Source organism: Streptomyces sp. NPDC005728, from assembly GCF_040630895.1.
GTDB lineage: Bacteria > Actinomycetota > Actinomycetes > Streptomycetales > Streptomycetaceae > Streptomyces.
Map to the genome: position 1 here is coordinate 1 of NZ_JBEXYL010000041.1, position 57,671 is coordinate 57,671.

Here is a 57,671-nt window from a genome sequence, read left to right on the forward strand (position 1 = left end):
CGGCACATGCAGGTCGAGGGCGACGGTGCCGGTCCGCACGATCCAGAAGCGGTCGGCGCGGTGCCCCTCCTCGAACAGGCGGGCTCCGGCCTCGAAGGAGACCTCTCGGGCGAGGCACATCAGCCGTTCACGGTGTTCGGCGGGCAAGGCCGTGGTCATGGTGGTGGCGGAGGTCATCGCGCCGGCTCCCTTCATGGGCCCTGCTACCAGCGTGAGCGTGTCCGGGCCCTGCCGCCACGGGCCGCTCGGATCCGGCCAGGGCCCTTCGGCCCATGGGAGGCCGTACCTGCCGGGCCGCACGCTGGAGGCAACCGCTGTGGAGGAGAGACACCATGAGCGTCTCCACGCGTATCGCGATCGGCGCCGTCGACGACCCGTCCCGGCACGACGGAGGGGTCGGCAGGGCGGTACTGGACCGCCTGCGCGAGGGGGCACCGGAGTGGCCCTTCCCGCCCGGCACCGTCCTCGCGGAATGCCACGACCTGCGGGCCCTGCTGGAACACGTGACCGCAAGGAGCACCGGTTCGAGCCGTGGCGAGGCCACCGGTGCCTGTGCAGGGCGGTGCGACCGTGCTGGACGGGCGATTCGATACACGGCACACCTCGTGCCGTCCGACCTGGCGATCTGCGGATACTGGCCCCGTCCAGCGCATCCCCGCACTGACGACTGCGGCAGAGGACGAACGGCTCCGTTGGAGGGGCTCAACGCCTTGGCACGATGCCGCCGTCGGAACTCAGGACCAGGGGCAGCCGAGGCTGCTGCGACTCGCGTGCGGACGCGGCTGCACGTCGCATCGGGCGCCCGAGCGCCGACGGGCCGGATCGGCCGGGGCGCCGATGGCCGTTTCCGAGGCCATGGGTTCCCCATGACGGGTCGCTCCCGAGGAGTCAGAGTGAAAGGGCGCGCGGAAGGGAACCGAGCGTCCGCGACAACGGCATATGGCTGCCCCGACGCGAGCGCGCGTCCGATCCGGTTGAGCCCGGCTACAGCACAAGGAGAGGGTCGTGGTGGAGAACCCTGAGGTGCGGACCCTGATGGACACCGGGCCGTACTCGGTGAGTGAGGACGAGACGCTGCTGATGGCCTGGGAAGTCCTGGAACGGTCGGGACAGCGAGCGCTGCCCGTGGTCCGCGGGGACGGTTGCTGTGCGGGCGTGCTGAACCGGGCTGAACTCGCTGTGGCCTGCACCGGGGCTGCGCTGTCCGGTGGAAGGGTGCGCGATCTCGTGCACTCCCGTCGGACCGCCAGGATCCACCCCGAGGAGTCCCTGTCGCACGCGGCAGCCGTCATGACGGAGGAGGACACGGACGCCCTGCCGGTCACAGACTCGCATGGACGGCTCGTGGGGCTGCTCACGGCACGGGACTACGTGGCCGCCGCCGCAGGCCTGCAGCATCGCGCAGGCGCGGTTGCCGAAGGGCCCGCACGTGTCACGCTGCCCGGACTGCCACCGGAGCCCGGCGCGCGCGAACACGGAATCACCATTCCGTAGTGGTGCTGGTGACGTTGGGGCCGGTCGTACCCCGGAATCGGGACGGGTGGCCCAAGCCGAGGTCGGCACTGGTCGAGCACTTTGGAAGCAAGCCTGGTCAGGGAGGTGGGGTCGGTGGCGAATGTGTTGCTGGTGGAACTGAGGGACATCGAGCTGCCGGCGGACCTGAAACGGGCGATGGCCCGCCATGCCGAGGTGGGGTGGGGCAAGCGCGCCGAGATCATCGCTGCGAAGGGAGAGGCGCTGAGCGCCGATCGCCCGGCCGATGTCATCAGTGACACCCTGCAACTGTGCCCCCTGCAGGTCCTCGCCGAGGTCGCCGCGGAGGAGAACTCCACCATCGTCTTCCCGGCCCGGTTCATTGAAAGCGTTCGGGCCTTGACCAGGTTCGTGGAGGAAGAGGCCGCCGGCGCGACGAAGCCGTTGCCACGACCGGACAGCTGCGGCGCGTTCCGGGATCCCGCATCACATGCCAGTGCGGCTCAGGTATGAGTCGTGAGTAGTCAGGAAGAAAGGTTGACGTCATGGTCTGGGCATCATGGACGACACCCGGCGTCTTCACCGGCCGCGGCGGCGCTCGCACCGACGAGGCAGGAATCGTCATGGGCGACCTGACCGTTCACACGACGTGGGACGGCAGGGAGGCCGATGTGACGGTTCAGTACACCGGCACCTCCGATTGGTTCACTCTTACCGGAAGCCCGGTTCCCTGCCATTCCGAGCGGCAGAGCAGGGATCTGCATCAGGCGGTGGTGGCGGCCGTCAGGACCGGCGGAGGCGCCACCGTTGCGCAAGTGCAATCCACCACCGCCCCCTAGATCGGGTAGACAGGCCGCCGATGACGTCGGCCTCGGGGGAGGGGTAAGGGGCTCGTCCCTTCGGCCACGAGAGCGACGCCGTCGGTCGGGCGCTCCGGATTTCGGCGTCCCGACGCCGGCGAGGCATTGGACCGGAGTCCTTTTTGACGGCCCACACATCCGTACCCCCGACGCCGAACCCGTGTCGGTGCAGGACAGCGGGCCGAAAGGCTTGACGAGGAGGCGGAAGGTACCCCCCGTTTGGTGCCGGAGCGCGGGCCGATGAGGATCTCCGTGGCCCCCTTGCCGCCACGGTCGAGAAGTTCGGCGCAATGGCGTTGCTGAACTGCATGACTTCGTCGACGTGCAGGTCCCACCGGTCGGCGAACCGCCCCGCCGCGCCCTCGGCTTCGGCCGGATCGCGGACCGGCACGTCGCGGGAGAGGGAACCCGTCATGGCCCGGGAGCCGGCCCGTCCGAAGTCGCTGCCCGCCACCCACACGACCGAAGCGTGAGTACGGCCACCGTGGCGACCAGCACGGTGAGTGACAGCCAGCCTCCGAGGCGGTTCACCGGGGCCTCGGCCGGTGGGAGGCCAGGTGCTTGCGTGCCTCGTCGTATGCGTCGGCATCGATCTCGCCGGAGGCGAAGCGACGGTCGAGGATCTCCTCCGGCATCTCTCTGGGTGCCCAGCCGTGCTCCGTGCCTCCGCCGCGATCGGCGGGGCGCCGGGTGAGGTGGATCACCGCCCACACCACGAGCCCGATCAGCACGATCCACAGCAGCGGCATGAAGGCCATCCAGACCCAGCCGCCGTCCCAATACATCACCGCAGCTCACCTCCTCAGGAGGCTTTCTGCTCCTCATTGTCGGCACGCCCCCGGACCGGTACCAGGGCCGTTCGGCCCCGCTGCAGGACCGAGAGGCGACGGGACGGGGGAGTGCCGGCTACTCGGGAGTGGCCCTCGGCTCGATGAGCCTGCGGGCGGCTTCGACGACCGTCGAGCGGTGCTGAGCCAGCCGCTGCGACGACCAGGACTGCCCGTGCGCCGTCGCTTCGGAGCCCTCGGCGGCCCAGAACCATGCCTGGGCCGCGGCGAGCACCATGGTCAGCTGGCGCTCGCCTGGGTCCAGCACCAGGGCGCGGTCGCCATCCCCGGCACCAAGCGCCGCCGCTACCTGGAGGAGAACGTCGCCGCGACCGAGGTGACCCTCACCGACGCGGACATCGCCGCGATCGAGGCGGTCGCCCCCCACGGCGTGGTCACCGGCGACCGGCCCGCACCTGTGTCGCCGTGGCGTCGGTGCCGTACGCTCGGCACCACTCGTCCTGGGCCCCGCCCTGGTCAGCGCGTCCGCCGAGGTGTCCGATGCGTTGCGCGGATACGGCTCACGTGACGACGGCGGCGTCGACCAGATCGAGGTCGGGCAGGTCGAGCGAGCAGATCCGCTCGGCCTCGTCGGCGGCTATGCCGAAGTGCCGTAGCAGTCCGCGGACGACCACGTCCGAGGACCTCGCGTCGTCGCGGTCGGGCTGGGCGTGCAGCAGCGAGCCCAGGGCCAGTTGGGCGCTGACCGTCATGGCCAGGGCGAGGTCCAGGTCCTCCACGTCGAAGCGCCCGGCGGCCGCCGCGGTACGGATGTCGCGCAGTGCGCGCGGCGCCAACCCACGGTCGGAGTGGGCCACTTCGAGTCCGTGGTTGAGGAGGACTCGGCTGAGCTGCGGGTAGCGGCGGTGCAGGCGGCCCGTCATGCGGAAGCTCTGGGCGTACGCGACGGCCGGGTCGTCGATGTCGGCGGTGAGGCGGTCCATGAGAGCGCCGAACCACTCCAGCGCGTCCTCGACCGCCACCCGGAATAGGTCCTCTTTTGTGTCGAAGTGGTTGTAGAACGTGCCGACCCCTACGTCGGCGAGCTCGGTGATCTCCAGCACCGCGACGTCGGTGCGCCCCTCGGCCAGCAGGCGCTGTGCCGCGCACACGAGGGAGGCCCGCGTCCGCACCCGCCGCTGGTCGGCACGCCGGGGCGCGGTCTTGTCGGCCATCGCATCCTCCAGGCATCCCTACTCGGTCCACCTGCACTCTAGCCGCCCACCCACGTTTCCTGAATATTTCGTCGGTTCTATTGACTGACGTCAGTCTCGGAAGTGACGATTCCTTCAGGAGGTGGTGACCCTGGCCGCGTCAAGGAGCTGGGAGTTCCCCGCACAGTGGCGACGCCTGCGCGAGCCTCGCCGACCCGCTGCACGTCGTCGACTGCATCCGGGGCCTTCACCCCTGAACTCCACTGTCCGCACAGGAGAAGAAATGAGCCGGCCTGTGAAGACCTCCTCCTTCATGGCCCCCGTCTGGTTCCGCGGGGACCTGCCGAGAGCATCGGTGCTCGGTTACTGGGCCGGGCCGCACGCACAGATCGCCGGGCGGCTGCCCAACATGGCCGAGTACGTGCAGCGGCACTTCTCGCCCACCGATCACGGCTACTGGCCGTCGTCTCCCACGGTGGGCACGATCGTCCCCCCGAGCCGGCGCTGCGACGGCGTCGCCGAGGTCCGGTTCCTGAGCACGCCCGCAGCTCTCGGCATGCCGTTGCACATGCGGGAGGTCTACGCCGACGAGCAGAACGTCTTCGAACGGGTCCTCGGGAACGTCACCGGCCCGGGCGGAGGCCGCTGGTGGACCGACGGCCACGACGACGCTGTGGGCCACCGCACGGTTCTGCTGCTGCGCCGGCGCCGCGGGGTGAGCGGCCGGGCGTTCCGGAAGTACGTCCACGACCGCATCGGGCGCGCGCTGTACGAGGCCGGAGCACGCGACCTGCGGACGTACACCTTCCTGCCCTGGTCGCGATTCGTGCACGCCTCACCCGGTGTCTGTCACGACAACCCGACCTTCCGCCGCTACCACGGCGGCGTCGTCATCGGAGCCGACAGCCGCGCCGCGATGGACGAGATGCTGAAGTCCGAGCAGGTCGAGGGGATCGTCGCCGACCAGCAGGGGTTCCTGACGGCCGTGCACGCCTACGCCGTGGAGCGGAGCGTGCCGGTCATCCGCACGACCTGACCTGTCGAAAGGGCGACCGCGTCATCACCGCCGCGGGCACCAGTACAACGGCGGTGACGATCTGTGCCGTTCTCACGCCTCGGCGCTCCTGCGACTGCGACGGTCGGCTCCCAGGCGGGCGTAGTAGTCGACGAGTTCCGGGGCGTCCACCGCGGCGGGCTGGACGACCTGCTCGACCGGAGCCCCCTGGAGCAGCCGTTTCACCGGAACCTCCAGTTTCTTGCCGGTCCGGGTGTGCGGGATGGCCGGGACCTCGAGGATCTCGTCGGGGACGTGGCGGGGTGAGGCGCCGGCGCGGACGGCCTCGCGGATGCGGTTGCGGAGGGCGTCGTCCAGGGAGGAGCCCGCCGCGAGGACCACGAACAAGGGCATCCAGTAGCCGCCGTCCGGTTCCTCCGCGCCGATGACCAGCGCCTCGGTGATCTCGGGAAGGCGTTCCACGACGTCGTGGATGTCGGCGCTGCCGAGACGTACGCCGTTGCGGTTGAGGGTGGAATCCGAGCGACCGTGCACGATCACCGAGCCGTGGCCCGTGACCGTGATCCAGTCGCCGTGCCGCCACCGGCCCGGATACGCCGAGAAGTAGGCGTCCTGGTAGCGGCTGCCGTCGGGGTCGTTCCAGAAGTACAGCGGCATCGAGGGCAGCGGGCGGGTGACGACCAGCTCGCCGACCCGGTCCACGACCGGGAGGCCCTCGGTGTCGTACGCGGCCAGGGCCACACCGAGGTGGGGAGCCGACAACTCGCCTGCCCAGACAGGGGCGTTCGGCGCGCTGCCGGCAAAACCGGAGACGATGTCGGTGCCGCCGCTGATGGAGGCGAGCAGGATGCGGTCGCCGACGTGGTCCCGGACCCACGGGTAGGCGGAGGCCGGCAGGGCGGAGCCGGTGCAGCCGACCACGCGGACCGACGACAGGTCGTGCACGGACGGCTCGATGCCGAACTTGGCCATGCCCAGCAGGTATTGGGGGCTGGTGCCGAAGACCGTGACGCGATGACGGGCTGCCAGCTCCCACAGGACGTCGGGGCGGGCGAACGGCGCCGGGCTGCCGTCGTACGTGCACGGGGTCGCGCCGGTCAGCAGCGTCGAGGCGACCAGGTTCCACATCATCCAGTGCGTGGTCGTGTACCAGAGGAGGCGGTCGCCGGGGCCGAGGTCGGAGTGCAGACCTAGGGTCTTGAGATGCTCCAGCAGGACGCCGCCGTGGCCGTGCACGATGCCCTTGGGCAGGCCGGTCGTGCCGGAGGAGAAGACGACCCACAGCGGGTGGTCGAACGGCACGGCCGTACAGGCGAGTTCCTCCGAGCGGGTGCAGGCGTCCTCCCACGGGACGACCAGCGACGGGTACGCCCTCGACGGCCACGGCAGGCCCATGTGGTCCACCAGCACCGTCGCCTTCAGCGTCGGCAGTGCGCGGGCCAGTTCGAGTGCGGCGTCACGGCGGTCGTGCGTGGTGCCGTTGAAGAGGTAGCCGTCGGCGGCTATCAGTACGGTCGGCCCGAGCTGGGCGAACCGGTCGGCGGCCGCCTGGGGCGCGTAGTCCTGCCCGCACACCGACCACACGGCGCCGAGGCTCGCGGCGGCCAGGAACGCGACGATCGCGTGCGGGGTGTTGGGCAGGTAGCCCACGACCCGGTCGCCCTGGCCGACGCCCAGGTCACGCAGGGTGGCGGCGACGGACGCGACCTGGGCGCGCAGCCGCTTCCCGGTCACCTCGTACGCCGAGCCGGTCTCGTCGAGAGCGACGATCGCCACCTCGTCGTCCGCGAGGTTGCGCAGGGCGTGGTGGGCGTAGTTGAGGGTGGCACCGGGGAACCAGCGGGCGCCGGGCATCCTCTCCTCGGCCAGCACCTGCTCGTACGGGCTGTCCGAGTCGATGTCGAAGTACTCCCACACCGCACTCCAGAAACCCTCCAGGTCGGTGACCGACCAGCGGTGCAGGGCGGTGTAGTCGGCGTCGGCCTCCATGCCCCGGTGCCGGGCCGCCCAGCGGGCGAAGTCCACGATGCGGCTGGCGGCCGCCGCCTCCGGATCGGGCGTGAAGAAGGGGGCCGGGTACGGCGTGTTCATCGCGTCGTGCTCCTCAACAGGCTTGTCTCAACGGTCCGTTGGGCAGGGATGGTGCTTCGTGTGGTGTGCAGCAGGGACGCCCAGGCGGCCGTGTCCGTGAAGTCACGGCCGCCGCACGGGATGACGTCCATCGCCACGCGGTCCGGACGCAGCAGCACGGCGTCCGCCCGGCCCTCGCGCAGCCAGGCGGCGAGACGTCCGTCGTCGCCGAGGCCGGCCACTGAGCGGATCCGGGCGCCGAGACCGTCGGCGACCGCCTTCAGCGAGGGGGAGAGCGGTACGGCGGTCAGGACGGCGAAGGAGTCGCCGAGCAGGTCGTCGAGGCGGGCGCGCCGCCCGTCGGCGCTCACCCAGGGCTGCGGACAGAAGCCGCCCACGAGACCGCGTCCGCCGACGCGGACACGGCGTCGGACCAGCGGCCCCGCGGTCAGCGCCGGGCTGAGGTCACGGACGGCCGCCGTGGTCAGGCCGGGGATGCGGACGGCCGCCCCCAGGACGCCGCGGCGGAGGGCGGCGGCACCGTCCTGGCCGCCGGTCATGGCCCAGCCCATGGCGACCGCGAGTCGGATCACGTGACGGGCGTGGGGCTTGCGTTCACTCTCGTACGTCTCCAACAGGCGCTCTTGCGCACCCTGTCGGAGGACGCGTGCCAGTTTCCAGGTCAGGTTGTAGGCATCGCGCAGACCCGCGCACAGCCCCTGTCCGATGAACGGCGGGGTCAGGTGCGCGGCGTCGCCGAGGAGGAAGACGCGGCCCCGACGCCAGTGGTCGGCGATACGCGCCCGGAAGGTGTACTGAGCCTGCCGCACCACCTGGAAGTCGGCGCCGTGGGCGAGATCCACCCAGGGGGCGACCAGCTCCCGCATCCGCTCGTGATCCGGTTCGGAGTCCTCCGGCAGCCGGAACTCCCAGCGGTAGCGGTCCTCGCCGACGCGCATGAACGTCGTCGGCCGCTGCGGGTCACAGATCTGTTCGACCCCGTCCCAGCAGCGGACCGGAAGGCTGGTGCGCACGTCGATGACCGTCCAGCGTTCCTCGAAGCGCAGGTCCTCCCACGTGGCACCGATGGCGTCGCGGATGAGGCTGTTGGCGCCGTCGCAGCCGAGGACGGCGTCCGCCCGCAGCAGGTGTTCGCCCTCCTCGTCGCGGTAGGTCACGCGGACCGGCCCGTCGCCGTCCTGCTCGACGCCGACGACCTCCACCCCGCTGCACAACACGGACTGCGGGGTGCGGGCCAGGGCGTCGCGCAGCACCCGCTCCAGTTCGGGCTGGTCGAACATGCTGGTCTGCGGGAAGCCGTGCGCCCCCTGCGCGGCACGCAGGAACTCGGCCATCACCCGGTGCCGGGCGTCCAGCAGGCGCAGCCCCCGGGCGGGGCGGGCGACGGCGGCGAACTCCTCGTCGACCCCTGCGGCCTGGAGGATGCGGCGGACCTCGTCGTCGGTGGCGACGGCGCGCGGCAGGGGGTAGACATCGGGGTGGCGTTCGAGGACGACGGTCCTCACGCCACGCCGGGCCAGCAGGAGGGCGGCGGTCACGCCCACCGGCCCGGCTCCGACAATCACCACGGGTACGTGTCCCGGCCCGGGCACGGTCTCCCGTGGTCCGGCGGCCTGGTCGACGGTCATGTGCGGCTCACTTCGGGTGTCGGTTCGCGTCGGTCAGTTCGCGTCGGTCACGGGGGTGCGCTGTTCGCCGAGGTCGATGCGCCCGTCCGGCGTGGCGATGGTGGCCCTCACGTGGTCGCCCGCGTGCAGGTAGTGCGGGTTCCTGGCCTGGCTTTTGAAGAACGCCTTCCACTTCGTCGCGGGTGGCAGCAATGAGCCGATCTTCTCGACCGCCTTGGGCGGGGCCTTGAGGGCCGTGCCGCCGGGGGTGCCGGTCAGCAGCAGGTCGCCGGGATCGAGGGTCTGGAACCGGGCGAGCAGGGTGAGCGCCTGCGCCGGGCGGACGATCATGTCGGCGAGGGTACGGTCCTGGCGCAGGTCGCCGTTCACGCTCAACTTCAGCCGCAGGTCAAGGAGATGGGCGAAGTCATCCGGCTCCAGCAGGGCGAGGTACGGGCCGGTGGGCGTGAATGTCGGGTACGACTTGCTCTCGTAGAACTGCGTCCTGGTCAGCTGGATGTCCCGGGCGCTGACGTCGTTGGTGATCACGAGCCCGGCGACGTACGAAGCCAGGTCCCGCTCCTCGACCACGGTGCCCACGGGCAGGGGTGCCCCCATGACCAGGCCGAGCTCGACCTCGTAGTCGAGGAACTTCACGTGGGCGGGCCGGATGATGCTCTCGCCCGGGCCGCTGACCGAGCCGGACGCCTTGCGGAAGAAGGCGGGCGGGATGTCGCCGGTGAAGCCCGAATCGCGGGCGTGGCTGCGGTAGTTGACCATCTGGGCGACCACGCGGCAGGGGGTGGTGACCGGGGAGAGTGCCACCAGGTCGGCGACAGGCGTCCCCGTGGCACCCGAAGGAGTCGCTGCCCGGACGGCCTCGCGGTCCGCCAGGAGTTCGGCGGTGGTGACGGCCTTGGTGTCGATGCGGACGGCGCGCGCTTCGCGCACGACCCACCAGCCGTCGGCGGTACGCAGGACGTTGGTGCTCATGTCAGTGCCTTCATCCGAGGGGTGGGGAGGGTCAGGAGTTCGCGGCCTTCAGCAGGCCGAACAGGCGCGCCGGGTCCATCTCGTTGTCGCCGCGCAGGGCCTGGATGACATCGCGGACCCGTTGCGGGGAGGGGCCGGTGCCGAGGAAGTCGCGGGTGGCCGGGGGACCCCACTGGGCGAGGCCGCTCGTGGACATGGGTGCCCAGCCGGGCTCGACGTCGCAGGAGAAGAGGTCGCCGTCGGCGAAGTGCTCCAGCATGAAGTGGTCGGGGTCGCGCCAGTAGTCGAACAGCTGGCTGCCCTGGATGTGCCGCCCGATGCCCCAACTTCGCCTGTATCCACGCTCGTTGAGATACTCACCGCCGGCCGCGATCGAGTCCAGGTCGGTCACCTGGTAGGCGGAGTGGACGTAGCCGTTGCCCGGGCCCAGGTACATGGCCAGCGTGTGGTGGTCGACGGCCAGGCCGCCCCGGTCGCAGCGGATGAACGCCATCGTCGGGCCGCGGTCGCGCTGGCCGTCCAGGAAGAGGAAGTCGGACACGATCATTCCGAGCGTGTCCAGGTACCAGTCCAGGGCACGGGCGAACACCCGGGTCTCCAGGACCACATGACCCAGGCGCTGGATACGGGACGGTTCACGCGGAGGCCGCTGCCTGGCGTTCGTACGACGGTGATCGGTGCCGAAGTTGAGCGGCAGCGGCCGCTGCTCGGGCAGCGCCGCCAGTTCCTGGCCGCAGTGCACCACGCGCACGGGGAGACCCGACGGGTCGAGCAGGTTCACGATCTTGCCGCCGCCCGGAACATCCGCGTCCCGTACGTCCGTCCCGGTCGCCCGGGCGAGCCGGTCCAGGTCCGCCCGTTCTGCCGCACGGAACGCCGGGCCGATGAAGCGGGAGGCGCGTCCCTCGCGGATCACCAAGCACGGCGAGCCCGCGAAGGTGCCACGCAGCCACAGCTCCCGCTCGGTCCGGGCGGCGACCGCGAACCCGAAGTCGCGGGCGAAGACCTCCGCCCGGTCCAGGTCGGGCTTCTCGAACTCCAGCCAGGCCAGGTCGGCGACTTTGACGACGGGGTTCCGGGACCGTCCGGGGTGCTCGCCCCGTAGTGCGCCCTGTTCGCTGTGGAGGTCCTGGTGGGCCGTCCTGACGTCCGTGACGCCGTCTGCGTTGACGCGGGTTTCGGACATGGTGTCCTCCAAGCAACATCGCTGTAATGAGGAAATCATCAGCTTTGACTCTTCGATCGTCAATAGCTGCCATCGGAGAAGGTGATGAATTCGTCAAAGTTGAGCTGATTGATTCATCAGAACTGTGGTGGCCAGGGGCTCGTTGCTAGACTCGCGCGTATGCCGACGTCAGCCCCGCCCCGTAACCGATTCGAACGGCGCCGCGCCGAGACCCGCCAGGCGCTCGTCCGCGCCGCCCGGCAGATCCTTGCCGAGACCGGGGACACCAGCGCCAGCATCCAGGCCATCGCCGAGCGCGCCGATGTCGGCTTCGGCTCCTTCTACAACCATTTCGAATCGAAGACGGAGCTGTTCGACGCGGCAGTGAGGGACGCCCTCGAAGAGCTCGGCCAGACCTTCGACGAACACCTGGAAGGCATCGACGACCCGGCGGAACTCGTCGCGGCCGGCTTCCGCCTCAGCGCGCGCCTGGCCGACTCACAACCCGAGCTGATGCAGGTCCTGCGCCACCGCGGACTCGGTCACATCCATTCCGACTCGGGCCTGGCCCCGCGCGCCGTGCGCGACCTGGAGGCCGGCGTGGCCTCCGGCCGTTTCACCGTCGCCGACCCGACGGCCGCGCTGACCGCCCTGGGCGGATCCCTGCTGGCCCTGCTGGAGCTGCGGTTCGCCCGGCCCGAACTCGACGCCGACGCGGCCGCGTCGAACCTGGCCGAGATGCTGCTGCGGATGCTGGGCGTCCCGCCGGAGGAAGCCCACGACGTCGCCCGGCGCCCGCTGCCCGACCTCGACTGAGGAGGGTGTGGCGCTGTGACCAAGCCTGTCGCCCGCGAACCGCTGCGCAGCAACGCGCGCTCCAACCGGGCCCGCATCCTCGCCGCCGCCCGGCAGGAACTGGGCCGGAACCCCGATGTGACCCTGGAGGAGATCGCGCGGGCGGCCGGTGTGGTCCGCCGTACGCTCTTCGGGCATTTCCCGGGACGCGCGGCCCTGTTGGACGCGCTCGCCGAGGAGGCGTCCGAGGCCCTGCGCGGCAGCGTGGCCCGACCACCCGGCGCCGAGGAGACGCCTCCGCGCGCCCTGGCCCGCTTCGTCCTGTCGATCTGGCCCGTCGGAGACCGCTACCGTCTGCTCCTCGCGCTCGCCCGCCAGGACCTGGGCACGGAACGGGTGTCCGAGATCCTCGCCCCGGCCCGCAGCGAGGCGACCGCCATCCTCGAACGAGGTCAGCGCGCAGGCGTGTTCCACGACCACCTCCCGGCGGCGGTGCTCAGCGCCGCCCTGGAAGCCCTGACCCTCTCCCTGCTGGAGAGCGTCAACACGGGGACGTGGGAGGACGACGGGTCGAGCACAGCCGTCGCCACGCTGGTCGCGGCGGGTGTGCCGGAGCGGGAGGCGACCGCGGTCGTCCGGGACGTGGTGTCGGAGAAGCGAGCCGACACCTCCGACGGCTGAGTCCGCACCAGGCGCCCGAGGATCATGCGGACGACGAACTCGGGTGGAACGTGACCGACTTACCGGTGAAGCGGGCGTTGATCCCGTTCTCCGTGGTGGTGACCGACCGCAGGTGCAGGCCCTCGGGGATGTTCCGGAGAGGGACGGGCTCTGTGAGGGCCTTGCCGAGCAGCGCCTTCGCGGGAGGGATCAGCTCGCCCTGGGCGACGCGGACGTCCGTGAAGGCGATGCGGTTGCCGGAGGCCGCCGAGACGGCCGTACTCACGGTCACCTCGCCCACGAGCGGCAGGCTGACCGTCGCGTCGACGCGGCCGGGCTCGTCGCCCTGTGAGATGTCCGCGCCGAGTGCGTCCGACACGTCCTCGTACGACAGGAAGGCGGTCGCCTCGACACTGCCCGCATGGGCTTCGTCGGCGCTCCCCGAGGTCTTCAGCCCGTCGAGACCGACGGTCAGCTTCGTCACCGGCAGCGGCCGGGTCGTTCCGCGGGCAGGTAGGTCGTGGGCGGTGATCTCGACGTGCCGCAGGCTGCCACTCGCCAGCTGCGTCAGTACGGGAAAACCGCTGACGTGCACCGAAGGCCGCTGCGGGGTCGCCATTCCCTCCTGGAACGCTTCGGCCGTGCGGCTCTCCGCGCGGGCCGCGGCAACGCGGTCGACGACGACGGCGCCGACCAGCAACGCCGCCAGGGACGCGACGGCGACGATCTTGCGAAGCCGCCGCGGGGTCGGGGGGCTCGCGTAGACGGCGGCGTCACCGTAGTACGGCTCGCCGACGGGCTCTTCGGTGGACTGGTACATGGCTTTCCTCTCGGGCTGTTCGGGTTGTCCGGGCTGCTTGGATTTCTAGGCGACGACAGGTTCGGGACGGGTGAGCCCACGGACCTGTGCGACGGCGAGATCGCCGTCCGCCCCCACCGCGATCAGGGCGGCCGTCGCGGTGCGTGTGCCGTCGTCGCTCCAGGTCCCGGCGTTCACGCACTCCACGAGCGCCAGCATCAGCCCTTCGAGGGCACGGCTGAGCGGCGCGGGCGGGACGCTGGTGTGGAAGACGCCCTGCCGCTGCCCTCGTTCGATGATCCCCGTCGCCATGTCGCGGGCGGGGCCGAGGATTTGGTTCAGGCGTTCCGCCCCCAGGTCCTGGGGCGTGAGTCTCAGCAGCGTGCGATAGCGGTCGCCGACGGGCCACAGGGCCAGGACGAAGCGTGCCATCGCGGGGACGGCGTCGGAACAGGGGACGGTCACGGCGGTCAGGGCGCGGCGCAGCGCCTCCGCGGCGTCCGCGACGAGCCCCTCGACCAGTGCGGACCGGCCGGCGAAGTGGTCGTAGACGGTGCGGCGCACCACGCCGGCGGCCTCGGCGATGTCGCTGAGGCTGCTGTCGGGATCACGGCCGAGTTCCTGGCGTGCCGCTTCGAGGATGCGGCGCCGGGTGAACTGTGTCTGGCGGCGTCCACCGCCTGTGACGTGCGGGTTGGTCATGTCGGACCTCCGGTCGACGGGGAGGGCGACTCGATATTTGCACATCGGCGGGTAATTAACTAGTCTGCACATCGTTGGGCAAATAACTGCCCTCAGTGCCGTGGCCGTGCCCGCACTGCTCCTGCCGATCCGCAAATCCCCGCACCTGCCCCCTCGCCCCGAGGAGCTTCCGATGCCACTCTTTGTGACCACACCCGTCGAGAAGATGACGGGGCCCTACCCACGGCGGTGGTGGGCCCTCCTGGTGCTGTGCCTGAGCCTGTTGATCGTCGTCATGGCGAACACGTCGCTCATCGTGGCCGCGCCCGGCATGACCCGTGACCTGGGCCTGTCCAGCAGCGACCTGCAGTGGGTCATCGACGGCTACACCGTCCCGTACGCCGCGCTGATGCTCGTCCTGGGCTCGATCGGCGACAAGTACAGCCGCCGCGGCGCGCTGGTCCTGGGCCTGCTGATCTTCGCGGGCGGCTCGGTGATGGGCGGCCTGGTCGACGAGACCGGCCTGGTCATCACCGCCCGCGCGATCATGGGCGTCGGTGCCGCCGTCGTCATGCCGGCCACTCTGTCCCTGCTGGTCGCGATCTTCCCGAGGGCGGAGCGCGCCAAGGCCATCACGGCCTGGAGCGCCACGTCAGGTCTCGCCATCGCCGCCGGGCCGCTGGCCGCCGGCTGGCTGCTGGAGGACCACGCCTGGGGCTCGACCTTCCTGATGAACGTGCCCATCGCCGTTCTCGGCGTGATCGGCGCGCTGGTGCTGGTGCCGCCGTCGAAGGCGGCGGGGATGGGCCGGATCGACTACGTCGGCGGGCTGCTCTCCATCGTCTCCATCGGTTCCCTGGTCTATGCGACCATCGAGGGCCCGCACTTCGGCTGGGGCGCCGGCCCCATCGCCGCGGCCGTCGCCGCCGATGTCGGCCTGCTGGCCTTCGTCGCCTGGGAGCTGCGCCACTCCAACCCCATGCTGAACGTGCGCAAGTTCAAGGAGCGCCCCTTCAGTGGCTCGATGCTCGCAGTGCTGTTCTTCTTCTTCGGCACCTTCGGCTCGATCTACTACTCCACCCAGTTCCTGCAGTTCGTCCTCGGCTACAACGCGCTGGACACCGGCATACGCCTGCTGCCGCTGGCCGCAGCGGTGTTCGCGGGCGCCGCGGTCACCGGCAAGCTGGCCCCGAAGCTCGGCGTGAAGCTGGTGGTGGGCACGGGCATGGTGATCGGCACGGCGGGCGTCCTCCTGCTCACGCGGATCGAGTCGGGTTCCGCGTACACCGACTTCCTGGCGCCCCTGCTGATGCTCGGCTTCGCGATCGGCCTGAGCCTGTCCCCGGCCACCGACACCATCATGGGCTCCTTCCCCGAGTCGGAGCTGGGCGTCGGCGGCGGCGCCAACGACACCGCACTGGAACTCGGTGCCTCCCTGGGCATCGCGATCCTCGGCTCGCTGCTCGCCACGTCCTACAAGGACAAGCTGACCGACCTGGTCGGCGGCCACCTGCCGGCCGCCGCGCTGGACATCGCCAAGGACTCGGTGGGCGGCGGCCTCGCCGTCGCCGGGCAGGTCGCGAAGACCCCGGGCGGCGGACCCCAGCAGGCCCAGACCCTGGTCGCCGCCGTGCACGAGTCCTTCGCCCACGCCATCGCCCAGACCAGCCTCATCGGCGCCGTCATCATGGCCGCCGGAACCCTGATCGTCATCGCCGTCCTGCCCGGCCGGAAGGCCGCCGGCAAGTACCGCCGGAACGAGCCGGCGGCGGAAGCCGACCGGGACGAGGAGTACGCCGACTCCGTCCAGTGACCTGGCCCGAACCCCCGGGACGCTGCCCGGCCTCGTCTCGTCGAGGCCGGGCAGCGGGCGTCGCCCCCGCATACGGGCATCGGGACGCTCGCGCGGCGTACGCCCCCGACGATGCGTACCCCTCCGTACGGCGTAACGTCGTCACTGTGGACGTCGCCGCGGACGCTCTCGTCTCCCGTGCCGCGCATGAGGTCGGCTCGATTGTGGACAGGCTGATCGCCGACGTTGAGGCGTGCCTGCGCAGCTAAGTCCCGGAAATCTGGGCCGACCCGGACGTCGAGCGCATGACATCGGAGAACATCGCCGAGCACATCGTCGGCGCGTTGGCAGCAGCTGCACGCTCGCCCGTGCGGGCCACGTGCTGCCCGCCCTGGTGACCCGGGGCGGCACCGTCGGCACCCTCGACCTGCCACCGTGCCCACCGCTCGGCCTGGGCGGCCTTCCCTTCGAGGCAACGGAGGTCGACCTGCCCGAAGGCAGCCTCCTCGCCCTCTACACCAACGGCCTGATCGAGGCCGGCGACCACGACGTCGAGACGGGCCTCACCCTGCTCAGCCAGGCCCTCGACCAGCCCTCGTCCTCGCTGGAGGCCGCCTGCGACACCGTGCTCGAAACCCTGTTGCCGGCCCGCCCGGACGACGACGTGGCCCTGCTCCTGGCCCGCACCCACGCTCTCGGGGATCTGCAGGTCGCCAGCTGGGACCTGGAGTCCGACCCGGCCGCAGTCGCCGGAGCCCGGTCCAGCGCCTCCCGGCAGCTGAGCACCTGGGGCCTGGACGACCTCGACTTCACCACCGAACTGGTCGTCAGCGAACTGGTCACCAACGCCATCCGCTACGGCCGTCCCCCGTCAGCCTGCGCCTCATCCACGACCGCACCCTCCTCTGCGAGGTCACCGACGCCAGCAGCACCACCCCGCACCAGCGCCGTGCCCGTACCTACGACGAGGGCGGTCGCGGCCTGCTCCTGGTCGCCCAGCTCGCCGAACGGTGGGGCACACGCCACGCCCGGCGCGACAAGACGGTCTGGGCGGAGCTGAACGAGAGTCCGTAACCGGCGTACCGCTCCGCTGCGCGCCCGTGGCATCGTGGTCGCAGGGCGGAGGTGACACCATGACAGATGCCGACCCGGGGCTGTTCGGTCCCTCCTCGGTGACCTGGCAGATGCACGGCGACCCCATGATGTGGGTCGCCGGCGTCCGCGCGCTCTACCTCCAGGCCCTGCACCCCCGTGCCGTCCGGGGCGTCCTGCAGAACTCCGACTTCCGCCGCGACGCATGGGGCCGGCTGATGCGCACCGCGAACTTCGTCGGCACCACGACCTACGGCACCGCGGAGTCTGCCGAGCGGGCCGGCGCCCGGGTACGCAAGATCCACCGGCTGCTCGCCGCGACCGACCCGGACACCGGCGAGCGCTACGGCATCGACGAGCCCGAGCTGCTGCTGTGGGTGCACTGTGCCGAGGTCGACTCCTACCTGCACGTCCTGCGCCGCTCCGGCTTCCTCCTCACCGACGCCCAGGCCGACCGGTACTTTGCCGAACACCGCGTCAGCGCCCGCCTGGTGGGTCTCGACCCGGATGCCGTACCGGCCGACCGGGCGGCGATGGCCGCGTACTTCGAGAAGGTGCGGCCGGAGCTGGCCGCGGGACGCGAGGCACGCGAGGTGGACGACTTCCTCCTCCGCCCCCCTGCGCATCCCCTCCTGGTCCCGGCGCGCGACGTGCTGTGGCGGCGCGTGGCGCAGTTGGCGTACGCCTCCCTGCCTCCGTACGCCCACGAGCTGTACGGCAGACCGGCCCCCGCACCCGACGTCGTCACCCGGCGGCTGCGGGCCACGGGCGCCCTGCTGCGCCGCATTCCCGCACGTCTGCGCTGGCAGCTGCCGCCCAAACACATCCTGCGAGCCATGGCGAGGCTCGGTCCGGGCGCACGACCGGCACCGTACAAACCGGGGCGATAGACCGCCATACTGGACGAGCAGGGGGGTGTGTCACGGATCGGGCCGCGTTCCGCGCGGCCGCGCCACCGTGGCCGGGTCCCCCAGGGGGCGGGGCGGACGGCGACGGGGGCGACGGCGCGCTATGGGGGAGAACAGGCTGATTCAGGGCCGGTACCGGCTGCTCGATCTGATCGGGCGGGGCGGGATGGGCGAGGTGTGGCGGGCCCGCGACGAGTCGCTCGGGCGGCAGGTCGCGGTCAAGTGCCTCAAGCCGCTCGGCCCGCACCACGACCCGTCCTTCACCCGCGTCGTGCGGGAACGGTTCCGCCGGGAGGCCAGAGTGGCCGCCGCGCTCTCGCACCGCGGCGTGACCGTCGTCCACGACTTCGGCGAGTGCGACGGCGTTCTCCACCTGGTCATGGAGCTGCTGGAAGGACACGACCTGAGCCGGCTCCTGGAGGACAACAAGGGGCATCCGCTGCCCGTGGAGGACGTGGTCGACATCGCGGAACAGGTCTCCGCCGCCCTCGCCTACACCCACCGGCAGGGCATCGTGCACCGCGACCTGAAGCCCGCCAACATCGTGCGGCTGACCGACGGCACGGTGAAGATCTGTGACTTCGGCATAGCCCGCCTCGGCCACGACATCGGCTTCACCGCCCGGCTGACCGGCACCGGCATCGCGATGGGCACCCCGCACTACATGTCCCCGGAGCAGATCGGCGGCACCGAGGTCGACCAGCGCAGCGACCTGTACTCGCTGGGCTGTGTGCTCTACGAGATCGCCACCGGGGCGCCGCCGTTCGACCTGGACGACGCCTGGGCGATCCTCATCGGCCACCGCGACACCCCGCCCCGTCCGCCGCGTGCCCACCGCCCCGAACTGCCCGCCCACATCGAGCGGATCATCCTCGACCTGCTGGCCAAGCGCCCCGAGGAACGGCCCTGCGACGCCCGTGAGTTGGGGCGCCGTCTGGCTGCGGCGCGCAGGGCGCCGTCGTACGTGCCGACCGTCGTGACAGCAAGCCCGCAGACCGGGGAGACGGCCCCGCACGGGAAGCGCCTGCCGTCGTGGACCCGGGGCATGACCACCGGCCACAAGGCGGTCGGCACCGGACTGCGCGCCGTACCGCCGGACCCCGGCGCGGCCCTCACCGGCGCATGGACCGCCTGCGCCCCCGTGGCCGTCCTCTCCCGGACCTCGCCTGACGCTGTCGCCGCCCTCACCGCACGGCACCACGAGGGACTCGGCCTGGCCCGGCGCGGCCGCTGGGCCGAGGCGCGCGGGGTCCATCTCGCCGTCGCCGCCGAACGGGCGGCCCTCCTCGGGCCCGACCACCCCGACACCCTGGCCAGCCGCTTCGAGGCCGCCTTCACCCTCAGTCGCACCGGCCGCGCTGCCGACGCGCTGCGCGCCTACACCGGCGTCGCCGAGGCCAGAGCACGCGTCCTCGGCCCCGACCACCCCGACACCCTGGCCGCCCGCCAGGAAACGGCCTATGTGCTGGGGCAGTTGGGCCGCCACTTCGAGGCCCACCAGGGCTACACCTCGGTGCTGGCCGCCCGGATGCGCGGCATGGGCCCCGACCACCCCGACACCCTGCGCTGCCGCCACAACCTCGCCTTCAACCTCAGCCGGCTCGGGCGCCTGGAGGACTCGTACCGCATGGCCCTGGACGTGGCCGCCGCCCGCGCCCGGGTGCTCGGCCCCGACCACCCCGACACCCTGGTCACCCGCTACGAAGTCTCCTACGCGCTCGGTCAGTTGGGCCGCTGGGAGGAGGCGCTGCACACCTACCGTGAGGTCGCCGAGGCCCGCGCCCGGACCCTCGGCCCGGACCACCCGGACACGCTCGCCGCCCGCTACGAGGCCGCCATCAGCCTCGGCCGCCTCGGCCGCAGCGCGGACGCCCTGCTTCTCTACCGCGACCTGATCGAGGACCGCACCCGCGTCCAGGGCGCCGCCCACCCCGAGACCCTGCGGGCCCGCCACGGCCTCGGCGTCAACCTCGGCCGCCTCGGCCGCTGGGAGGAGGCCCTCGCCGAGGCCCGCGACGTGTGTGCGCTGCGCGAGCGCGTCCTCGGCGCCGACCATCCGGACACCCTGGTCAGCCGCCGCGAGGTCGCCGTCGCCCTGGGCTGGCTGGGCCGCTGGACGGACGCGCTCACCGGGTACCGGCTGGTCGCCGCCGCCCGCGAGCGCGTCCTCGGACCCGACCACCCCGACACCCTCGCCAGCCGCAACGACGAGGCCCACTGCCTCGAACAGCTCGGCCGCGGCACCGAGGCCGTGGAGCTGTACCGGAGGGTCGCCGTCCTGAGCCGGCAGCGGGCGTCCGGCGGACACTGACCCGGTCACCGACCCGCGCACCGCCCCGCGTCCCGACCGGCACGCCTCTGGCCGCCGTAGATCATCACGTGTTACGAAGAACCATGCCTGCCAACGAGGGAACCCGGACGTACGACGCCGTCATCGTCGGCGGTGGCCACAACGGCCTGGTCGCCGCCGCCTACCTGGCGCGCGCCGGCCGCTCCGTGCTGGTGCTGGAACGGCTCGGCCACACCGGCGGAGCCGCCGTCTCCACCCGCCCGTTCGCCGGGGTGGACGCCCGTCTGTCGCGCTACTCCTACCTGGTGAGCCTGCTGCCCCCGAAGATCGTGCGCGACCTCGGTCTCGACTTCCGCGTCCGCGGGCGCACCATCTCCTCGTACACCCCCGTGGAGCGCGACGGACGGCCCACCGGACTGCTCGTCGGCGGCGGGGAGGAGCGCACCCGGGAGGCCTTCGCCCGGCTGACCGGCGGCGAGCGCGAGTACACGGCCTGGGAGCGCTTCTACGGCATGACCGGGCAGGTCGCCCAGCGTGTCTTCCCGACCCTCACCGAGCCGCTCCCCAGCCGGGACGAACTGCGCCGCCGCGTCGACGACGACACCGCCTGGCGGGCGCTGTTCGAGGAGCCGATCGGCGTCGCCGTCGAGGAGAACTTCACCGACGACCTGGTCCGGGGCGTGGTCCTCACGGACGCGCTGATCGGCACCTTCGCCGACGCCCACGACGCGTCCCTCGCCCAGAACCGCTGCTTCCTCTACCACGTCATCGGCGGGGGTACCGGAGCCTGGGACGTGCCCGTCGGAGGCATGGGCGCGCTGACCGACGCCCTGGCCGCGGCCGCACGCGCCGCGGGCGCCGTCCTCGCCACCGGCCACGAGGCCGTACGCATCGCCACGGACGGCCGGACCGCCGAGGTCACCTACCGCACCCCCGACGGCGAGGGCGTCGCCGCCGCCCGCCACGTCCTGGTGAACGCCTCGCCGCAGGCCCTCGCGGAGCTGACCGGCGACGCACCTCCCGCTCCCGCCGAGGGCGCCCAGCTCAAGGTGAACATGCTGCTCAAGCAGCTGCCGAAGCTGCGCGACCGGTCGGTCGACCCGCGCGAGGCGTTCGCCGGCACCTTCCACATCGCCGAGGGATACGCCGACCTCGCCACCGCCCACGCGCAGGCCGCAGCCGGTGAGCTGCCGAGCGCCCCGCCGTCCGAGATCTACTGCCACTCGCTCACCGACCCGACGATCCTCGGCCCCGACCTCGTCGAGCAGGGCTACCAGACCCTCACCCTCTTCGGCCTGCACACCCCGGCCCGGCTCTTCGCCCGGGACAACGACGCCGTACGCGACGAACTCCTGAAGTCGACCCTCGCCCAGCTCGACGCCCACCTCGCGGAGCCGCTCGCCGACTGCCTGGCGACGGATGCCGACGGCCGCCCCTGCATCGAGGCGAAGACCCCGCTGGACCTCGAACGCGATCTGCGCCTGCCCGGAGGCAACATCTTCCACCGCGAGCTGGCCTGGCCGTACGCCCAGGAGGGCACCGGCCGCTGGGGCGTGGAGACCCGGCACGCGAACGTGCTGCTGTGCGGGGCGGGCGCGGTGCGCGGGGGAGGGGTGAGCGGGGTGCCGGGGCACAACGCGGCGATGGCGGTGCTGGAGGCGGCTGGCGGCTGAGAGGGGCTCCGCTCAGGCCCGTACGCCTCCCTCCCCCCGCAGGATCAAGCCGGTGACGTAGGACGCGCGATCGCTCAGGAGCCACGCGGCCGCCTGCGCGATCTCGTCCGGGTCGGCGGCCCGGCCCAGTGGTTCTGGGCGGTGAGCCGGTCGATGATGCCGGGGGAGTTCTGCTCCCACTCGTCGACCATCTCGGTGAGGGTGAGCCCGGGGGCGATGGCGTTGACGCGGATGCCCTCCCGGCCGTACGTCATGGCGGCCGACCCGGTGAGGCTGTTGACCGCCCGCTTCATCGCGCCGTACACGGGCAGTTCGGGGTTGGCGGCGAGGCTGCCGACGCTGGAGTCGTTGACGATCGCGCCGCGCCAGGCGGTGGCGCGGATGGCCGCTATCTCGGCCTTCATGGCCAGCCACGGCCCCTTGGGGTCCACGGCGCAGACCCGGTCGAACTCGGCCTCCGACAGCTGGTCCATCGGGCCCGGCGGCTGGATCGTGGCGCCGTTGTTGAAGGCGACGCCGAACCTGCCGTACAACTCCACGGCCCGGTCGACGGCGGCCCGGACACTGTCCCCGTCGGCCAGGTCGCACAGCACGTACTCCGCGCTGCCGCCCGGCCGCCCGGATCTCCGCGGTGACCGCCTTGAGCTGTGCCTCGGTGCGGGCGGCGAGGACCACCCGGGCACCTTCGCGGGCGAACAGACGTCCGGCGGCGGCGCCGATGCCGCGGCCGGCCCCGGTGACGAACGCGACCTTGCCGTCGAGCAGGCCGGTGCCGCTACCCGGACGACCCGGAGCTGACATCGCTGATCGACGAACTCCTCACCGGCAGCGAGGAGTTCGCCCGCCTGTGGGCCGACCACGAGGTGGCCTCCCGGCCCACCCTCCGCAAGACCTTCGACCATCCGCTCGTCGGCCCGGTCACCGTCGACTGCGACGTCCTGGACATCACCGACCAGGATCGACGGGTCGTCATCTACACCGCCACCCCCGGCTCGCCGTCGGACGAGGCGCTGCGGCTGCTGTCCGTCCTCGGCACGCGGCGCATCGGCATACCCGGCTGACGGTACAAGAAATCTGACGGAGCATCAGAAAAGGTCTTCCGTCGTCCGGAGGACTGCGGCATCCTGCGCCCATGCAGACGGAGCTGAGCAGGAAACTGGGAGTCGAGCACGCCGTCTTCGGCTTCACGCCGTTCCCCGCCGTCGCCGCGGCCATCAGCCGGGCCGGCGGCTTCGGAGTGCTCGGCGCGGTCCGCTACACCGCCCCCGGCGACCTCAAACGGGACCTCGACTGGATCGACGCGCACGTCGACGGCAGGCCCTACGGGCTGGACGTGGTGATGCCGGCCAAGAAAGTGGAAGGCGTCAGCGAGGCCGACGTCGAGGCGATGATCCCCGAGGGGCACCGCCAGTTCGTGCGGGACACCCTCGCCCGGCACGGCGTGCCGGAGCTGGCCGAGGGCGAGGCGTCCGGGTGGCGCATCACCGGGTGGATGGAACAGGTCGCCCGCACCCAGCTCGACGTCGCCTTCGACTACCCCATCCGACTGCTCGCCAACGCCCTCGGCTCCCCGCCCGCCGACGTCATCGCCCGCGCCCACGACCAGGACGTCCTGGTCGCCGCGCTCGCGGGCAGCGCCCGGCACGCCCGCAAGCACCAGGAGGCCGGCATCGACATCGTCGTGGCCCAGGGCTACGAGGCCGGCGGCCACACCGGCGAGATCGCCTCCATGGTGCTGACCCCCGAAGTGGTCGACGCGGTCGATCCGCTGCCCGTGCTGGCCGCGGGAGGCATCGGCAGCGGACAGCAGGTGGCTGCCGCCCTCACTCTCGGCGCCCAGGGTGTGTGGTTGGGCTCCATATGGCTGACCACCACAGAAGCGGACCTCCACTCGCCCGCCCTGACCCGCAAGCTCCTCGCCGCCGGATCCGGCGACACGGTCCGCTCCCGGGCCCTGACCGGGAAGCCCGCCCGCCAGCTGCGGACCGAGTGGACCGACGCCTGGGACGACCCGGCAGGGCCCGGCACCCTGTCCATGCCGCTGCAGGGCCTGCTGGTGGCCGAGGCGGTCTCCCGGATCCAGAAGTACGAGGTCGAACCGCTGCTCGGCACACCGGTCGGCCAGATCGTCGGCCGCATGACCGGCGAGCGCAGCGTCCAGGCCGTCTTCGACGACCTCACCCGCGGCTTCGAGCAGGCCGTCGACCGCATCAACCGCATCGCCGGAAGGAGCGGCCAGTCGTGAGCACACCCCCCGCCGGCTTCTGGGCCCAGGCCGCCCAGGATCCCGACCGCACGGTCCTCATCGCCCCCGACGGCGAACAGTGGACCGCCGCCCGCCTGCACGCCGCCGCCAACCGGCTCGTCCACGGGCTGCGTGCGGCGGGCCTCGACCGCGGCGACGCCTTCGCCGTCGTCCTGCCCAACGGCGTCGAGTTCTTCACCGCCCACCTGGCCGCGACCCAGGCCGGGTTCTACCTCGTGCCGGTCAACCACCACCTGGTCGGCCCCGAGATCGCCTGGATCGTCGCCGACTCCGGCGCCAAGGTCCTCATCGCCCACGAACGCTTCGCCGTACCGGCACGGCAGGCAGCCGACGAGGCAGGCCTGCCGGCCACCCACCGCTACGCGGTCGGCACGGTCGAGGGCTTCAGGCCGTACCCCGAACTCCTCGACGGACAGCCCGAGTCCGCGCCCGCCGACCGCACGCTCGGCTGGGTCATGAACTACACCTCCGGTACGACCGGACGCCCGCGGGGCATCCGCCGCCCGCTGCCCGGCAAGCCCCCCGAGGAGGCCTATCTCGGCGGCTTCCTCGGCATCTTCGGCATCAGGCCCTTCGACGACAACGTCCACCTCGTCTGCTCGCCGCTCTACCACACAGCCGTCCTCCAGTTCGCCGGCGCGTCCCTGCACATCGGCCACCGCCTGGTGATCATGGACAAGTGGACCCCGGAGGAGATGCTGCGGCTCATCGACACCCACAGGTGCACCCACACCCATATGGTCCCGACCCAGTTCCACCGCTTGCTGGCTCTCCCGGACGAGGTGAAGGACCGGTACGACGTCTCGTCGATGCGGCACGCCATCCACGGCGCCGCGCCCTGCCCGGACCATGTGAAGCGAGCCATGATCGACTGGTGGGGCACCTGTGTGGAGGAGTACTACGCGGCCAGCGAGGGCGGCGGAGCCTTCGCCACCGCCGAGGACTGGCTCAAGAAGCCCGGAACGGTCGGCAGGGCCTGGCCCATCAGCGAACTCGCGGTCTTCGACGACGACGGCAACAGCCTCCCGCCCGGCCAACTGGGCACCGTCTACATGAAGATGAGCACCGGCGGGTTCGCGTACCACAAGGACGAGGCCAAGACCCGCAAGAACCGCATCGGCGACTTCTTCACCGTGGGCGACCTCGGCCACCTGGACGAGGACGGCTACCTCTTCCTCCGTGACCGCAAGATCGACATGATCATCTCCGGCGGGGTCAACATCTACCCGGCCGAGATCGAGTCCGCGCTGCTCGCCCACCCTGCAGTGGCCGACGCCGCCGCCTTCGGCATCCCGCACGACGACTGGGGCGAGGAGGTCAAGGCCGTCGTGGAACCCGCACCCGGGCACGAGCCGGGCCCGGCGCTCGCCGCCGCGCTGCTCGACCACTGCGCGGAGCGGCTCGCCGGCTACAAGCGGCCCAGGACCGTCGACTTCATCGCCGAGATGCCCCGCGACCCCAACGGCAAGCTGTACAAGCGGCGGCTGCGGGATCCGTACTGGGAGGGCCGCACGCGACCGGTGTGACCAGGCCGTCCTTCCTTCGGGTGAGGAGCGACCGGCTCCGGCCCCACCGTGCCCTGCCGGCGGCTATGAATCGTGGCCATGCGAGAGGCCGTGATCGCCGACAGGGAACGGGGGAACAGCACGGTGGAGTTCACGATCGGGGTCGACGAGGCCGGCGGGGCGGACGGAATGCCGGACCTGTGGCGGAGGTTCGCTCAGAGCGCCGCGCCCGGATGCCACTTCGAGCTGAGGAGCGGGGAGCCGGTTCCTGACACCCTGGGCGGCCTTCCGGAGATCCTGGCACAGCTCGCTCCCGAGGCGATCGCCGGATGCGCGGCGATCGTCATCGCGTGGCTGAGGGAACGGTCGTCCGACGTGGAGGTCACGATCACCCGGCCGGACGGTGAGGAGATCACGGTCAGGGCGGAACGGTGCGACCACATGGATGCCGCGACGCTGGCCTCCCTGATGGCACAGCACCGCTCCGAGCACACGCCGGAGTGACGTCGTGTTCCTGACCGGCCGATACGGTCCCGAGGAAGCCCCCGACCAGATCCTCGTGGTGGCCACCGGGCAGCATGCCCCCGGCTCGCGGCTGCCCGACGTCCCGGCCGCGACCGCCTCCGCCCGCGCGCTGGGCCGAGCGTTCGCCGCGGCCGACTCCGGGACCGAGCGCCACGTACGCGTGGTGCTCGACCCGGCGGACCTGGCGGAACTCGGCGAGGCGATCGCCGGCGCCGCCGAGCGCGCACGAGGCCTGCTGCTGGTCCACTTCGTCGGCCACGGCATCCTCGGACCCGGCGGCGACCTGTACCTGGCGACCTGCGCGACCGACAACTCCAGGGCCACGCGGCTGGCCCACAGCGCGCTGCCGTGCGCGATGCTCGGCAACTACCTGCTCTCCTCCCGGGCCACGGCACGCGCCGTGGTCCTCGACTGCTGCTTCTCGGCCCACTCCTTCACCCGTCTCGGCGGCACCCGCACCTACGTTCTCGCCTCGGCGTCCGAGGACTTCCTCGCCCCCTCCGGCACCGTGCTGACCCCGTTCACGGGCGCGGTCCTCGACACCCTGTCGGTCACGTCCGCGGGCGGGGCGTCCCGGGTGACCCTCGACGACCTCTACCGTGAGGTCGCCGTCCGGATGGCGCACCAGGGCCGCTCGGGCCCGCGACGGCTGGGTGCGGACGCCGTGGGCGACACCGTCATCGCGGAGCGGCGGCGGGAAAGCGGTTCGTCGGCGCCCGACCCGTGCGCTACGGCGCCCTATCCCGGGCTGGCCGCGTTCGAGGTCGGGCAGTCGGCGTTCTTCCACGGCCGCCACCGCGAACTCACCGAACTCCTCTTCCTGTTGACCGACCGCGCGAGACACGCGCGCCCGCTGGCCCTCGCAGCCCCCTCCGGCGCAGGGAAGTCGTCACTGCTGCGGGCCGGGATGCTCGCCGCGCTCGCCGCCGACCAGGTACCCGTGCCCGGGATGAGCGACTGGCCGGTCGCCCTCCTCCAGCCGGGCAGCCGCCCCGCCGCAGCACTCACCCGTGGCCTGGCGACGGCCCTGGAGGCGCCCGAGGAGATGGTCGGGGCGAGCGGCCCCGCTCTCGCGGAACAGGTACGGCGGCTCCTGCGGCGGCAACAGACCCCGGGCGAAGCCCGACGGCTGCTGATCGTCGTAGACCAGTTCGAGCAGGTGTTCACGGCCGAGCCGGCGGAGCGGGAGGCGTTCCTCACCGGCCTGGAGGCACTGTGGCGCCCGAACGGCGCCGAGCCACCGCCCGCCGTCCTTGTGTACGCGGTCAAGCTCGACTTCTACGGCGCCGCCATGAGCCTGCCCCAGGTCACCGACCCCGCCGCGCCGGAACCCCTGCTGCTCGGCCCGCTCCACCAGCGGCAGATCGAGCAGATGGTCACCGGCCCGGCCCACCGGGCGGGCCTGCGCGTCGACGACGGACTCGTCGCCCTCCTCCACCAGGACCTCGCCGAGTTGTCGGGCGGCTCCGTCGTCGAGGCCGAGGTGCTGCCGCTGGCGGCGCACGCGCTCCAGCGCACGTACGAGCACGGCGACGGCCGGAGCATGACGGTCGCCGACTACCTCGTCGTCGGCGGTGCGCCCAAGGCCCTCGCGGGCACGGCCGCCACGGTCTTCGCGTCCCTGGACGCGGCCGCCCAGGATGCCCTGCGCAGCCTGCTCCCGCTGTTCGTGCAGATCGGGGAGGAGGTGCCGGACACGGCATGTCAGGTCGCGGAGGCGCGGCTGCTCGCCGAGGCCGCGGATCCGGAGGCGGCGCGCAGGGCTCTGGAGTCGTTCGCGGAAGCCGGGCTGATGCGGGCCACGGGGCCGACCCGCGGATACGAGCTCGCCCACGAGACGCTGTTGCGTCATTGGCCCGAGATGCGCAACGCCGTGACGGGCTGCCGGGAGCGGCGGGCCGTGGAACAGCGGATCCGGATGGACGCACAGACGTGGAGCGACGCGGGGCGTGATCCCGGGCTGTTGTACCGGGGCGTCCGGTTGGACATGGCGGCGGAGCGGGCGCGGTCGGCGGGTCCTGCGGCGGATCCCGTCGCGGTGACGTTCGTGGAGGAGGGGCTGCGCCTGCGGCGGGAGGAGGGTCGGCAGGCGGGTCGGCAGCGGAGGCAGCGGCTGGCGATGATCGCCCTGGTGATGCTGCTCGTCGTGGCAGCTCCGCTGGGCGTGGTGCTGCTCCGGCAGAACCAGCACCTGACGGTGGCGGGGGAGAGTCAGGAACTGGCCGAGGCGGCAGGGAAGTTGCGCACCCGCCAACAGGCCGACGCCATGCAGGTCGGGCTCGCCGCGTGGCAGAAGTCCAGAACCCCGGCAGGCCGCAGCGCGCTGCTGAACGCCGCCGGGACGCCTCCGGTCGTCCCGGCCGCCGAACACGACGGTCCCGTGTACACAGCCGCGATCAACAAACAGCACCTCCTCGCGACGGCCGGGCAGGACCGGAAGGTGCGGCTCACCGATATCAGCGACCCCTTCAGCCCGCGACCGGTCGGAGATCCCCTCACGGGTCCGGTCGACGAGATCCTCGACGTCACCTTCTCTCCCGACGGCCGTACGCTCCTGGCCGCCGAGCGCAACGGGACGGTGTGGCGATGGGACGTCACCCGGCCACAGGCCCCGCAGCGGCTGGCGTACATCCCTTCTCCCCGCGGTGTCGACGAGGGGCCGGACGAGGCTCACGCGGTGGCCTTCAGCCACGACGGGTCACGACTGGCGGTCGGCTACGAGAGCGGCTCGACCCTGCTCTACGCCCCCCGGACGCTGCGCCGAGTCGGTGAACTCCACGGCACTCCCGACGCCTGGGTGAGTGCGGTGGCGTGGAGCCGGGACGGGAAGCTGCTGGCCACGGGCTACGGCAGGGACCCCAAGCCGGGAACCGTGCAGTTCTGGAAGGTGGAGGCCGGCAAGGAACCGGTGCGCGACGGGCCGGAACACGGCGGCCCGCTCTCCAGCGTCACGTCTCTCACGTTCAGTGCCGACGGCGCGCAGCTCCTGGGCACTTCCACGGACGGCCGCCTTGCCACCCGGTTCTGGCGGGTGGCGGAGCGCCGTACCGCGTCCCGCGGTGAAGTGATCCTTCAGGGGCCGGAGGGCATGGCCTGGAAGGTCGTGAACGTTGCGAAGCGTCCGCTCATCGCCGTGTCCGGCGTGGACCGGACCGTCCGCCTCCTCAACTCCTCGACGTTTCAACCGGTCTTCACACTCTCGGGCCCCACACCGGTGACCGCGCTCGCGGCCGCGGAGGACGGATCCTCGGTGGTCGCCGCCTACTACGACGGCGTGGTACGCGTCTGGCCGCTCGACAGCACCATCATGCTGGGACCCGGATACACGATGCAGACGGTGTCCACCGCACCGGACCGGCGGCTCGCCGTGACCAGCAACACCGCCACCGGGCTGGCGCTCTGGGACGTGGCCGATCCCCGCAGGCCGATCTTCCGTGCCGCACTTCCGCCACCGCCCGGTGGCGCTCAAGTGGCCCAGTCGGTGGCCTTCTCCGCGAAAAAGCCGATCGTCGTGGCCTCTCTGGGCAAGGGGTGGGTCGCTGTCTGGAGCATCGCGGACACACGCCATCCCCAGCTTGTCGGCACACCGCTCCACGTCACGAGCGACGGCGCGATGGCCACCTCCGTGGCGCTCAGCAGCGACGGCACTCTCATGGCGGCCGGCACCACGGACCGCACCATCCATGTGTGGAACATCTCCGACCCCAAGCGCCCCCTGCCCCTCGGAGACTCTCTGACCACCACGGGCAACGTGCAGGGAGTGGCATTCAGTCCCGACGGCAGGACGCTGGCCGCCGCCGCGCTGGACGGGCAGGTCACGTTCTGGGACACGAGCGGAGCCAAGCAGCCCACCAGCCTGACCCGCCCCCGTACGGCGTCAGCTGCTGGTGCCAATGCGCTCGCGTACTCCCCCGAAGGCGACGTGCTGGCCGTGAGCTGCGGCGACGGAAGTGTCCGGCTCTGGGACGTGAAGGATCCCCGTGAGCCGCGTGCCCTGGCACCGCTGAGAGCCGCAGCCGGGTCTGTCTATTCGCTCAGCTTCGACCCGCATCCCGAGAGGGGAGAACAGGTGCTGTCGACGGCCCACGCCGACGGAACCATCCGCCTGTGGGACCTGCCCCCGTCCGGTACCGCTCATGTCTCCGCGACCCTCAGCGCGGGCACCGCCGCAGTAAAGGCCGTCGCCTTCACCAACGACGGCAAGACCCTGCTGAGCGTCGACTGGGCCGGCACAGGCGTCTCCTGGTTCACCGATCCGGAGCAGGCCGAGGACTACGTCTGCGCCGTGTCCGGGCCTCCGCTGAGCGAGGCGCAGTGGAGGGCCGACGTGCCCAGCGCCCCGTACGCGGTACCGTGCCGCTGAGCAGACGGTTGCTTGACCTCTCCCTGGGGCGGGGCCGAGGATCAGGTGTCATGACGACGCAGGGACACGGCAGCACCGTCGACGGGGTGCTGCGGCGCAGCGCCCGGCGCACCCCCGCGCGCGTGGCGCTGGAGTACGGCGAACGCACCTGGACGTACGAGGAGCTCGACGCCGCCGTCTCCCGCGCGGCGAGTCTCCTCCTCGCCGAGGGGCTCGCCCCCGGCGACCGGGTGGGCGCCTACGGCCACAACTCCGACGCCTACCTGATCGCCTTCCTCGCCTGCGCCCGGGCGGGGCTGGTCCATGTGCCGGTCAACCAGAACCTGACCGGCGACGACCTGGCGTACATCGTGGGCCAGTCGGGCAGCACGCTGGTGCTCGCCGACCCGGGTCTCGCGGCGCAACTGCCGGACGGGGTGGCGGTGTTGCCGTTGCGGGACACCGGCGACTCCTTCCTGGCCCGGTCGGCGCAGGCGCCGGTGTACGAGGGGCCCGAACCGCGCACCGACGACCTGGTGCAGCTGCTGTACACCTCCGGCACCACCGCCCTGCCCAAGGGGGCGGTGATGAGCCACCGGGCGCTGGTGCACGAGTACCTGAGCGCGATCACCGCCCTGGACCTGAGCGCCGGCGACCGGCCCGTGCACGCGCTGCCGCTCTACCACTCCGCGCAGATGCACGTGTTCCTGCTTCCCTACCTGGCGGTCGGCGCGACCAACGTCATCCTGGACGCGCCCGACGGGGACCGCCTCTTCGAGCTGATCGAAGCGGGCCGGGCGGACAGCCTGTTCGCGCCGCCCACCGTGTGGATCGGCCTCGCGGGCCGGCCCGACTTCGACGCGCGGGACCTGAGCGGTCTGCGGAAGGCCTACTACGGCGCGTCGATCATGCCTGTGCCGGTGCTCGAGCGGCTGCGCGCGCGCCTGCCCGGCCTGGCCTTCTACAACTGCTTCGGGCAGAGCGAGATCGGCCCTCTGGCCACGGTGCTCGGACCCGACGAGCACGAGGGCCGGCTGGACTCCTGCGGCCGGACCGTTCTGTTCGTGGACGCGCGCGTGGTGGACGACCAGGGCGAGGACGTGCCCGACGGCTCGCCCGGCGAAATCGTCTACCGCTCACCGCAGTTGTGCGAGGGCTACTGGAACAAGCCCGAGGAGACCGCCGAGGCCTTCCGCGACGGCTGGTTCCGCTCCGGCGACCTCGCGGTGCGCGACGCGGACGGCTACTTCACGATCGTGGACCGGGTGAAGGACGTCATCAACTCCGGCGGCGTGCTCGTGGCTTCCCGCCAGGTCGAGGACGCCCTCTACACCCACGAGTCCGTCGCCGAGGCCGCCGTGATCGGACTGCCCGACGAGCGGTGGATCGAGGCCGTCACCGCGGTCGTCGTGCCACGCGGCGAGGCGACGGAGGACCAACTCATCGCGCACGTACGGGAGAGACTCACCTCCTTCAAGGCGCCCAAGCGGGTGCTGTTCGTGGACGAACTGCCGCGCAACGCCAGCGGAAAGATCCTCAAGCGGGAACTGCGGGACCGGTTCAGCGGCTAGGGTCTGTCCGCACCGGGCAGGAGGGCGGCGGCGAGCAGCCGCCACTGCGGCAGCGCCGAGCCGCCCGGCTCGACGCCGATCACCTGCACCGCCACATGGTCGGCGCCCGCCTCGGCATGGCTCCGCAGCTGCCGTACGACGGACTCCGGATCGCCCCAGAACACCAGGTCGTCCACCAGCCGGTCGCTGCCGCCGCCGGAGAGGTCGTCCTCCGTGTAGCCGAGCCTGCGGAATTTGGCGAGGTTGTACGGGCTGCTGAGGTATCCGTGCAGATGCTCGCGTGCCAGGGAGCGGGCCCGGCCGGGGTCGGTCTCGAAGAGCACCGCATGCTCGACGGCCAGGAAGGCGTCCGGACCGAGAAGCTCCCTGGCCTGCGCGGTGTGGGCCACGTTCACGTGGTACGTCTGTGCCCCGTCCGCGCGCTCGCGGGCCAGCTCCAGCATCCGGGGACCGTACGCGGCCAGGATGCGCTTCAGCGGTGCCTCGGGCCGGGGATTGGGCGTCTCCAACGTGTCCAGCTCATCCAGGTATGCGGCCATGGCGGCGAGCGGCTTGACCCCCGGACGCGGCTGACCGCCGAAGCCGAGACCGAGGACGTGCCGGTCCGGGTAGGCGTCCGCGAGCAGCAGGGCGGCGCCGTACGTCCATCGCGCCTCGCGCGACCAGATGCGGGCGATGCCGTTGACGACCCTCAGCCGCTCGGTGCAGGACAGCAGATAACCGGCGTGGGAGAACGCGTCCCGCCCGAGCAGCTCGGGGATCCACAGTGCCCGCCAGCCCAGTTCCTCCAGCTCCTGGACGGTGTCCCGGATCCGGACGGCCGGCTGGTGTTCGAAGTCGAAGGTGTAGAGCCCGAACGTGCCGAGCCCCAGCTGTGTCCCACCGGTCATTGTGTGCTCCCTCATGTACCGACTCCCATCGTGCCATCGGAATATCGCAGAATCTCGATATGAAGTGCAAGGGGTCACGGACTCGGTCGGAGTGCGGGCGGCTACTACAGCGTCCGGGCCAGTTCCGCGACGAGACCGGCGATGCGCTGCTCGTCCCGCTTGTAGTGGGTCCACTTGCCGACGCGCGTCGCCCGTACCAGCCCGGCGCGCTGGAGTTCGGCCATGTATGCGGACACGGTGGACTGGGCCAGTCCGGCCTTCGCCTGGATGTGGCTCACGCACACACCCACCTCCGCCGGATCGGCGATCGCCGCCTCCATGGGAAAGTGCCGCTCGGGCTCGCGCAGCCACTGCAGTATCTGCAGCCGCATCGGATTGGACAGCGCCCGCAACGCGCTGACCAGGTCTGGATCCGGGGAGAGGGCGGTGTCGGTCATGGGTCCGGAGTATAGGTTCGCGGCCGACGTTTCGAGATACGTCGATGCAAGCGGGGCGTTGCCTTCCCCGCTCTCAGGTCGTGCGCGCGGTGTCGGCGAGCCTGGGCGCCCTCTTCGCGTTGGCCGGCGCGGGCGGGGCCGCCGCCGCGCTGCTCGCCTCGTCGATGTTCGTGCTCGCCGCCCTGGGGCACGGCAGCGTGACGCTGTTGGTCCCGGCCGCGGAACCTCCGTGCCTTCGGGACGACGCTGCCGTCGGCCGGTCTGCTGGTGTGGGCCCACGGCCGGCGGGCGACCGGTCGCACATGACCTGCCGCGAGCGCTAGCGCGGCCGCAGGTCCACGATCCGGCGGATCTTCCCCACGGATCGCTCCAGTGACTCCGGCTCCACGATCTCCACGTCCACGGACACACCGATGCCGTCCTTCACGGCCGCGGCGATGGACAGGGCCGCCGCCTCCCGTGTCTCGGGCGTGGCGCCGGGACGGGCCTCGGCGCGTACGGTGAGCGAGTCTAGGCGGCCCTCGCGGGTGAGGCGCAGCTGGAAGTGCGGCGCCACGCCGGGGGTGCGCAACACGATCTCCTCGACCTGGGTCGGGAACAGGTTCACCCCGCGCAGGATCACCATGTCGTCGCTGCGCCCGGTGATCTTCTCCATCCGCCGGAACACGCGGGCCGAGCCGGGCAGCAGCCGGGTCAGGTCCCGGGTCCGGTACCGGACGACCGGCATGGCCTCCTTCGTGAGCGAGGTGAACACCAGCTCGCCCCGCTCGCCCTCCGGCAGCACTTCGCCGGTGATCGGGTCGACGACCTCCGGATAGAAGTGGTCCTCCCACACATGGAGGCCGTCCTTGGTCTCGACGCATTCCTGGGCGACCCCCGGGCCGATCACCTCGGAGAGCCCGTAGATGTCGACCGCGTCGATCGCGCACCGCTCCTCGATCTCGCGCCGCATCTGCTCGGTCCAGGGCTCGGCCCCGAAGATGCCCACCCGCAGCGAGGTACCGCGCGGATCCACGCCCTGCCGCTCGAACTCGTCGAGCAGCGTGAGCATGTACGAGGGGGTGACCATGATGACGCCGGGTTCGAGGTCCCGGATCAGCTGGACCTGGCGGGCCGTCATGCCGCCGGACGCGGGGACGACCGTACAACCCAGGCGTTCGGCACCGTAGTGGGCGCCCAGACCCCCGGTGAACAGCCCATAGCCGTAGGCCACATGGACCGTGTCACCGGGCCGCCCGCCCGCCGCCCGGATCGAGCGCGCCACCATGTCGGCCCACATCGAAAGGTCGTTGTCCGTGTAGCCGACCACTGTGGGCAGCCCCGTGGTGCCGCTGGAGGCATGGAGCCTGCGGACACGGTCGCGGGGCACGGCGAACATGCCGTACGGGTAGTGCTCCCGCAGGTCGGCCTTGGTCGTGAAGGGGAAGTGCGCGAGGTCGGCGAGCGAACGGCAGTCCTCCGGGCGGACGCCGGCCTTGTCGAAGGACTCCCGGTAGAAAGGGACGTGGTCGTAGGCGTGCCGGAGCGAGGCGCGCAGCCGCTCCAGCTGAAGCGCCCGCAACTCCTCGGGCCCGAGCCGCTCGCCCGCGTCCCGCAGGTCCGTCGCATCCACCATCGGGACATCTCCTCGCTATCCGCGCATTCCGGACGACCGATCATTCGGTTGAAACCCTGAGGGTCAGTAATTCAGGCCATCCGGATTCAGGCAAGGGGTCTGCCTGGATTTTCCCGGCAGGGCCGCCCATCGCCCGCATGAGCGCGCAGCTGAGCGCCGCTCAGCCCGCAAAGGTGTTGCATCCCCGCAGGACGGGCCTGGATGATCACCTGCATGCCGACCTTCACCGCAGCCGACGGAACCCGGCTCGCCTACCACTTCCGTGGTGCGGGGGAGCCCCTCACCGTTCTGCCCGGCGGGCCCATGTGCGCCTCCTCCTACCTCGGAGACCTGGGCGGACTCACCGCCCACCGCCGGCTCGCCCTGCTCGACCTGCGCGGCACCGGGGACTCCGCGGTGCCGGTCGACCAGGCGACCTACCGCTGCGACCGGTTGGTGGACGACGTGGAGATGTGGCGCGCCCACATGGGCCTGGACCACATGGATCTGCTGGCCCACTCGGCGGCCGCTTGCCTTGCGATGCTCTACGCGGCCCGCTACCCCCACCGGATACGGCGCCTCGTGCTGATCACCCCCAACCCCTCGGCCCTCGGCCTGCGGGCGACGCCCGAGGAGAGGCTCGCCGCGGCCCGGCTGCGGGCGGGCGAACCGTGGTTCGCGGAGGCGTTCCCCGCATTCGAGGCATGGCTCGTGGGCGGCGGCGACTTCGACGAGGTGTTCATGCCGTTCTTCTACGGCCGCTGGGACGATGCCGCCCGGGATCATGACGCCGCCGCCGAGGAGCAGACCAACGACGACGCGGGCGACCGGTACTTCGGCGAGGGCGCCTTCGCCCCGGACTCCACAAGGGCCGCCCTCGCAGCCCTGAACGCGCCGGTTCTGGTGTACGCGGGCGGACGCGACGGCAACCCCGGCCCCGACCTCGCCCGGCGCGCCGCCGAGGCCTTCCCGCGCGCCGAGTTCACCGTCCAGGCCGGTGCCGGGCACTATCCGTGGCTGGACGACCCGGAGCACTTCGTCGGCCGCATCCGCGCCTTCCTCGACGGGGACACGGGCACCATCCGGATCGGCCCGCCCCTGGGTCGTACGACCGCCTGAGGCGGTCGCGGAACGTGTCCTTCGGGGCCGCGGCCTACCGGTCCGCGGCCGCCGCCACCTCCCGCGCCCACCGGTAGTCCGCCTTGCCGCTCGGCGACCGCTGGACAGCGTCCGTGATCACCAGCTGGCGCGGGATCTTGTACCCGGCCAGCCGGGTGCGGCAGTGGTCCTGGATGTCGGTCAGCGAGGGGTGCCGGGCTCCCTCGCGCAGCTGCACCACGGCCGCCACATGGCTGCCCCACGTGGCGTCCGGCACCCCGGCGACCAGTGCGTCGTAGACGTCCGGATGGGCCTTCAGCGCCTGCTCGACCTCCTCCGGGTACACCTTCTCGCCACCGGTGTTGATGCACTGCGAGCCCCGGCCCAGGACCGTGACCACGCCCTCCTCGTCCACCGTCGCCATGTCCCCGAGCAGTACCCAGCGCTGCCCGTCCTTCTCGAAGAACGTCTCGGCGGTCTTGCGTGGATCGTTGTAGTAGCCGAGCGGCACATGGCCGCACTGTGCGACCCGGCCGATCTCGCCCACGGCCACCGGCTCGTACGTCGCCGGATCCACCACCTGCGTACGGGAGTTGACCCGGATACGGAAGCCGCGCTCGGGTCCCGAGTCCTGCGTCGCCGTACCGTTGAAGCCGGACTCTGAGGAGCCGAAGTTGTTCAGCAGCATGGCGTTCGGGACCAGCTCCCGGAACTGCCGGCGCACCGTCTCCGACATGATCGCGCCCGAGGAGGAGACGCTGAACAGCGCCGAGCAGTCCGTGCCCTTCATCGGCCCGGAGAGCGCGTCGATCAGCGGCCGCAGCATCGCGTCGCCGACCAGCGACATGCTGGTGACCTTCTCCGTCTCGACGGTTCGCAGTACCTCCTCCGGCGCGAACTTGCGGTGCAGGACGACCCGTTGACCGAAGTTGAAGCCGATGAACGCGGTGAGGGTGGACGTGCCGTGCATCAACGGGGGAGTGGGGAAGAAGGTGATACCGGACCCGCCCGCCGCGACCCGCTCGGACAGCTCCTGCGGGGTCTTCACCGGCTCACCGGTCGGCGCCCCGCCGCCCAGGCCGGCGAAGAACAGGTCCTCCTGACGCCACATCACCCCCTTGGGCATGCCGGTCGTGCCGCCCGTGTAGATGATGAACTGGTCGTCGCCCGACCTCGGGGGAAAGTCCCGCCCCGGCGACCCGGACGCCTCCGCCTCGGCGAACGGGACGGCGCCGGACACCTGCGGAGAAGGCCCGCCCACCCGTAGCAGGTGCCGCAGCCCGGTCGCGCGCGGCAGCGCCGCCGCCACCCGGTCGCCGAACTCCCCGTCGAAGACCAGCGCGACCAGATCCGCGTCCCGGTAGAGGTAGATCAATTCCTCTTCGACATAGCGGTAGTTGACGTTGACGGGAACGATCCGCGCCTTCAGGCAGGCCAGGACCGTCTGCAGGTACTCGACGCCGTTGTACAGGTGGAGGCCCAGGTGCTCGCCGGGCCGTATGCCGCTGTCGATCAGGTGGTGGGCGACGCGGTTGGCGGCCGCGTCCAGCTCCCCGTACGTGAGGCGGCGTTCCGCGCCGGTGCCGGGATGGTCGAGGTACACGAGCGCCTCGCGGTCCGGGACCACGTCGACGACCGACTCGAACAGATCGGCAAGGTTGTACTCCACCGCTCCTCCTGACCCCGGGCAGTCCTACCTGGCATCTGTCGGTTCGCCGGTCATCAGAGCAAAGGGCGCGGCAACTGTGAAGGGTCCGCGCGAAGAAATCTGACTGCCTGTCAGAAAACCTTCGAAGTTCCCTTGAAGTGCCTCCCTGCCTACTGCAACCTGTTCTCGTTCTTATCGAGGGGAGATGGGCAATGGGTGGGACGGAACACCTCACCGTGCAGCGCGAAGGCGCCACACTGGTGCTCACGCTCAACAGGCCCGACGCCAAGAACGCGCTCTCGCTTCCGATGCTCGTGGGCCTCTACGACGGCTGGGTCGAGGCCGACGAGGACGACGCGATCCGCTCGATCGTGCTCACCGGAGCCGGGGGCGCCTTCTGCGCCGGCATGGATCTCAAGGCGCTGGCCGGGGGCGGCATGGCGGGGCAGCACTACCGCGACCGGCTCAAGGCCGATCCCGACCTGCACTGGAAGGCCATGCTGCGCCACCACCGCCCCCGCAAGCCGGTGATCTCCGCAATCGAGGGGTACTGCGTGGCCGGCGGCACGGAGATCCTCCAGGGCACCGACATCCGGGTCGCGGGCGAGTCCGCGACCTTCGGCCTGTTCGAGGTCAGGCGCGGACTGTTCCCGATCGGCGGCTCGACCGTCCGGCTCCAGCGTCAGATCCCGCGCACCCACGCCCTGGAGATGCTGCTCACCGGGCGGCCGTACACCGCCTCCGAGGCCGCCGCCATCGGGCTGATCGGACACGTCGTCCCCGACGGCACCGCGCTCGCCAGGGCGCTGGAGATCGCCGAGCGGATCAACGCCTGCGGACCGCTCGCCGTGGAGGCCGTCAAGGCGTCGGTGTACGAGACAGCCGAGCTGACCGAGACCGACGGACTCGCCGCCGAACTCGCCCGTGGCTGGCCGGTCTTCGACACCGCCGACGCCAAGGAGGGCGCCCGCGCCTTCGCGGAGAAGCGGCCACCCGTCTACAAGCGCGCCTGACCCGAGGAGCCCCCGATGCCCGAAGTCCTCAAAGCCCCTCTCGTGGTCGAGTTTCCCTTCACCCGGTCCCTCGGTCCCGTCCAGAGCGCGTTCCTCACCGGACTGCGTGAACGCCTGGTCCTCGGGGTGAATGCCGCCGACGGCCGCACCCTCGTCCCGCCCGTGGAGTACGACCCGGTCACCGCCGAGGAGATCCGGGACCTCGTCGAGGTCGCCCCCACGGGCACGGTCACCACCTGGGCGTGGAACCACGAGCCTCGTCGCGGTCAGCCCCTTGCCGCCCCCTTCGCCTGGGTCCTGGTCCGGCTCGACGGAGCCGACACCGCCCTGCTGCACGCCCTCGACGCACCTGGCCCCGACGCCGTGCACACCGGCATGCGGGTGCGGATCCGGTGGGCCGAAGAACGCACCGGCGCCATCACCGACATCGCGTGCTTCGAGCCGTACGACGGCGAACCGGTCCGACCGGGCGGCCACTCCGGCGAGTTCGAGAACCCGCTCTCCGGGATCGTCGCCCCCGCCCGGCTCGACTACACCTACTCGCCCGGCCGCGCCCAGTCCGACTACATTCACGCCCTGTCCGCACAGCGAACCGTCGGCGAGCGCTGCCCCTCCTGCCGCAAGGTGTACGTCCCGCCGAGGGGTGCGTGCCCCACATGTGGCGTGGCCACATCGGAACAGGTCGAGGTGGGTCCCCGGGGCACAGTGACCACCTACTGCATCGTCAACATCAAGGCGAAGAACCTCGACATCGAGGTGCCGTACGTCTATGCACACATCGCTCTCGACGGCGCCGACCTCGCCCTGCACGCCCGTATCGGCGGCATCCCCTACGACGAGGTGCGCATGGGCCTGAGGGTCGAGCCGGTGTGGGCGCAAGGAGCACGCCACCCCGACCACTACCGTCCCACCGGCGAACCCGACGCCGACTACGACACCTACAAGGAGCTGCTGTGACACGGGAGATCGCGGTCGTCGCCTTCGCCCAGACCGACCACCGGCGCTCCACCGAGGACTCCTCCGAGGTCGAGATGCTCATGCCGGTCCTGCACGAGGTCCTGGCGCAGACCGGGCTGAAGACCGCCGACATCGACTTCACCTGCTCCGGCTCCAGCGACTACCTCGCCGGCCGGGCCTTCTCCTTCACCCTCGCCCTCGACGGTGTCGGCGCCTGGCCGCCGATCTCCGAGTCCCACGTCGAGATGGACGGCGCCTGGGCGCTGTACGAGGCGTGGACCAAGCTGCTCACCGGAGACGCCGACACCGCGCTCGTCTACTCCTACGGCAAGTGCTCGCCCGGCTCGGTACGCGACGTCCTGACCCGGCAGCTCGACCCGTACTACGTGGCCCCCCTCTGGCCCGACTCGGTGGCCCTGGCCGCCCTCCAGGCGCAGGCCCTCATCGACGCGGGCGACACCGACGAGGCCGCGCTCGCCGCCGTCGGCGCCCGCAGCAGGGCCGACGCCACCGCCAACCCCCATGCGCAGCAGAAGGGTTCGCGGCCCCACGGCGACTACGTCGTACGCCCCCTGCGCACCGGCGACTGCCCGCCCGTCGGTGACGGCGCCGCCGCCGTGATCCTCGCGGCCGGCGAGCGGGCCCGCGAGCTGTGTGAGCGGCCCGCCTGGATCCGGGGCATCGACCACCGCATCGAGGCGCACTCCCTGGGCGTGCGCGACCTCACCGACTCGCCCTCCGCACGGCTGGCCGCCGAGAAGGCCGGTGCCTTCGGACGTCCCGTCGACACAGCCGAGTTGCATGCGCCGTTCACCGCGCAGGAGGTCGTGCTGCGCAAGGCGCTCCGGCTCCGCGACGACGTCCGCGTCAACCCCTCCGGGGGCGCCCTCGCCGCCAACCCGGTCATGGCCGCGGGACTCATCCGCATCGGCGAGGCCGCGGCCCGCATCCACCGCGGCGAGTCCGACCGCGCCCTCGCCCACGCCACCTCCGGCCCCTGCCTCCAGCAGAACCTGGTCGCCGTACTCGAAGGGGATCCACGATGAGCAAGGAGCCCGTGGCCGTCATAGGAGTCGGCCAGACCAAGCACGTGGCGGCCCGCCGGGACGTGTCGATCGCCGGGCTCGTCCGGGAGGCCGCCCATCGCGCCCTCCAGGACGCCGAGTTGACCTGGACCGACATCGATGCCGTGGTCATCGGCAAGGCGCCCGACTTCTTCGAGGGCGTGATGATGCCCGAGCTGTACCTCGCCGACGCCCTCGGCGCGGTCGGCAAGCCCATGCTGCGGGTGCACACCGCCGGCTCGGTCGGCGGATCCACCGCCCTCGTGGCCGCCAATCTGGTGGCGGCCCGCGTCCACGGCACGGTGCTCACCCTCGCCTTCGAAAAACAGTCCGAGTCGAACGCCATGTGGGGCCTGTCCCTGCCCGTCCCCTTCCAGCAGCCCCTGCTCGCCGGCGCGGGCGGCTTCTTCGCCCCGCACGTGCGCGCCTACATGCGGCGCAGCGGCGCCCCCGACACCGTCGGCTCCCTCGTCGCCTACAAGGACCGGCGCAACGCCCTGAAGAACCCCTACGCCCACCTCCACGAGCAGGACATCACCCTGGAGAAGGTCCAGGCCTCGCCCATGCTGTGGGACCCGATCCGCTACTCGGAGACCTGCCCGTCCTCCGACGGCGCCTGCGCCATGGTCCTCACCGACCGGGCCGGAGCCGCCCGTGCGCCCCGGCCGCCCGCCTGGCTGCTCGGCGGTGCCATGCGCAGCGAGCCGACCCTCTTCGCCGGGAAGGACTTCGTCTCCCCGCAGGCCGGCAAGGACTGCGCCGCCGACGTCTACCGGCAGGCCGGCATCGCCGACCCGCGCCGGGACATCGACGCCGCCGAGATGTACGTGCCGTTCTCCTGGTACGAGCCCATGTGGCTGGAGAACCTCGGCTTCGCCGAGGAGAGCGAGGGCTGGAAGCTCACGGAGTCCGGGGTGACCGAGCTGGACGGGGACCTGCCCGTCAACATGTCGGGCGGTGTGCTGTCCACCAATCCCATCGGCGCCTCCGGCATGATCCGCTTCGCCGAGGCCGCCCTCCAGGTGCGCGGCCAGGCCGGAGAACACCAGGTGGACGGCGCCCGGAAGGTGCTCGGGCACGCCTACGGCGGCGGCTCGCAGTTCTTCTCCATGTGGCTCGTGGGCGCCGAGCCCCCCGACTCCTGAAAGGTCCGCCCGACACGGCCTGTCCGCCGTCGGAACCGCTCGCTAGGCTGACCGCGGACGACGAATCGGGAGGAGCACGGACGTGGCCGAGAGCATCACCCAGCAGCAGCCGCTCGTGGGCTGGGACAAGCCGGAGCTGGACCTCAGCAGGGCCGAGTGGCAGTCCAGCAGCCGAGGGGTGGGCGATGTCCAGATCGCCTTCGTCGAGGGATTCATCGCGATGCGCAACAGCGGAAGCCCGGAAAGCGCTTCCCTGATCTTCACCCCCGCCGAGTGGGGCGCCTTCGTCTCCGGAGCGCGGGAGGGCGAGTTCGACCTGACCTGACCGCCCCCTCCTCGGGCACGCCCGGCATTCCGATCCGGCATCGGGAGCCGATCCGGGGGTGTTCCGGGCGGATTTCCGGACACGCGACCGGCAGCGCCCTGCCGGGGCCGACGCCTGAGCGAGGCTGGCCCCGGCAAGGGGAAGGTCATGTTCCGGAGATGAGGAAAGATGAGCAACGCGCCGGTCATCGCCGCGGTCGACGGTTCCGAGGACAGCCGACGCGCCCTGGAGTGGGCCGCAGACGCCGCCCGCCGCCGCACGGCACCGCTGCGAGTGGTGCACGTACGGCAGTACGCCGCCTGGGGGCAGGCCGACGTCCTGGTCGCCGGGCCACCCGACGCGGAGGGCGACCCGGTGCTCGACGAGGTACGCGCGCAGCTGCGGGACCGCGCCGACGCAGCCACCGTGGAGTACGTCGCCCTGGAGGGCGTACCGGGTGCGGTGCTGCCCGAACTCGGCGCGGACGCCCAGCTGTTGGTCCTCGGCTCACGGGGCCGTGGCGGCTTCGCCAGCCTGCTGCTGGGCTCCAACGGGCTCGCCGCCGCCCGCGACGCCGCATGCCCGGTGGTCGTCGTACCCCGGCCCGGCCGCACGGTGCACGGGGAGGGCCCGGCCGAGCCCGGGAGACGGGTGGTCGTCGGCCTGCACGTCGACACGCCCGACGAGGCCACACTCGACTTCGCCTTCACCGAGGCAGCCCTGCGCGAGGCCCGCGTCGAGGTGATCGCCGCGTACCCGTGGCCGGTGCAGACCTGGTCGGCGCCCGGCCAGCTGGTACCGCCCCCGATCGACCGGAACGCCGTCGAGGACGAGACCCGGACCCTCGCCGAGGGCTTCGTCGCTCCGCACCGCAAGAGGCACCCCGGCATCCGCGCCGAGGTGCGGGCCCTGCCGGGCGACGCGGCCGGCCACCTCGTCGCCGCCTCCCGGGACGCGGACCTGGTCGTCGTGAGCCGCCACCGGCGGCGCCTGGCCGCCCCCGCCCGCATGATGGGCTCGGTCACCCAGGCGGTCCTGCTGCACGCGGCGAGCCCGGTCGCCGTCGTGCCACCGCAGGCCGATGAGTGACGCCACCTTGCCCCGGGACCGGCACGCACCGTAGCCGGGCCGGGGGATACGGGCATCCGCCGACCGGACGCCCGCACGTCGTCGATCACCTGTGTGCACGTACCATGGCCGCATGTCGTTCCTCCGCCGCCGTAGCGCCACTCCCGCCGGACCCGACTTCGACGTCCTGGCCATGGATCCGGGCGACTGGCCGGGCAACCTCGGCGCGGGCCTGCTGCCCGCCCCCGACGGCACCTGCCAGGGTGTCTTCCTGCGCTACGACCTGTTCGGCGGCCGCGGCCCCGCCATGATCATCGGCAATCTCCCCGAGGGCTCCCCGGCCCGGGAGGTCGCCGAGGGCGAGATCCCCTTCGAGGTGGGCCAGCTGCTGCTGGCGCTGGAGAACGACGAGGAGGTCACCGTCGTCGGCACCGAGGACACGCCCGTCCTGCAGGGCGACAACCTCCTGATCGTGCGCCGCCTGAAGCTCTCCGAGAGCCGGATCTCCTGCGTCCAGTTCGACCGCAGCGACGGCGTCCTCGTGACCATCGCCGCCTGGGACCGACCCATCACGGACGACCTGTACGCCCTGCTGAAGCCGCTCCCGGCGGAGCTGTTCCAGCAGGGCTGACCCGACCGGTTCCGGCTAGCCGGCGGAACCCGTCAGACGAACGTCCGCGGCGCGCACGAACGCCACCCGGTGGCCGTACTGGATCTCGTAGTACAGGTCCTTGCCGACCACGACCCGGTGCGAGTCGGTGGTGAAGGTGACCGCGTAGTAGTACTCGCCGGGAACCTCGTCGCCGACCACGTACTTCTGTCCGGCCGGGATCGTGTACGGCAGCGGCACCACCGACTGCGCGGGCACCCCCGCCGGATAGGCCTCCTTCTCCGGGTACGCCCGGCCGTACACCGGGATGCCGGCCAGGCCGTCCTTCGGGGTGACGACGAGACCGGACGCCCGCACCGCCGTGGGCTCCTTGCGCGGGTTCTCGAACCAGGCCTTCTGCCCGAGGTACCAGATCGCCGTCCAGTCGCCCCAGAGGTCGGCGACCGCGTACTGCTGGCCGGTGGAGACCCGCGAGGACAGGTCGTTCACCCCGGTGGTCGGTGCGGTGCCCCGGCCGATGTCCTTGATCAGCGGCGCCTTCACGTCGTGGTCGGAGTACAGCCGCACCTCGCTGGAGCCGTGCGCCGTGCAGGGCGCGCCCTTGGTGGTGCAGTCCGTGTACACGGGCCGGTTGGAGGCGTAGTCCGGCAGGATCGTCACCAGCGAGGAGTGCTTGCCGCCCGTGCGCTTGAAGGGGTGGCCCAGCAGCTGGAAGTAGTGCCGCCAGTCCCAGTACGGGCCCGGGTCCGTGTGCATGCCCGGGACGGTGGAGGTGGTCGGGCCGGGCACGTTGGCGTGGCCCAGGACGTGCTGCCGGTCCAGCGGGATGCCGTACTGCCGGGCCAGGTATTTCACCAGGCGCGCCGAGGACCGGTACATGGCCTCCGTGTACCAGGCGTCCGGCGCGGCGAGGAAGCCCTCGTGCTCGATGCCGACGGACCGGGCGTTGATGTCCCAGTTTCCCGCGTGCCAGGCCACGTCCTTCGCCTTCACGTGCTGGGCGATCAGACCGTCCGTGGAGCGGATGGTGTAGTTCCAGGACACATAGGTCGGGTCCTGGACCAGATTCAGCACGCCGTCCCAGGCGCCCTCCGTGTCATGGATGACGATGTACTTGATGCGCTGTGACGCCGGACGGTCGCCGAGGTCGTGGTTGCCGTAGTCGTCGTTCCCGAACTGGGCGTACGGCGCCGGGATCCATTCACAGGACACCGACTTCGGGCACTCGGTGTCCTGCGCCGCGACCGTGCGCAGACCGGTCCGCCCCAGCTGGGCGGTGTCGGGGGCGAGGTGCGGCTGGGCGGTGAGGATGACCAGCTGGCCGTCGTCCGTGGTGCGCTCCTCGCCGGTGCGCAGCACGTCGTACACGTCGTCGGCGTAGACCGCCGCGGTCGCCGTGTCGTCCGCGCCGGAGAAGCGGGCCACCGCGCCGTACCAGTCGGCCGCGTCGGTGCTCGCCGGCTCGCCCAGCTCCTTCTGGGCGGCGGCGAGCAGGGCCGCGCCGCCGGCGATGTTGGCGGCCGGGTCGGTGCGCAGCTCGGCCGCCGGGATCCCCGTCAGCTCGGCCGCTCTGGGCAGCGTCTTGAGGCGGGCCGGGAGCGCCGGGTTCCCGGTCACCTTGATGTCGGGGTGCAGGGCCGTGCGGGCGTTGTCCCCGCGGGCGTCCTCGCTGCCCTCGGCGAGGTGCTCGGTGGTGGCGAGCGCGGTCCGGGCGTCGGTGAGGTGCATCGGGCCGTACCCACCGGTCACGCTGGGCGCCCCGGCGTGCGAGTCCCAGCGGGACTGGAGGTAGGAGACGGCCAGCAGGACGCTCTGCGGTACGTGATACTCGGCGGACGCGGAGGCGAAGGCGCGCTGGAGCCGGTCGTCGGAGGAATCCGTGGCGCTCCGGGCCGGGGCCGCGCCGAGCAGCGGCAGCAGCAGGGCCGCGGTGGCGAGCGCGCCGGCGGTCCTCCTCAGGTGTCTGTGGCCGGGTGTGGACGTGGGGTCGGTGGCGGATCCTCGCAATGCGGCCTCCTGTGACGGGCGGAGCGGAGCGGGCGGCGCCGAGCTGGGTCAGTGGTACCGGCTTTGCCGACGATCCGTCAATGATGCCCTCGGGCCCCTGATTTCCCATGTCACCACGGGGTTCGGCGAGTTTCGCAGCGGCGGTGCGCGGGCCTGCGGGGCGTCAGTGGCGTACACCAGTGGCCCCCGCACGAGGCCGGACACACGAAGGTCCGCGGTGCGCCGCCGCTCTGGGCGCACCGCGGAGCCGTCGTCCCCGCTAGCGAGTGCCGACCGCCGCGCGCACGGCCCGGCGGGCCAGCTGGCAGTCGTCGTGCAGCCGCCTGAGCAGCAGCCGCTGTTCCTCGCCGGACGGCGCAGCACCCGGGTGGGCCGTACCCGGTGCCGCCGGGGTCGTTTCGTGCATCGAACGCTGCACGGCCGTCTCGTACGTCCGGATCTCCCGGGTCAGCAGGAGCATCAGGTTCACCAGGAAGGCGTCCCGGGAGGCCGGGCCCGCCGACTGGGCGATCTGACTGATCTGACGCCGGGCCACCGGCGCGTCCCCCAGGACCAGCCACAGCGTCGCCAGGTCGTACCCCGGCAGATACCAGCCCGCGTGCTCCCAGTCCACCAGCACTGGACCGGCCGGTGAGAGCAGGATGTTCGAGAGCAGGGCGTCACCGTGGCAGAACTGGCCCATCCCCTGGCGCCCCGCCGCGTGCGCGATGCCGTGCAGCAGCTTCTGCAGGTCGCCCAGGTCCCGGTCGGTGAGCAGGCCCAGCTCGTGGTACCGGGAGATGCGGGCCGCGTAGTCCAGCGGGGCATCGAAGGTGCCCGCCGGGGGCCGCCAGGCGTTCAGCCGGCAGATCGCGCCGAGCGCGGTCCGGATGTCAGGCCGGGGCGGGGCCTCGATCGGATGCCGCTGGAGCGCCGCCACCCGGCCCGGCATGCGCTCGATCACCAGCGTGCAGTTGTCCGGGTCCGCCGCGATCAGTCTCGGCACCCGCACGGGCGGGCGATGCCGGACGAACGAGCGGTATGCGGCTATTTCGTGGCGGATCCGCTCCGCCCAGGCGGGCGACTGGTCGAGGAGACACTTGGCCACGGCCGTGCTGCGACCCGTCGTCCCCACCAGCAGAACGGAGCGTCCGCTGCGGCGCAGAACCTGCACCGGAGCGAACTCCGGACAGATCCGGTGCACCGACGCGATCGCGGTGCGCAGCTGTGCCCCCTGGGGGCCGGACAAGTCGAGTCTCCCGCTCAGCGGTTGGGATCCGGGCTGCCCCGGAACGCGCCGCGGCCGGCCCGCACCCAGTACGGGTGCTCCCGGCCGCGCCGCCGGGTCGAGATACGGCCCGCCACCCGCAGGGCGGGGACGCAGCGGCCGGGGCGGAGCGGACACGGAGGACGATGCTGCGTACATGGGAGATACAGATCCCTTCGTGTGCCTGCGGTGCCTGCCTGTACATCCATGCTCGAAGTCCACACGCGAAGTGCATACGCAATGTGGGTGCTTTGAGTTCATACGCCCACCCGGCCCGGCCGCCCGGATGCACCCTGGGGAGTGCACCCGTCATATGAAGGGCGACCGGGTCGGGGTGGCGCTTTCCTACCTGACACCCCATGCCCAGTGGCACACCATCTGGCGCACCCTGGCGAACCGTGGCGAATAGTCGCCCGGCAACCTCCACGGGGCTACTGTCAACTCAGCCGAGAACCTGGGGGCTTGACGTGAGCGGACAACCCAACACCCGCCTGGCGGACCTGTTCGGCCTGGCCGGCTGGTCCAAGGGTGAACTCGCGAGGCTGGTCAACAAGCAGGCGGCGGCCATGGGCCACCCCCAGCTGTCGACCGACACCTCCCGGGTGCGGCGTTGGATCGACACGGGAGAGATCCCGCGCGATCCCGTGCCGCGGGTGCTGGCGGCCCTGTTCACCGAGCGTCTCGGCCGTGTCGTGACCATCGAGGACCTCGGTCTGGTGCGGCACGGGCGTGCGGGGAAACGGCAGGGCGACGGGAATGCGGAACATCCCGACGGAGTGCCGTGGGCGCCCGAACGGACCGCCGCGGTCCTCACCGAATTCACGGGAATGGACCTCATGCTCAACCGACGCGGCTTGGTGGGCGCGGGTGCCGCGCTCGCCGCAGGATCCACACTCAGCAGCGCCATGTACGACTGGTTGCACACCGACCCGACCCTGAAGGCCGACGCCCCTGTCCTCGACGATCCCCTGCACGCCGACCCCGCTGGGTTCGACCGCTATGAGGCCGCCCCCATCGGGTCGCAGGAGATCGAGGAACTGGAGCGCTCGGTCGAGGTGTTCCGAGCCTGGGACGCCGCCCGTGGCGGCGGACTCCAGCGCAAGGCGGTCGTGGGCCAGCTCAACGAGGTGGGCGGCATGCTCGCCTACCACCACCCACCCCATCTCCAGCGGCGCCTGTGGGGCGTCGCCGCCAACCTCGCCGTCCTCGCGGGCTGGATGTCGCACGACGTCGGCCTGGAGCCCACGGCCCAGAAGTACTTCGTCATCGCCGCCCATGCCGCCCGTGAGGGCGGTGACCGGCCGCGCGCCGGGGAGGCCCTGTCCCGGGCGGCCCGTCAGATGGTGCACCTCGGCCGGCCCGACGACGCGCTGGACCTGATGAAGCTCGCCCAGGCCGGTTCGGGGGAGCGCCTCCAGCCGCGTACGAAGGCGATGTTCCACACCATCGAGGCCTGGGCGCAGGCCTCCATGGGCAAGGGCCAGGCGATGCGTCGCACGCTCGGACAGGCGGAGGACCTCTTCGTCTCCGACCGGCAGGACGTGGAACCGCCGGACTGGATGCAGACCTTCAAGGACGAGGATCTGTACGGCATGCAGGCCCTCGCCTACCGCACGCTCGCGGAGTTCGACCCGGGTGCGGCCGCGCACGCTCAGCACTACGCGGAGAAGGCCCTGGCCCTGCGCATCGACGGACGGGAGCGGTCGAAGATCTTCGACCATCTGTCCATGGCCTCGGCCTGCTTCATCGCCGACGACCCGGAACAGGCCAACCGCTACGCACGGCTGGCCTTGATGTCGATGGGCTCGAACTCCTCCCGCCGCACCTGGGACCGGTTGCGGCAGATGTACCGGCTCACCGCCGAGTACGCCGGCTACCCGAAGATCCACGAGCTGCGGGAGGAGATCATGCTCGTGCTGCCGAAGCCGAAGGGCAGGAGCGACAACAGCGCGCAGGCATAGGGGGCCTGTACACCGCGTCTTCCCGGAAAGACCCAACGGAAAGACCCAACAGGGCCTGGAAGGCCCGGCAGGGTCAGCTCATGAGGTGACCCTGGCGACGAGTACGCATGCGTCGTCCTGGCGCTGGGCTCCGCCGAACTCCTCCACGACCGTTCGCACACACTCCTGCGCGGTGCGCGCCGCGCCGAAGCGTGGGGCGAGGTCGAGCAGCCGGTCCACTGAGGTGGTCGTGCTGTGCCCGGACACCAGCCCGTCGGTGTGCAGCAGAAGGAGGTCGCCGGGCTCCAGGGTCACCTCGGCCTGCCCGTAGGTGGCGCCTGTGGTGGCGCCGAGCAGGACACCGTTCGGTGCGTTCAGCATGCGCCCCGTCCCGCCGCGGTACAGCAGCGGGGCGGGGTGTCCTGCCTGCGCCCACACCAGAGTGCGGGTCCCGGGCCGGTAGTGGCAGCAGACGGCGCTGCCGAGGGCGGGCTGCACGGTGGCGTCGAGTAACTGGTTGAGCATGGACAGGAGGTGACCGGGCCGGGTGCCGGCCATCGCCATGCCGCGCACGGCGCCCAGCAGCATCGCCATGCCGGAGGTGACGGTGACCCCGTTCCCGGTGAGGTCGCCGACGCTGAGCAGGGTCGCGCCGTCGGACAGCTCCAGAGCGTCGTACCAGTCCCCGCCGATCAGGGCGTTCGTCGCGGCCGGCAGATAGTGGGCGGCGAGGTCGAGGGTCTGCGGCCCCCGGTGCGGGAGCCGCAGGGAGCCGCGCCATGGCGGCAGCACGGCTTCCTGCAGCTCGACCGCCAGCCGGTGCTCGGTCTGGGCCTGCCGCCGGTGGTCGTGCAGCGAGTCACGGGTCTCACGCACGGTCCGCTGGCTGCGGCGCAGTTCACTGACGTCGCGCAGCACGGCCCACATCGAGGCGGTGCTGCCGTCGTCCCCGAGCACGGGCTCGCCCATCATGTGTACGGTCCGCACGGTGGCGTCGGGCCGCAGGACGCGGAACTCGCCGTCGATCGGCTTGGCGTCGACCAGACAGTCCGTCACCATCGAGGTCAGTTTCGGCCGGTCCTCCGCGAGAACCAGCGAGGGCAGTTCGTCCAGGGTGAGCGCGGGGGCGGCCGGGTCGAGGCCCAGGATCTCGTACAGCTCCCCGGACCAGCTCGCCTCGTCCGTGAGCAGGTTCCACTCCGCGCTGCCTACCCGGCTGAGCAGCGAGCCGTGCGGGGCGCGGGCGGCCGGGGCCGGCCGGACGACCGGGATGCCGGCGCACCCCTCGGCCGGGTCGGGCTCCGGGCCGTCCCGCAGTTGCGCCAAGTGGGTGTCCAGGTCCTCGAGTTGGTGCAGTGCGAGCTCGTACAGAGCCCGCTGCCACCGCTCCTCCGGGTCCGAACCGTCGCTCTGCGTGTCCCGTCGTACGGCGTCCACGTCGCCCTTGAGCCGCCGTGCCTGCGTGATCAGGGCCTCGACCGAGCCGCGCCCGGGCGGCTGGGCGGCTGAGCGGTCCGCGGAGACTGGGGACGGCATGACGCACTCCGATGGGGACGGTACGGCCAAGGGGGACGGAGGGACCGTTACGACTGTCGCACAGCCCGCGACGCCCTGTAAGGGATTTGGCAACACACGATACGGTGGTGCTTCCGGCATATGCCAGAGTCTTCCCGGCCTGTTCCGCGGGTACGGATGACGTACGCGCGCCGGGGCTCAAGTCGTAGGATTGCTACGGGACTTGACCGATGCCAGGGGCTTTGGTGTCGCCCTCAGTCGCCTGTTCGACGCTCTGATGTTCCATCATGACGCCGTCCGGCCGAGGCGCACCAACTCTGTCCGGATTTGACGTCCTGTGAAGAGCCCCGGATGACTCCTTAAAAGCATGGACACCATCATCGCGCAGCCCGCCCATGCCCGTCTCGTCACCGCCGAGGACCGGGAGGTCCCGGTGTCGGCCGTCCTGCGTTACACGGCGGACGACCCACTGGCCGTCTTCGTGGACTTCCCGCCCGAGGCCACCCTGGCGGGCGACGAGGTCACCTGGACCTTCGCGCGCTCCCTGCTCGACCAGGGCCTGCGCGCCCCGGCCGGGCACGGCGACGTACAGATATGGCCGTACGGCCGCACCCGGACGGTCCTCGAACTCCATTCGCCGTCCGGCCTCGCACTGCTCCAGTTCCCGACCTCGGCGCTGCGCCGCTTCCTGCTGAACACCTACGCCGTGGTGGCGGCCGGGCAGGAGGACGTGGCGGCTGTCGTGGAGCAGGGCCTGAGCACCCTGTTCGGCGGCGTGTGAGCCGCCGCCCGGACCGGAGCTGCGACTTTGACTTTTATTCACCCGCGCCTCACCGCACAGCCAGGGCCCTCGACGGTCGCCGCGGGCACCCTGGCGCGCGGTGTGCCGCAGGGGCACTCCGGTGACGAGGACGGGGCCAATGACACCGATCAGCCGAAGAGGCTTCGTGGGGCTCGGCGCATCCGTGGCGGCGGGAGCGGCGCTGGGCGCCGGCATCCTCCCCGAGAGCTCGGATGCGCTCGCTCTGGGAGGTACCCCCATCGCCGCCGCTGCCGACGCCGCGGCGACCGGCACGATCAGGGACGTGAAGCATGTGGTCGTCCTCATGCAGGAGAACCGCAGCTTCGACCACTACTTCGGGCGCCTGAAGGGCGTCCGCGGCTTCGACGACCGCAGCGGCATCACCCTGAGCGGCGGCTACCCGGTCTTCAACCAGCCGAACGGCACGGGCCGCCAGTACCCGTGGAAGCTCAGCGCGACCCCGGCCGCGGGCGGCGAGGACGGCGAGACCCTCGCCCAGTGCAGCGGTGACCTGCCGCACTCCTGGTCCTCGCAGCACTCCGCGTGGAACAAGGGCCGCCTCGACAACTGGGTCTCGGGTGTCGGCAACGTCCGCTCGCTCGGCTACCTGGACCGCTCCGACATCCCCTTCCACTACGCGCTCGCGGACAGCTACACGATCTGCGACGCCTATTTCTGCTCCACCCTCAGCGCGACCGGCCCCAACCGCACCTACCTGTGGAGCGGCAAGGTCGACTCCTCCAGCTACGACGGCGGCGACGAGTCGGGCCTGACCTGGCAGAACTACGCCGAGGGGCTGCAGGCCGCCGGAGTGACCTGGAAGGTCTACCAGAACGCGGCCGACAACTACGGCGACAACGGCTGCGCCTACTTCAAGAACTTCGCGAACGCCAAGGCGGGCGACCCGCTCCACGACCGGGGCATGGCCTCCGTGCCGAAGGTCATCGGCTCGACTCCGGACGACATCGCCGCCGCCATCAAGGCCGACGTCCTCGCGGGTACCCTGCCGCAGGTCTCCTGGGTGGTCCCCAACCAGGCCTTCTCCGAGCACCCGTACGCCCCGCCCGGCGACGGCGCCCACTTCGTCAGCCTGGTGTACCAGGCTCTCGCCGCGGACCAGGACGTCTTCGACTCCACCGTCCTGTTCCTCAACTACGACGAGAACGACGGCTTCTTCGACCACGTTCCGCCCCCGGCCCCGCCCGCCGGAACCGCCGGCGAGTTCCTGAACGGGGTGCCGTACGGCTTCGGCTTCCGCGTGCCGATGATCGTCGTCTCGCCCTGGACGCGCGGCGGCTGGGTCTCCTCGGAGGTCTTCGAGCACACCTCGGTGCTGCGCTTCCTGGAGACCTGGACGACGGCCCTCGGAAAGCCCGCGAACTGCCCCAACATCAGCGCCTGGCGACGCAAGGTGAGCGGCGACCTGACCGGTGTCTTCGACTTCGCCCATCCGGTCTACGGCTCCGTCGCGCTGCCCACGACGAGCGTCATCGGCAGCGACACCTGCGGCCCGCTGCCCAACCCCGTGCCGACGAACAACGCCCTGCCCGCCCAGGAGCCCGGCACCCGCCCGGCCCGCGCGCTGCCGTACCAGCCGAACGGATACCTGGACCACCTGGAGTTCGGGTCCGCCGGCAAGATCCTCGCCTGGTTCACGATGACCAACCAGGGCGGCCCGGCGGCCCGGGCGGCGCACTTCTCGCTGCACCCCAACGCCTACCGCGACACCACGCCTTGGCAGTACACCGTCGACGCGGGCGGCACCGCCTCCGACTACTTCAACATCGGAACGGGCTTCGGCTCCGGCAAGTACGACGTGAGCATGGTCGGTCCCAACCGGTTCCTCCGCCGTTTCCAGGGCGACGCCACCAAGGCCGGCAAGTCGGCCGAGGTGAGCACCCGCTACGCGGTGGAGCCCGGCACGGGCAAGCTGGCCGTCTACTTCAAGATGACCAACTCGGGTGCGTCGTCGGTGAAGTTCACCATCGCCTCGAACCACTACCGCACCGACGGCCCCTGGACCTACAACGTCGCCGCGGGTGCCTCGACGGAGGACTACTTCAATGCCGTCGCGTACCAGAACGGCTGGTACGACTTCACGGTGACCGTCGACTCCGACGCGACCTGGTCGCGCCGCTTCACCGGACACCTGGAGACGGGCGCCGGCAGCGTCAGCGGCTGACCCGGGCGTACAGGTCCGGGCGCGGTGCGAGCTCGACGGCCGTGCGGCCGCCGCTCTCCAGCGCCCGGACCCCCGCCTCGGCGACGACCGAGGCCGCGTAGCCGTCCCAGACGCTCGCGCCGGTGACCTCACCGCGCCGGGTGGCGTCGACCCACGCCTGCACCTCGCGGTCGTAGGCGTCGGCGAAGCGGACGAGGTAGTCCTGCGCCACCTCCTCGGCGGCGCTGCCCCGGGAGGTGACCACCATGGTGTGCCCGTCGCCGATCCGGGCGCTGCCCGCCTCGCACACGGCCTCGCAGCGCACCTGGTAGCCGAAGCCGCAGTTGACGAAGACCTCCACGTCGACGAGCGCGCCGTGCTCGGTCTCGAACAGCACGAACTGCGGATCGACCAGGCCCTCGGGTGCGTCCGCCGAGGACGCCGGACGCAGCACGGTGACCGCCGTCAGCTCCTGCCCGAGCAGCCAGCGGGCCGCGTCGATCTCGTGCGAGACGGAGCTGTTGATCAGCATGGCGCTGGTGAAGTGGTCGGGGGACGAGACGTTGCGGTGGGTGCAGTGCAGCATCAGGGGGCGGCCCAGGCTGCCGCCGTCCAGCAGCGACTTCAGCCGCAGGTACTCCGTGTCGTAGCGCCGCATGAAGCCGATCTGCGCCAGCCGGTGGCCGAGCCGCGCCTCCGCCTCCACCACCCGCAGCGCACCTGTGGACTCCGGCACCATGGGCTTCTCGCACAGCACGGGCAGGCCCCGGTCGAACGCCGCGAGCAGCGCCTCCTCGTGCGCGGGGCCGGGGGAGGCGATCAGGACGGCCGCCACGCCCGGCGCGTCCAGCACGGCCAGCGGGTCCGTGTGCACGGTGACGCCGTCCAGGCCGGCCACAGCCTCCTTCGCGCGCTCGCCGTCGGGGTCGGCCACGGCGGCCACCCTGGCGCCGCTCACCACCTGGCCGAGGCGTCGTATGTGGTCGGCTCCCATGTGTCCGGCACCCAGTACGGCCACACCCAGCAGGTCACCCATGTGCGCGCTCCCTTACGCCGACGATCACGCCGTAGCGTACGCCGCGAAGGGAGCGCTGCCCGGAGGGTGCTTCAGTACCGCAGCACCCCCGCGATGCCGTTCGCGTCGCCCAGTGTGCCGTCCGGGACGAAGCGCACGTCGGCGCCGGTCTCCAGACACTGCTCGACGATCTCGTCCACGATGTCGTCACGGGCGTCCAGGTCGCCTGCCTCGGCCGGGACGAGGTGGTCGCCGTCGTCACGGACGGTCGTGCGGTAGTTCTCCTCGACGGCGAGGAGCCGGACGCGGCCGTCCCGGGCGTTCTGCCACAGCTCGTCCACCCCGGCCGCGAAGGCCTTGTGCCCGCGGGCCGAGGTGAGTTCCCTGACGACGGACGTGGCGTCGTTGCGGGCCTCCGCCTCCAGGACCGGCCTGAGGGCCTGCCACACGGCGTCCGGGCCGGCGTGCGCGAGGCCCCCGCGCGGGACCTGCACGGCGGACTTGGCGATGCTGCCGACCTCGTCCAGCAGGGACAGTGCCGCCTGCTCGCCGGTGATGTACAGCGGGCGGGGCTGATCGCGCAGGACCGTGCTCATGGCGGTGTCCGCCTCGCGCAGGTACTGGCGCGTGCCCTCGTCACGGAAGGTGCTGGGCTGGTCGCCGATCTGCATCAGCCGCTCGGCGTCGAAGTTCTCCCGGATGTGGATCAGGGGGAAGCCGCCGGAGTGGTCCTCGACGACCCGGTCGGGGCCGCCGCTCCAGAGGGTGATGCGGTCGGCGGCGAGCGACAGCACCCAGAAGGGCCGCTCGGCGGCCTGGGCCGAGACCAGATTGCGGGTGAGGAAGGTGTCCGAGAACACCACCCGTTCGGGGACCGTGCGGGCCAGCGACCAGACCTGGTGCTCGCCCGGCGCTGCGAAGATCACCAGGCCGTCCTCGGCGTGCGCCAGGTCCACTTCCGCCAGGGCGCGGTCGAGCTGTGCCACGACCTCGGCGCGCCGCTCCCGGCTGACGGCGGGGTCGGATTCCAGCCGCTTCCTGGCCTCGGCCACCACATTGCGCAGCCGGACCGGATCCTGGCCGTTCTCGGGTTCGCGGCGGTGCGTCGGCGTCAGCACGGACACTGCCGGGTAAGGACGCGGGCGCCGCAGTTCGGCGAGGGTTGCGGGACTCAGTGCGTGCTCCATGACAGCACGATAGGGCGGATTCACGTGTCCGGCATTCGGGGTGATCGCCTGATATTTCCTGACTCTCGGTAGTGAGGTGAACACGGTGTGTGACGAATGCCACGAGGGAACACGCCGACCGTACGTGCGCAGCTGGTTCATGTGTTCGTCACGGATGGTCAGCTGAACGAACTCACTTGGATACGAAGCGTTTACGCCCGCCCGGCGTCTCGATCAAACAGATCTTGCTATGGTCCTACCCACCGGTAGCAGACTGCTGCGGGGGGATCACGAGGAGCCGTCCGACCCACGGTTCCCTGTGCGAGGGGTCGAGTCCAACGACCCGGCAACGAGGCCGGGTTGACGCCGACTCCGTGCGTCCGAGCAACAGACGCCCGAACTCCCGTTTACTCGCCACCCATTCAGACAGGTGAAGACTCGTCCTATGGCACGTTCCCTGGTCGAACTGCTGACCTCGCACGCCTCGAACCATCCGGAGCGCACCGCGTACCGCCATCTCGTCACCGGTGACTGCGACGGAGAGACCCAGGAACTCACCTACGACCGGCTGGCCACCCGTTCCCGGGCCGTCGCGGCCTGGCTCCAGGAGCGCGGACTGGCCGGCTCGCGCGCCATGCTCCTGTACCCGCCCGGTCTGGAGTTCATCTGCGCCTACCTGGGCTGCCTCTCGGCCGGTGTGGTCGCCGTACCGGGCGTTCCCCCGCAGGGTCGCTCGCAGAACCATCGCGCACTGACCCGGATGAAGCGCCTGATGGCCGACGCCGACACCAAGGTCATCCTCGGCGGCCGCGACGTCATGGCCGCGCTCGACGGCATGGCCGAGAACCTGCCCGAACTCGACGGGATCGCCCGCGTCGCCACCGAGGACATACCCGACGACGCGGCGGCCGCCTGGCGCACACCCGAACTCACCGCGGACTCCGTCGCGTTCCTCCAGTACACCTCCGGCTCCACCTCGGCCCCGCGCGGAGTCGTGGTCACCCACGGCAACCTGCTGGACAACCAGCGGGTCATCACCGAGCGCATGGGCCACACGCCCGAGGCGATCGCCGCACACGACCAGGAGCTGTTCGTCAGCTGGCTGCCCGTCTACCACGACATGGGGCTCATCGGCCCGGTCCTGAACACCGTGTACCTCGGCGCCACCGCGACCCTGTTCTCGCCCCTGCACTTCCTCCAGCAGCCGGCCCGCTGGCTCACCGCGGTCAGCCGCTTCCGCCCGCACACCAGCGGCGCTCCCAACTTCGCCTACGAGCTGTGTCTGAAGCACGCCGGCCCGGACCTGATCGACAGCCTCGACCTCAGCTCGTGGAAGGTCGCCTTCAACGGCGCCGAGCCCGTGCGCGCGGCCACCCTGCGCCGCTTCGCCGGCACGTTCGCCCCCGCGGGATTCCGCCGCGAGGCCCTCTACCCCTGCTACGGCCTGGCCGAGGCCACCCTGATGGTCACCGGCGGCACCGTGGCCACCCCGCCGACGCTGCTCGCCGCCGCCGACGGCGCCCCGAACGCCGGCGAGGCCGATGCGGCCGCCGTCGGCTGCGGCCGGCCCGGCCCGGGAGTGACCGTGGCCATCGTCCATCCCGAGTGGCAGGAGGAACTGCCCGAGGGCGAGGTCGGCGAGATCTGGGTGGGCGGAGCGAGCGTGGCCAAGGGCTACTGGCGCAACACCCTCGCCACCCGCGAGACCTTCCGCGCCCAGCTCCCCGGCCGCGAGGGCCGGTTCCTGCGCACCGGCGACCTCGGCTTCCAGCGGAACGGCGAGCTGTTCGTCACCGGCCGCCTGAAGGACCTCATCGTCATCGACGGCCGCAACCACTACCCGCAGGACCTGGAGCTGACCGCCGAGCTCACCCACCCGGCCCTGCGCCCCGGCTGCACCGCCGCGT

At 71.6% G+C, this 57,671-nt stretch carries 45 protein-coding genes and 5 pseudogenes (1 of these 50 running past the window's edge); 31 read left to right on the forward strand and 19 right to left on the reverse strand.

The genetic code is table 11. The annotated features are described in order from the left end of the window. Window positions 1–177, reverse strand: a pseudogene (locus tag ABZ471_RS25855) (regulator); the annotation flags it as partial. Window positions 178–1,005: 828 nt separating this feature from the next. On the opposite strand from ABZ471_RS25855, the gene ABZ471_RS25860 reads away from it, so the two are divergent. From ABZ471_RS25860 to ABZ471_RS25870, 3 genes are all read left to right on the forward strand, one after another. Beyond that, window positions 1,006–1,494, forward strand: coding sequence for a CBS domain-containing protein (locus ABZ471_RS25860; protein ID WP_359069355.1), 489 nt, complete (start codon window positions 1,006–1,008; stop codon window positions 1,492–1,494). Between the two features lie 114 nt (window positions 1,495–1,608). Beyond that, the gene (locus tag ABZ471_RS25865) at window positions 1,609–1,986 is read left to right on the forward strand and encodes a hypothetical protein (protein WP_359069356.1); all 378 of its coding nucleotides are present in this window, start codon (window positions 1,609–1,611) and stop codon (window positions 1,984–1,986) included. A 32-nt stretch (window positions 1,987–2,018) separates the two neighbouring features. Next, window positions 2,019–2,312, forward strand: coding sequence for a hypothetical protein (locus tag ABZ471_RS25870; RefSeq protein ID WP_359069358.1), 294 nt, complete (start codon window positions 2,019–2,021; stop codon window positions 2,310–2,312). Window positions 2,313–2,860: 548 nt separating this feature from the next. On the opposite strand, the gene ABZ471_RS25875 is transcribed toward ABZ471_RS25870, so the two are convergent. Continuing rightward, window positions 2,861–3,121, reverse strand: coding sequence for an SHOCT domain-containing protein (locus tag ABZ471_RS25875; protein ID WP_359069360.1), 261 nt, complete (start codon window positions 3,119–3,121; stop codon window positions 2,861–2,863). A gap of 277 nt (window positions 3,122–3,398) precedes the next feature. Between ABZ471_RS25875 and ABZ471_RS25880 the strand changes: the two are divergent. Continuing rightward, window positions 3,399–3,545 (forward strand): annotated as a pseudogene (locus ABZ471_RS25880) (aldo/keto reductase); the annotation flags it as partial. A gap of 136 nt (window positions 3,546–3,681) precedes the next feature. On the opposite strand, the gene ABZ471_RS25885 reads toward ABZ471_RS25880, so the two are convergent. Further along, complete coding sequence (locus ABZ471_RS25885) at window positions 3,682–4,335, reverse strand: TetR/AcrR family transcriptional regulator (RefSeq protein WP_359069362.1); 654 nt, start codon at window positions 4,333–4,335, stop codon at window positions 3,682–3,684. A gap of 262 nt (window positions 4,336–4,597) precedes the next feature. Here ABZ471_RS25885 and ABZ471_RS25890 point away from each other — a divergent pair, with 262 nt between their 5' ends. Continuing rightward, window positions 4,598–5,350 (forward strand): hypothetical protein, encoded by a 753-nt coding sequence (locus tag ABZ471_RS25890; RefSeq protein WP_359069364.1) that lies wholly within the window; start codon window positions 4,598–4,600, stop codon window positions 5,348–5,350. 72 nt (window positions 5,351–5,422) lie between these two features. Here the strand turns inward: ABZ471_RS25890 and ABZ471_RS25895 are convergent, their stop codons facing one another. The 4 genes from ABZ471_RS25895 to ABZ471_RS25910 are packed head-to-tail and all read right to left on the reverse strand — an operon-like array spanning window position 5,423 to window position 11,206. Beyond that, entirely contained in the window at window positions 5,423–7,420 is a 1,998-nt protein-coding gene (locus ABZ471_RS25895) for an acetoacetate--CoA ligase (protein WP_359069366.1), read from the reverse strand. Continuing rightward, complete coding sequence (locus ABZ471_RS25900; RefSeq protein ID WP_359069368.1) at window positions 7,417–9,048, reverse strand: bifunctional 3-(3-hydroxy-phenyl)propionate/3-hydroxycinnamic acid hydroxylase; 1,632 nt, start codon at window positions 9,046–9,048, stop codon at window positions 7,417–7,419. The genes ABZ471_RS25895 and ABZ471_RS25900 overlap by 4 nt, the downstream gene beginning before the upstream one ends. A 33-nt stretch (window positions 9,049–9,081) precedes the next feature. Continuing rightward, window positions 9,082–10,020, reverse strand: a complete 939-nt coding sequence (locus ABZ471_RS25905) for a fumarylacetoacetate hydrolase family protein (protein WP_359069370.1) — start codon at window positions 10,018–10,020, stop codon at window positions 9,082–9,084. Between the two features lie 31 nt (window positions 10,021–10,051). Next, on the reverse strand, window positions 10,052–11,206 hold the full coding sequence (locus ABZ471_RS25910) for a VOC family protein (RefSeq protein WP_359069371.1): 1,155 nt from the start codon (window positions 11,204–11,206) through the stop codon (window positions 10,052–10,054). A 159-nt stretch (window positions 11,207–11,365) separates the two neighbouring features. Here ABZ471_RS25910 and ABZ471_RS25915 point away from each other — a divergent pair, with 159 nt between their 5' ends. Beyond that, complete coding sequence (locus ABZ471_RS25915) at window positions 11,366–12,001, forward strand: TetR family transcriptional regulator (RefSeq protein WP_359069373.1); 636 nt, start codon at window positions 11,366–11,368, stop codon at window positions 11,999–12,001. 15 nt (window positions 12,002–12,016) lie between these two features. Next, on the forward strand, window positions 12,017–12,661 hold the full coding sequence (locus ABZ471_RS25920; protein WP_359069374.1) for a TetR/AcrR family transcriptional regulator: 645 nt from the start codon (window positions 12,017–12,019) through the stop codon (window positions 12,659–12,661). Window positions 12,662–12,683: 22 nt separating this feature from the next. Here ABZ471_RS25920 and ABZ471_RS25925 read toward each other — a convergent pair whose 3' ends face one another. Together ABZ471_RS25925 and ABZ471_RS25930 are read right to left on the reverse strand one after the other, a co-directional pair. Beyond that, entirely contained in the window at window positions 12,684–13,460 is a 777-nt protein-coding gene (locus ABZ471_RS25925) for a DUF2993 domain-containing protein (RefSeq protein WP_359069376.1), read from the reverse strand. Window positions 13,461–13,505: 45 nt separating this feature from the next. After that, complete coding sequence (locus ABZ471_RS25930; protein WP_359069377.1) at window positions 13,506–14,141, reverse strand: TetR/AcrR family transcriptional regulator; 636 nt, start codon at window positions 14,139–14,141, stop codon at window positions 13,506–13,508. Window positions 14,142–14,313: 172 nt separating this feature from the next. On the opposite strand from ABZ471_RS25930, the gene ABZ471_RS25935 reads away from it, so the two are divergent. The 5 genes and pseudogenes from ABZ471_RS25935 (at window position 14,314) to ABZ471_RS25955 (ending at window position 21,875) form a co-directional block, all read left to right on the forward strand. Further along, window positions 14,314–15,933: an MFS transporter gene (locus ABZ471_RS25935; protein ID WP_359069378.1), complete on the forward strand. Its 1,620-nt coding sequence runs from the start codon at window positions 14,314–14,316 to the stop codon at window positions 15,931–15,933. 334 nt (window positions 15,934–16,267) lie between these two features. Next, a pseudogene (locus ABZ471_RS25940) lies at window positions 16,268–16,986 on the forward strand (ATP-binding SpoIIE family protein phosphatase); the annotation flags it as partial. A gap of 59 nt (window positions 16,987–17,045) precedes the next feature. Then, complete coding sequence (locus ABZ471_RS25945; protein WP_359069380.1) at window positions 17,046–17,894, forward strand: oxygenase MpaB family protein; 849 nt, start codon at window positions 17,046–17,048, stop codon at window positions 17,892–17,894. Window positions 17,895–18,015: 121 nt separating this feature from the next. Continuing rightward, a complete protein-coding gene (locus ABZ471_RS25950; RefSeq protein WP_359069381.1) occupies window positions 18,016–20,223 on the forward strand; it encodes a serine/threonine-protein kinase in 2,208 nt (735 codons plus the stop codon). Window positions 20,224–20,306: 83 nt separating this feature from the next. Next, window positions 20,307–21,875, forward strand: coding sequence for an NAD(P)/FAD-dependent oxidoreductase (locus tag ABZ471_RS25955; RefSeq protein ID WP_359069382.1), 1,569 nt, complete (start codon window positions 20,307–20,309; stop codon window positions 21,873–21,875). A 12-nt stretch (window positions 21,876–21,887) separates the two neighbouring features. Here the strand turns inward: ABZ471_RS25955 and ABZ471_RS25960 are convergent. Next, a pseudogene (locus tag ABZ471_RS25960) lies at window positions 21,888–22,676 on the reverse strand (SDR family oxidoreductase). On the opposite strand from ABZ471_RS25960, the pseudogene ABZ471_RS25965 reads away from it, so the two are divergent. The 6 genes and pseudogenes from ABZ471_RS25965 to ABZ471_RS25990 form a co-directional block, all read left to right on the forward strand. Beyond that, a pseudogene (locus ABZ471_RS25965) lies at window positions 22,649–22,936 on the forward strand (transcriptional regulator); the annotation flags it as partial. The pseudogenes ABZ471_RS25960 and ABZ471_RS25965 sit on opposite strands and share 28 nt — an antisense overlap. A 71-nt stretch (window positions 22,937–23,007) precedes the next feature. Beyond that, entirely contained in the window at window positions 23,008–24,120 is a 1,113-nt protein-coding gene (locus tag ABZ471_RS25970) for a nitronate monooxygenase family protein (RefSeq protein WP_359069384.1), read from the forward strand. Next, entirely contained in the window at window positions 24,117–25,667 is a 1,551-nt protein-coding gene (locus tag ABZ471_RS25975; RefSeq protein ID WP_359069386.1) for an acyl-CoA synthetase, read from the forward strand. Before ABZ471_RS25970 ends, ABZ471_RS25975 begins: the two co-directional genes overlap by 4 nt. Before the next feature lie 78 nt (window positions 25,668–25,745). Then, window positions 25,746–26,150 (forward strand): hypothetical protein, encoded by a 405-nt coding sequence (locus tag ABZ471_RS25980; protein WP_359069388.1) that lies wholly within the window; start codon window positions 25,746–25,748, stop codon window positions 26,148–26,150. 4 nt (window positions 26,151–26,154) lie between these two features. Further along, complete coding sequence (locus ABZ471_RS25985; protein WP_359069390.1) at window positions 26,155–30,534, forward strand: hypothetical protein; 4,380 nt, start codon at window positions 26,155–26,157, stop codon at window positions 30,532–30,534. Between the two features lie 50 nt (window positions 30,535–30,584). After that, window positions 30,585–32,084: an acyl-CoA synthetase gene (locus ABZ471_RS25990; protein ID WP_359069392.1), complete on the forward strand. Its 1,500-nt coding sequence runs from the start codon at window positions 30,585–30,587 to the stop codon at window positions 32,082–32,084. On the opposite strand, the gene ABZ471_RS25995 is transcribed toward ABZ471_RS25990, so the two are convergent. Together ABZ471_RS25995 and ABZ471_RS26000 are read right to left on the reverse strand one after the other, a co-directional pair. Further along, window positions 32,081–32,974: a TIGR03620 family F420-dependent LLM class oxidoreductase gene (locus ABZ471_RS25995; protein ID WP_359069394.1), complete on the reverse strand. Its 894-nt coding sequence runs from the start codon at window positions 32,972–32,974 to the stop codon at window positions 32,081–32,083. The genes ABZ471_RS25990 and ABZ471_RS25995 overlap by 4 nt on opposite strands. Window positions 32,975–33,078: 104 nt before the next feature. Next, entirely contained in the window at window positions 33,079–33,411 is a 333-nt protein-coding gene (locus ABZ471_RS26000) for a metalloregulator ArsR/SmtB family transcription factor (protein WP_359069395.1), read from the reverse strand. 80 nt (window positions 33,412–33,491) lie between these two features. On the opposite strand from ABZ471_RS26000, the gene ABZ471_RS26005 reads away from it, so the two are divergent. Beyond that, complete coding sequence (locus tag ABZ471_RS26005) at window positions 33,492–33,734, forward strand: hypothetical protein (protein ID WP_359069397.1); 243 nt, start codon at window positions 33,492–33,494, stop codon at window positions 33,732–33,734. Here the strand turns inward: ABZ471_RS26005 and paaK are convergent. Continuing rightward, window positions 33,731–35,026, reverse strand: coding sequence for a phenylacetate--CoA ligase PaaK (gene paaK / locus ABZ471_RS26010; protein ID WP_359069399.1), 1,296 nt, complete (start codon window positions 35,024–35,026; stop codon window positions 33,731–33,733). The two genes, ABZ471_RS26005 and paaK, sit on opposite strands and share 4 nt — an antisense overlap. 213 nt (window positions 35,027–35,239) lie before the next feature. Here paaK and ABZ471_RS26015 point away from each other — a divergent pair, with 213 nt between their 5' ends. Further along, window positions 35,240–36,124, forward strand: a complete 885-nt coding sequence (locus ABZ471_RS26015; protein WP_359069401.1) for an alpha/beta hydrolase — start codon at window positions 35,240–35,242, stop codon at window positions 36,122–36,124. Window positions 36,125–36,158: 34 nt separating this feature from the next. Here the strand turns inward: ABZ471_RS26015 and ABZ471_RS26020 are convergent, their stop codons facing one another. Beyond that, the gene (locus ABZ471_RS26020; protein WP_359069403.1) at window positions 36,159–37,772 is read right to left on the reverse strand and encodes an acyl-CoA synthetase; all 1,614 of its coding nucleotides are present in this window, start codon (window positions 37,770–37,772) and stop codon (window positions 36,159–36,161) included. Window positions 37,773–37,963: 191 nt separating this feature from the next. On the opposite strand from ABZ471_RS26020, the gene ABZ471_RS26025 reads away from it, so the two are divergent. The 7 genes from ABZ471_RS26025 to ABZ471_RS26055 all read left to right on the forward strand — a co-directional run bounded on the left by ABZ471_RS26025 (window position 37,964) and on the right by ABZ471_RS26055 (window position 43,933). After that, window positions 37,964–38,764: a crotonase/enoyl-CoA hydratase family protein gene (locus ABZ471_RS26025; RefSeq protein ID WP_359069405.1), complete on the forward strand. Its 801-nt coding sequence runs from the start codon at window positions 37,964–37,966 to the stop codon at window positions 38,762–38,764. A gap of 15 nt (window positions 38,765–38,779) precedes the next feature. After that, window positions 38,780–39,721, forward strand: coding sequence for an OB-fold domain-containing protein (locus tag ABZ471_RS26030; protein WP_359069407.1), 942 nt, complete (start codon window positions 38,780–38,782; stop codon window positions 39,719–39,721). Beyond that, window positions 39,718–40,767: a thiolase domain-containing protein gene (locus tag ABZ471_RS26035; RefSeq protein WP_359069409.1), complete on the forward strand. Its 1,050-nt coding sequence runs from the start codon at window positions 39,718–39,720 to the stop codon at window positions 40,765–40,767. Before ABZ471_RS26030 ends, ABZ471_RS26035 begins: the two co-directional genes overlap by 4 nt. Then, window positions 40,764–41,930 carry a thiolase domain-containing protein gene (locus ABZ471_RS26040; RefSeq protein ID WP_359069411.1) on the forward strand — a complete coding sequence of 389 codons (1,167 nt, stop codon included), beginning with the start codon at window positions 40,764–40,766 and terminating at the stop codon, window positions 41,928–41,930. The genes ABZ471_RS26035 and ABZ471_RS26040 overlap by 4 nt, the downstream gene beginning before the upstream one ends. 82 nt (window positions 41,931–42,012) lie before the next feature. Then, window positions 42,013–42,255 (forward strand): DUF397 domain-containing protein, encoded by a 243-nt coding sequence (locus ABZ471_RS26045; RefSeq protein WP_359069412.1) that lies wholly within the window; start codon window positions 42,013–42,015, stop codon window positions 42,253–42,255. Between the two features lie 168 nt (window positions 42,256–42,423). After that, window positions 42,424–43,323, forward strand: coding sequence for a universal stress protein (locus tag ABZ471_RS26050; protein WP_359069414.1), 900 nt, complete (start codon window positions 42,424–42,426; stop codon window positions 43,321–43,323). A gap of 112 nt (window positions 43,324–43,435) precedes the next feature. Then, the gene (locus ABZ471_RS26055; RefSeq protein ID WP_070026621.1) at window positions 43,436–43,933 is read left to right on the forward strand and encodes a hypothetical protein; all 498 of its coding nucleotides are present in this window, start codon (window positions 43,436–43,438) and stop codon (window positions 43,931–43,933) included. A 15-nt stretch (window positions 43,934–43,948) separates the two neighbouring features. On the opposite strand, the gene ABZ471_RS26060 is transcribed toward ABZ471_RS26055, so the two are convergent. Then, window positions 43,949–45,919 (reverse strand): peptidoglycan recognition family protein, encoded by a 1,971-nt coding sequence (locus ABZ471_RS26060; protein ID WP_359069416.1) that lies wholly within the window; start codon window positions 45,917–45,919, stop codon window positions 43,949–43,951. Window positions 45,920–46,178: 259 nt separating this feature from the next. Continuing rightward, entirely contained in the window at window positions 46,179–47,324 is a 1,146-nt protein-coding gene (locus ABZ471_RS26065) for an aminoglycoside phosphotransferase family protein (protein WP_359069417.1), read from the reverse strand. Between the two features lie 308 nt (window positions 47,325–47,632). Here ABZ471_RS26065 and ABZ471_RS26070 point away from each other — a divergent pair, with 308 nt between their 5' ends. After that, the gene (locus ABZ471_RS26070; RefSeq protein WP_359069419.1) at window positions 47,633–49,126 is read left to right on the forward strand and encodes a hypothetical protein; all 1,494 of its coding nucleotides are present in this window, start codon (window positions 47,633–47,635) and stop codon (window positions 49,124–49,126) included. Between the two features lie 78 nt (window positions 49,127–49,204). Here ABZ471_RS26070 and ABZ471_RS26075 read toward each other — a convergent pair whose 3' ends face one another. Continuing rightward, a complete protein-coding gene (locus ABZ471_RS26075; RefSeq protein WP_359069421.1) occupies window positions 49,205–50,641 on the reverse strand; it encodes a SpoIIE family protein phosphatase in 1,437 nt (478 codons plus the stop codon). A gap of 346 nt (window positions 50,642–50,987) precedes the next feature. On the opposite strand from ABZ471_RS26075, the gene ABZ471_RS26080 reads away from it, so the two are divergent. Further along, window positions 50,988–51,401: an SsgA family sporulation/cell division regulator gene (locus ABZ471_RS26080; protein WP_359069422.1), complete on the forward strand. Its 414-nt coding sequence runs from the start codon at window positions 50,988–50,990 to the stop codon at window positions 51,399–51,401. Window positions 51,402–51,540: 139 nt separating this feature from the next. Beyond that, window positions 51,541–53,604 carry a phosphocholine-specific phospholipase C gene (locus ABZ471_RS26085; RefSeq protein WP_359069424.1) on the forward strand — a complete coding sequence of 688 codons (2,064 nt, stop codon included), beginning with the start codon at window positions 51,541–51,543 and terminating at the stop codon, window positions 53,602–53,604. Here ABZ471_RS26085 and ABZ471_RS26090 read toward each other — a convergent pair. Both ABZ471_RS26090 and ABZ471_RS26095 read right to left on the reverse strand, forming a co-directional pair. After that, window positions 53,594–54,619: a Gfo/Idh/MocA family oxidoreductase gene (locus ABZ471_RS26090; RefSeq protein WP_359069426.1), complete on the reverse strand. Its 1,026-nt coding sequence runs from the start codon at window positions 54,617–54,619 to the stop codon at window positions 53,594–53,596. The two genes, ABZ471_RS26085 and ABZ471_RS26090, sit on opposite strands and share 11 nt — an antisense overlap. A 71-nt stretch (window positions 54,620–54,690) precedes the next feature. Then, a complete protein-coding gene (locus ABZ471_RS26095) occupies window positions 54,691–55,785 on the reverse strand; it encodes a chemotaxis protein (protein ID WP_359069427.1) in 1,095 nt (364 codons plus the stop codon). A gap of 424 nt (window positions 55,786–56,209) precedes the next feature. On the opposite strand from ABZ471_RS26095, the gene ABZ471_RS26100 reads away from it, so the two are divergent. Continuing rightward, a protein-coding gene (locus ABZ471_RS26100; protein ID WP_359069428.1) for a fatty acyl-AMP ligase crosses the window boundary here: on the forward strand, window positions 56,210–57,671 show its 5' portion. The gene runs 263 nt beyond the window's last position; only the first 1,462 of its 1,725 coding nucleotides appear in the window; its start codon is at window positions 56,210–56,212; its stop codon lies off the right edge, out of view.

Bases quoted from the DNA above. Each gene is read 5' to 3' on its own strand.
- ABZ471_RS25870 (WP_359069358.1), top strand. From the start codon at position 2,019: ATGGTCTGGGCATCATGGACGACACCCGGCGTCTTCACCGGCCGCGGC.
- ABZ471_RS25885 (WP_359069362.1), bottom strand. From the start codon at position 4,335: ATGGCCGACAAGACCGCGCCCCGGCGTGCCGACCAGCGGCGGGTGCGG.
- ABZ471_RS25890 (WP_359069364.1), top strand. From the start codon at position 4,598: ATGAGCCGGCCTGTGAAGACCTCCTCCTTCATGGCCCCCGTCTGGTTC.
- ABZ471_RS25895 (WP_359069366.1), bottom strand. From the start codon at position 7,420: ATGAACACGCCGTACCCGGCCCCCTTCTTCACGCCCGATCCGGAGGCG.
- ABZ471_RS25900 (WP_359069368.1), bottom strand. From the start codon at position 9,048: ATGACCGTCGACCAGGCCGCCGGACCACGGGAGACCGTGCCCGGGCCG.
- ABZ471_RS25905 (WP_359069370.1), bottom strand. From the start codon at position 10,020: ATGAGCACCAACGTCCTGCGTACCGCCGACGGCTGGTGGGTCGTGCGC.
- ABZ471_RS25910 (WP_359069371.1), bottom strand. From the start codon at position 11,206: ATGTCCGAAACCCGCGTCAACGCAGACGGCGTCACGGACGTCAGGACG.
- ABZ471_RS25915 (WP_359069373.1), top strand. From the start codon at position 11,366: ATGCCGACGTCAGCCCCGCCCCGTAACCGATTCGAACGGCGCCGCGCC.
- ABZ471_RS25925 (WP_359069376.1), bottom strand. From the start codon at position 13,460: ATGTACCAGTCCACCGAAGAGCCCGTCGGCGAGCCGTACTACGGTGAC.
- ABZ471_RS25930 (WP_359069377.1), bottom strand. From the start codon at position 14,141: ATGACCAACCCGCACGTCACAGGCGGTGGACGCCGCCAGACACAGTTC.
- ABZ471_RS25935 (WP_359069378.1), top strand. From the start codon at position 14,314: ATGCCACTCTTTGTGACCACACCCGTCGAGAAGATGACGGGGCCCTAC.
- ABZ471_RS25945 (WP_359069380.1), top strand. From the start codon at position 17,046: ATGACAGATGCCGACCCGGGGCTGTTCGGTCCCTCCTCGGTGACCTGG.
- ABZ471_RS25950 (WP_359069381.1), top strand. From the start codon at position 18,016: ATGGGGGAGAACAGGCTGATTCAGGGCCGGTACCGGCTGCTCGATCTG.
- ABZ471_RS25955 (WP_359069382.1), top strand. From the start codon at position 20,307: ATGCCTGCCAACGAGGGAACCCGGACGTACGACGCCGTCATCGTCGGC.
- ABZ471_RS25970 (WP_359069384.1), top strand. From the start codon at position 23,008: ATGCAGACGGAGCTGAGCAGGAAACTGGGAGTCGAGCACGCCGTCTTC.
- ABZ471_RS25980 (WP_359069388.1), top strand. From the start codon at position 25,746: ATGCGAGAGGCCGTGATCGCCGACAGGGAACGGGGGAACAGCACGGTG.
- ABZ471_RS25990 (WP_359069392.1), top strand. From the start codon at position 30,585: ATGACGACGCAGGGACACGGCAGCACCGTCGACGGGGTGCTGCGGCGC.
- ABZ471_RS25995 (WP_359069394.1), bottom strand. From the start codon at position 32,974: ATGACCGGTGGGACACAGCTGGGGCTCGGCACGTTCGGGCTCTACACC.
- ABZ471_RS26000 (WP_359069395.1), bottom strand. From the start codon at position 33,411: ATGACCGACACCGCCCTCTCCCCGGATCCAGACCTGGTCAGCGCGTTG.
- paaK (WP_359069399.1), bottom strand. From the start codon at position 35,026: ATGGTGGATGCGACGGACCTGCGGGACGCGGGCGAGCGGCTCGGGCCC.
- ABZ471_RS26015 (WP_359069401.1), top strand. From the start codon at position 35,240: ATGCCGACCTTCACCGCAGCCGACGGAACCCGGCTCGCCTACCACTTC.
- ABZ471_RS26025 (WP_359069405.1), top strand. From the start codon at position 37,964: ATGGGTGGGACGGAACACCTCACCGTGCAGCGCGAAGGCGCCACACTG.
- ABZ471_RS26030 (WP_359069407.1), top strand. From the start codon at position 38,780: ATGCCCGAAGTCCTCAAAGCCCCTCTCGTGGTCGAGTTTCCCTTCACC.
- ABZ471_RS26040 (WP_359069411.1), top strand. From the start codon at position 40,764: ATGAGCAAGGAGCCCGTGGCCGTCATAGGAGTCGGCCAGACCAAGCAC.
- ABZ471_RS26050 (WP_359069414.1), top strand. From the start codon at position 42,424: ATGAGCAACGCGCCGGTCATCGCCGCGGTCGACGGTTCCGAGGACAGC.
- ABZ471_RS26055 (WP_070026621.1), top strand. From the start codon at position 43,436: ATGTCGTTCCTCCGCCGCCGTAGCGCCACTCCCGCCGGACCCGACTTC.
- ABZ471_RS26065 (WP_359069417.1), bottom strand. From the start codon at position 47,324: ATGTACGCAGCATCGTCCTCCGTGTCCGCTCCGCCCCGGCCGCTGCGT.
- ABZ471_RS26075 (WP_359069421.1), bottom strand. From the start codon at position 50,641: ATGCCGTCCCCAGTCTCCGCGGACCGCTCAGCCGCCCAGCCGCCCGGG.
- ABZ471_RS26080 (WP_359069422.1), top strand. From the start codon at position 50,988: ATGGACACCATCATCGCGCAGCCCGCCCATGCCCGTCTCGTCACCGCC.
- ABZ471_RS26085 (WP_359069424.1), top strand. From the start codon at position 51,541: ATGACACCGATCAGCCGAAGAGGCTTCGTGGGGCTCGGCGCATCCGTG.
- ABZ471_RS26090 (WP_359069426.1), bottom strand. From the start codon at position 54,619: ATGGGTGACCTGCTGGGTGTGGCCGTACTGGGTGCCGGACACATGGGA.
- ABZ471_RS26095 (WP_359069427.1), bottom strand. From the start codon at position 55,785: ATGGAGCACGCACTGAGTCCCGCAACCCTCGCCGAACTGCGGCGCCCG.